The 46,763-nt window shown below is 29.2% G+C and carries 42 protein-coding genes and 1 riboswitch (1 of these 43 only partly in view); of the genes, 36 read left to right on the top strand and 6 right to left on the bottom strand.

The annotated features are described in order from the left end of the window. Positions 1–179 precede the first annotated feature (179 nt). The 7 genes from ABF633_RS06450 (at position 180) to ABF633_RS06420 (ending at position 6,505) form a co-directional block, all read left to right on the top strand. Positions 180–812: an accessory gene regulator ArgB-like protein gene (locus tag ABF633_RS06450; RefSeq protein WP_415522828.1), complete on the top strand. Its 633-nt coding sequence runs from the start codon at positions 180–182 to the stop codon at positions 810–812. A gap of 23 nt (positions 813–835) precedes the next feature. Then, positions 836–985 (top strand): cyclic lactone autoinducer peptide, encoded by a 150-nt coding sequence (locus tag ABF633_RS06445; protein ID WP_415522827.1) that lies wholly within the window; start codon positions 836–838, stop codon positions 983–985. 80 nt (positions 986–1,065) lie between these two features. After that, entirely contained in the window at positions 1,066–2,910 is a 1,845-nt protein-coding gene (locus tag ABF633_RS06440) for an ATP-binding protein (RefSeq protein ID WP_415522826.1), read from the top strand. A gap of 147 nt (positions 2,911–3,057) precedes the next feature. Then, the gene (locus ABF633_RS06435; protein WP_415522825.1) at positions 3,058–3,690 is read left to right on the top strand and encodes a DUF2953 domain-containing protein; all 633 of its coding nucleotides are present in this window, start codon (positions 3,058–3,060) and stop codon (positions 3,688–3,690) included. Between the two features lie 39 nt (positions 3,691–3,729). Continuing rightward, positions 3,730–4,143 carry a GerW family sporulation protein gene (locus tag ABF633_RS06430; RefSeq protein ID WP_415522824.1) on the top strand — a complete coding sequence of 138 codons (414 nt, stop codon included), beginning with the start codon at positions 3,730–3,732 and terminating at the stop codon, positions 4,141–4,143. Positions 4,144–4,862: 719 nt separating this feature from the next. Next, positions 4,863–5,342: an Lrp/AsnC family transcriptional regulator gene (locus tag ABF633_RS06425; protein WP_415522823.1), complete on the top strand. Its 480-nt coding sequence runs from the start codon at positions 4,863–4,865 to the stop codon at positions 5,340–5,342. Then, positions 5,339–6,505: an aminotransferase class I/II-fold pyridoxal phosphate-dependent enzyme gene (locus ABF633_RS06420; RefSeq protein ID WP_415522822.1), complete on the top strand. Its 1,167-nt coding sequence runs from the start codon at positions 5,339–5,341 to the stop codon at positions 6,503–6,505. The genes ABF633_RS06425 and ABF633_RS06420 overlap by 4 nt, the downstream gene beginning before the upstream one ends. 113 nt (positions 6,506–6,618) lie before the next feature. Here ABF633_RS06420 and ABF633_RS06415 read toward each other — a convergent pair whose 3' ends face one another. Further along, the gene (locus ABF633_RS06415; protein WP_415522821.1) at positions 6,619–7,761 is read right to left on the bottom strand and encodes a DEAD/DEAH box helicase; all 1,143 of its coding nucleotides are present in this window, start codon (positions 7,759–7,761) and stop codon (positions 6,619–6,621) included. A gap of 382 nt (positions 7,762–8,143) precedes the next feature. Here ABF633_RS06415 and larE point away from each other — a divergent pair, with 382 nt between their 5' ends. From larE to speD, 7 genes are all read left to right on the top strand, one after another. Continuing rightward, entirely contained in the window at positions 8,144–8,968 is an 825-nt protein-coding gene (gene larE, locus ABF633_RS06410) for an ATP-dependent sacrificial sulfur transferase LarE (RefSeq protein ID WP_415522820.1), read from the top strand. Then, positions 8,961–10,400 (top strand): DEAD/DEAH box helicase, encoded by a 1,440-nt coding sequence (locus ABF633_RS06405; protein WP_415522819.1) that lies wholly within the window; start codon positions 8,961–8,963, stop codon positions 10,398–10,400. Before larE ends, ABF633_RS06405 begins: the two co-directional genes overlap by 8 nt. Positions 10,401–10,774: 374 nt before the next feature. Beyond that, positions 10,775–11,938, top strand: coding sequence for an MGDG synthase family glycosyltransferase (locus ABF633_RS06400; protein ID WP_415522818.1), 1,164 nt, complete (start codon positions 10,775–10,777; stop codon positions 11,936–11,938). Positions 11,939–12,223: 285 nt separating this feature from the next. Further along, entirely contained in the window at positions 12,224–13,465 is a 1,242-nt protein-coding gene (locus ABF633_RS06395) for a class I SAM-dependent methyltransferase (RefSeq protein WP_415522817.1), read from the top strand. Positions 13,466–13,729: 264 nt separating this feature from the next. Continuing rightward, a complete protein-coding gene (locus ABF633_RS06390) occupies positions 13,730–13,999 on the top strand; it encodes a hypothetical protein (protein WP_415522816.1) in 270 nt (89 codons plus the stop codon). 390 nt (positions 14,000–14,389) lie between these two features. Further along, the gene (locus ABF633_RS06385; protein ID WP_415522815.1) at positions 14,390–15,595 is read left to right on the top strand and encodes a sensor histidine kinase; all 1,206 of its coding nucleotides are present in this window, start codon (positions 14,390–14,392) and stop codon (positions 15,593–15,595) included. 315 nt (positions 15,596–15,910) lie between these two features. Continuing rightward, entirely contained in the window at positions 15,911–16,723 is an 813-nt protein-coding gene (gene speD, locus ABF633_RS06380) for an adenosylmethionine decarboxylase (RefSeq protein ID WP_415522814.1), read from the top strand. A 198-nt stretch (positions 16,724–16,921) separates the two neighbouring features. On the opposite strand, the gene dapG is transcribed toward speD, so the two are convergent. Next, complete coding sequence (gene dapG, locus ABF633_RS06375; RefSeq protein WP_415522813.1) at positions 16,922–18,142, bottom strand: aspartate kinase; 1,221 nt, start codon at positions 18,140–18,142, stop codon at positions 16,922–16,924. Between the two features lie 700 nt (positions 18,143–18,842). Between dapG and ABF633_RS06370 the strand changes: the two genes are divergently transcribed. The 4 genes from ABF633_RS06370 (at position 18,843) to ABF633_RS06355 (ending at position 24,009) form a co-directional block, all read left to right on the top strand. After that, the gene (locus ABF633_RS06370; RefSeq protein WP_415522812.1) at positions 18,843–21,317 is read left to right on the top strand and encodes a WG repeat-containing protein; all 2,475 of its coding nucleotides are present in this window, start codon (positions 18,843–18,845) and stop codon (positions 21,315–21,317) included. Between the two features lie 19 nt (positions 21,318–21,336). Continuing rightward, positions 21,337–21,924 carry a protein kinase gene (locus tag ABF633_RS06365; protein ID WP_415522832.1) on the top strand — a complete coding sequence of 196 codons (588 nt, stop codon included), beginning with the start codon at positions 21,337–21,339 and terminating at the stop codon, positions 21,922–21,924. Positions 21,925–22,365: 441 nt separating this feature from the next. Continuing rightward, complete coding sequence (locus ABF633_RS06360) at positions 22,366–22,926, top strand: GNAT family N-acetyltransferase (RefSeq protein WP_415522811.1); 561 nt, start codon at positions 22,366–22,368, stop codon at positions 22,924–22,926. Between the two features lie 147 nt (positions 22,927–23,073). Then, a complete protein-coding gene (locus ABF633_RS06355; RefSeq protein ID WP_415522810.1) occupies positions 23,074–24,009 on the top strand; it encodes an NAD-dependent epimerase/dehydratase family protein in 936 nt (311 codons plus the stop codon). Positions 24,010–24,177: 168 nt separating this feature from the next. Here the strand turns inward: ABF633_RS06355 and ABF633_RS06350 are convergent, their stop codons facing one another. The 3 genes from ABF633_RS06350 to ABF633_RS06340 all read right to left on the bottom strand — a co-directional run bounded on the left by ABF633_RS06350 (position 24,178) and on the right by ABF633_RS06340 (position 26,392). Beyond that, entirely contained in the window at positions 24,178–24,570 is a 393-nt protein-coding gene (locus tag ABF633_RS06350; protein ID WP_415522809.1) for a 5-fold beta-flower protein, read from the bottom strand. Between the two features lie 161 nt (positions 24,571–24,731). After that, positions 24,732–25,436, bottom strand: coding sequence for a L,D-transpeptidase family protein (locus ABF633_RS06345; protein WP_415522808.1), 705 nt, complete (start codon positions 25,434–25,436; stop codon positions 24,732–24,734). Positions 25,437–25,582: 146 nt separating this feature from the next. Next, positions 25,583–26,392, bottom strand: a complete 810-nt coding sequence (locus ABF633_RS06340) for a cell wall hydrolase (RefSeq protein ID WP_415522807.1) — start codon at positions 26,390–26,392, stop codon at positions 25,583–25,585. A 1-nt stretch (position 26,393) separates the two neighbouring features. Then, positions 26,394–26,581: riboswitch (cyclic di-AMP (ydaO/yuaA leader) on the bottom strand. Positions 26,582–27,357: 776 nt separating this feature from the next. Between ABF633_RS06340 and ABF633_RS06335 the strand changes: the two genes are divergently transcribed. The 3 genes from ABF633_RS06335 (at position 27,358) to htpG (ending at position 30,898) form a co-directional block, all read left to right on the top strand. Beyond that, positions 27,358–28,311, top strand: a complete 954-nt coding sequence (locus tag ABF633_RS06335) for a carbohydrate kinase family protein (protein WP_415522806.1) — start codon at positions 27,358–27,360, stop codon at positions 28,309–28,311. Positions 28,312–28,552: 241 nt separating this feature from the next. After that, positions 28,553–28,783, top strand: a complete 231-nt coding sequence (locus ABF633_RS06330; protein WP_415522805.1) for a DUF3892 domain-containing protein — start codon at positions 28,553–28,555, stop codon at positions 28,781–28,783. A gap of 240 nt (positions 28,784–29,023) precedes the next feature. Further along, positions 29,024–30,898 (top strand): molecular chaperone HtpG, encoded by a 1,875-nt coding sequence (gene htpG, locus ABF633_RS06325; protein ID WP_415522804.1) that lies wholly within the window; start codon positions 29,024–29,026, stop codon positions 30,896–30,898. 79 nt (positions 30,899–30,977) lie between these two features. Here the strand turns inward: htpG and ABF633_RS06320 are convergent, their stop codons facing one another. After that, positions 30,978–31,352, bottom strand: coding sequence for a hypothetical protein (locus tag ABF633_RS06320; protein ID WP_415522803.1), 375 nt, complete (start codon positions 31,350–31,352; stop codon positions 30,978–30,980). 206 nt (positions 31,353–31,558) lie between these two features. Between ABF633_RS06320 and ABF633_RS06315 the strand changes: the two genes are divergently transcribed. From ABF633_RS06315 to hisD, 15 genes are all read left to right on the top strand, one after another. After that, a complete protein-coding gene (locus tag ABF633_RS06315) occupies positions 31,559–32,122 on the top strand; it encodes a hypothetical protein (protein ID WP_415522802.1) in 564 nt (187 codons plus the stop codon). Positions 32,123–32,400: 278 nt separating this feature from the next. Further along, a complete protein-coding gene (locus tag ABF633_RS06310; protein WP_415522801.1) occupies positions 32,401–32,844 on the top strand; it encodes a cell wall hydrolase in 444 nt (147 codons plus the stop codon). A gap of 39 nt (positions 32,845–32,883) precedes the next feature. Beyond that, on the top strand, positions 32,884–33,318 hold the full coding sequence (locus tag ABF633_RS06305; protein WP_415522800.1) for a hypothetical protein: 435 nt from the start codon (positions 32,884–32,886) through the stop codon (positions 33,316–33,318). A 77-nt stretch (positions 33,319–33,395) separates the two neighbouring features. Next, complete coding sequence (locus ABF633_RS06300) at positions 33,396–34,730, top strand: aminotransferase class V-fold PLP-dependent enzyme (RefSeq protein ID WP_415522799.1); 1,335 nt, start codon at positions 33,396–33,398, stop codon at positions 34,728–34,730. A 381-nt stretch (positions 34,731–35,111) separates the two neighbouring features. Continuing rightward, positions 35,112–35,588, top strand: a complete 477-nt coding sequence (locus tag ABF633_RS06295; protein WP_415522798.1) for a DsrE/DsrF/DrsH-like family protein — start codon at positions 35,112–35,114, stop codon at positions 35,586–35,588. A gap of 245 nt (positions 35,589–35,833) precedes the next feature. Further along, a complete protein-coding gene (locus ABF633_RS06290; protein WP_415522797.1) occupies positions 35,834–36,727 on the top strand; it encodes an acyl-CoA dehydratase activase-related protein in 894 nt (297 codons plus the stop codon). Next, entirely contained in the window at positions 36,727–37,818 is a 1,092-nt protein-coding gene (locus ABF633_RS06285) for a 2-hydroxyglutaryl-CoA dehydratase (RefSeq protein WP_415522796.1), read from the top strand. The genes ABF633_RS06290 and ABF633_RS06285 overlap by 1 nt, the downstream gene beginning before the upstream one ends. After that, positions 37,806–38,759: an acyl-CoA dehydratase activase gene (locus ABF633_RS06280; RefSeq protein ID WP_415522795.1), complete on the top strand. Its 954-nt coding sequence runs from the start codon at positions 37,806–37,808 to the stop codon at positions 38,757–38,759. The genes ABF633_RS06285 and ABF633_RS06280 overlap by 13 nt, the downstream gene beginning before the upstream one ends. 12 nt (positions 38,760–38,771) lie before the next feature. Next, positions 38,772–40,136: a hypothetical protein gene (locus ABF633_RS06275; protein WP_415522794.1), complete on the top strand. Its 1,365-nt coding sequence runs from the start codon at positions 38,772–38,774 to the stop codon at positions 40,134–40,136. Positions 40,137–40,261: 125 nt separating this feature from the next. Further along, positions 40,262–40,945 carry a hypothetical protein gene (locus tag ABF633_RS06270; RefSeq protein ID WP_415522793.1) on the top strand — a complete coding sequence of 228 codons (684 nt, stop codon included), beginning with the start codon at positions 40,262–40,264 and terminating at the stop codon, positions 40,943–40,945. 119 nt (positions 40,946–41,064) lie between these two features. After that, entirely contained in the window at positions 41,065–42,963 is a 1,899-nt protein-coding gene (locus ABF633_RS06265) for an MASE3 domain-containing sensor histidine kinase (RefSeq protein ID WP_415522792.1), read from the top strand. 355 nt (positions 42,964–43,318) lie between these two features. Continuing rightward, complete coding sequence (locus ABF633_RS06260; protein ID WP_415522791.1) at positions 43,319–44,083, top strand: histidinol phosphate phosphatase; 765 nt, start codon at positions 43,319–43,321, stop codon at positions 44,081–44,083. Positions 44,084–44,253: 170 nt separating this feature from the next. Next, positions 44,254–45,495, top strand: a complete 1,242-nt coding sequence (locus ABF633_RS06255) for an ATP phosphoribosyltransferase regulatory subunit (RefSeq protein ID WP_415522790.1) — start codon at positions 44,254–44,256, stop codon at positions 45,493–45,495. A 95-nt stretch (positions 45,496–45,590) separates the two neighbouring features. Next, positions 45,591–46,253, top strand: coding sequence for an ATP phosphoribosyltransferase (gene hisG / locus ABF633_RS06250; RefSeq protein WP_415522789.1), 663 nt, complete (start codon positions 45,591–45,593; stop codon positions 46,251–46,253). A 71-nt stretch (positions 46,254–46,324) separates the two neighbouring features. Beyond that, positions 46,325–46,763, top strand: partial view of a histidinol dehydrogenase gene (gene hisD / locus ABF633_RS06245; RefSeq protein ID WP_415522788.1) — the start only. It continues 860 nt past the right edge of the window; the window shows 439 of its 1,299 coding nt (coding positions 1–439); its start codon is at positions 46,325–46,327; its stop codon lies off the right edge, out of view.

Here is a 46,763-nt window from a genome sequence, read left to right as displayed (position 1 = left end):
ATTCTACTTTTACTTTGTGAATGGATAAATACTTATATTATATCAAATATATTTAATATTAAAGAAATTAATAATTCCTCTTTAATGTTTGTCTATTATTTACCATCTTTGGTGCTATTTATGATTATAGTTTTATTGTTCTATATTTTAAAAAATAAGATTAATAGGGAGATCTAGATATGTTTTTTATTGAAAAAATATCTAAAAATGTTGTTTCTATTATATGGGGAAATTCTATAGTAAATGAAGATGAAAAAGAAATTATGGAGTATGGGGCATTAATTTGTATTTTACAAATAATGGGAGTTTGTGCAGTGATGATCTTTGGTTCAATTTTTGGTATATTAGTACAAGCGTTAGTATTTTACTTTACGACTTGCATATTAAGAAAATATTCAGGTGGAGTACATTCTGATTCACCCAATAGATGTATGATTGTTGGAACATTTGTATCAACATTTATTCCTTTATGTATAAATAGAATATTTAAATTTTTCCCATTTAATTTAGTAGTTTTTTTAGAAATAATTATTTTAATATTTTGTTATTATACTATATTAAAATTAGCACCTGTAGATAGCGTTTCAAAACCTATAGTTAATGATACATTTAAAAAGCAATTAAAAATTAAATCAATTTTAACTATGTTAATTATGACAATTTTAATACTTGTATTGATGAGTTTATATATAAGATATAACTATATACTTTTACTACAAATAAGCCAATGTATATGTTTTGCTTGCTTATGGCAATGTTATACTCTTACTCAATTCGGCCATAAAATTATGAGCAAAATAGATAACATATAAAAATATTGCAAGGAGGTAAGAAAATGAGAAACCAATTTAAAAAAATTATTAAGAATACAGCAACTTTTGTATTTAGACGTGCAGCTTTTTCTACTTCAGCTTCAGCTTGCTTAATAAGCTTTTATCAACCAAAAGAACCAAAATGTTTGCAACAGAAAAAATATAAGGATTAATAATACTTATATTTCATTGTACTTAGACTACCACCGGTTTTACCGGTGGTAGTGATTTTTAAAATGGGTGTGTGAATAATATGGAACAATTTCAGAATAATAGTGAAAGTAAAATGAATGAAATAATTTCTATTGTAAAATTGGCATCATTATTTTTTTGCTTGATTATTATATACGAAAGAGCATTCCAACATAATTTAATTGGAGATAGATTTAATGACTTTTTTAAAATGAGTTCAGTTGGACTAATTGCATTTTCAGTTATATTTCTATGGTGGTTTCTTTCTCATATAACATCAAAAATACATAAATTTAAGTATATAATAATAATAATAAATATTGAAAATACGTTACTTACTATAATCTACACAACACTAATACTTACAACTAATACCTATTCCAACCAAATAAAATGTCTTTTTTTGCTTGTAATAATCTCCTCTACACTTCAACTTGGAAAAAGAATGGGAATGCTCACAGCATTTATTTCTTCAGCTATAATTTTAATAATAGATTTTACCTATGTTACCAGTGGAGATATAAACTATTATTTTCAAAATGATTTGATTATAGTTGGAGTTTTTATTTTGACAGCCTGGCCTTTAGGGTATTATAAGGAGATTGAAGATAAGAGAATTGAAAATAAGGATGTACAATTAAAGCTTTTAAACAATAGATTAGAAAAAAATCATGAACAGAGAAAATTTATGGAGGAAAATTTATTAAAAAATAAGTCCTGTTATAATTTGCTCATAGAAAACTCTTATGAAGCTATTTTAGTACATCATAATAATAAATTAATATTTGTAAATGAAAGTGCAGCTAAACTATTAGGATTTTCAAGCTATTCAGAACTTGTAGGAAAATCCATTGCGTCTTTTTTACCTGAGGAAGAAAAGATACATCTAAGAGATCAATTTTGCAGAATATACAAAGAAAAATTGCCTAAATTGGTTTTCGAAGAGAGAGTATTGAACTCCAGTAATGAAATCATATCTATTGAAAACACATCTTCTTTTTTTATGTATGAGGGCAAACCTACTATTCTCAGTATTTTGAGAAACATAACTTCAGAAAAAGAGGTAGTAGAATTACAAAAAGATGTGGAAAGGAATACAAAGCTATTACAAGAATCTAGAGAATTCAACAAAACTATTACAGAATTTTTTATAAATATATCTCATGAGTTAAAAACACCGCTTAATCTCATATTTTCTGCATTACAGATGATAAAGTTGTATAATAAAGATGGAGATTGTAATTATATAAAAAAGAGAAATGATTATGTGGATATTATGAGGACAAACAGTTATAGATTATTAAAGCTTATAAATAATTTACTTGATTTGACAAAATCAGATACTGGTTTTTTAAAAATTCAATTAGAAAATACTAATATTGTAAATATGGTAGAGGATATAACTTTATCCATAGCAGATTATGTACAAAACAAAGGTATCAAACTTATTTTTGATACTAATGTGGAGGAAAAGATAACAGCAGTGGATGGAGATAAGATTGAAAGAATTATGTTGAATTTACTATCAAATGCCGTTAAATTTACAAATGCTGGAGGGCAAATATTAGTTAACGTAATAGATAAAGGAGAAACGGTTTCTATTATTGTTAAAGATACGGGTATAGGGATACCGGAAGATAAGAAGAATCTAATCTTTGAAAGATTTGGGCAAGTTGATAAAACCTTAAGCAGAAATAGAGAGGGAACGGGACTAGGTTTGTGTCTGGTGAAATCCTTTGTAGAATTGCATGGAGGTACAATAGCTATTGAAAGTCAAGTTGGACTGGGGAGTAGTTTTATTATAGATTTGCCAGTGAAGCATGTGGAAAAGAATGCTGAAAACAAAGCCTTTTATGAGACGGATACGGAAAGAATTAATATTGAGTTTTCAGATATATATTCTTAGGTTTTAGTATAAATGTAAAATGTATAAAGAGACTTTGAAGCTGTGCTGTGAAGCTACTGATTCTTTATATATTTTGAAATTATGAATTTGCAAATGGTAGAGTGGTATGTGAATAAGATTTTTTAATTTTAAAGGTAGGTAGAAATAATGTATGGAGTAATATTAGCTTTAAAGATTTTTATTACAATATTATTTATAGCTATAATCCTAGTAATTATGTTATTAGTCATTCCATATAATTACATTATTCAAGGGGATATTAATGATGACCTTAAGGGTGAAATTCAAATAAATTGGTTTTTAGGATTACTTAGACTTAATGTTTTAAAAACATCGGATGATTTTGAAATAAAGTTTTATTTTATAAATTTTTGTGTTTATTCTAATTTAAGAAAAAATAGCAATAAGCATATAGAAAAAAATTCAAATAAAAACAGAAAAATTTCAGTGAATCTTCAACTTTTAGAGCTGGATACTTTGAAAAAATTGTTTTTATACTTAAAGGATATAATTTTAATAGTAAAACCCAGAAGTATAACTATTGAGGGTGTGTACGGCTTAGATGATCCCTTTGCCACTGGGACTATAAGTGCGGTGGCTTCAGTAATAAAATCAAATTTTTCAGATATAAGAATAAATGTTTCTCCTGTGTTTGATGAGGTGATTTTAGATGTTTTCATTGAGATTAAAGGTAAAATAAATCTTTTTATTATAATATTAAAAACTGTAAAATTATTATTGAAAAAAGATTTAAGGAAAATTGTATTAAAAAGAGCCTAGTTTGGCGTATAATTTAAATATATGCAAGGAGGGAATAAAATGGAAAATCAAGCATCATTAAAGGAAAATTTGGATACTTTATTTAGTAACCTTGAAAATTTTTTGAAGACTGAAACTGTTGTAGGTGAACCAATAACAGTAGGGGAAACTACCTTAGTTCCTATAATAAGTCTTTCTTTTGGATGTGGTACAGGTGCAGGAAATAATGGTGATAAGGGAGCTGCAATAAATGGAACAGGGCTTGGAGCTGCGGCTAAAGTTACTCCTAATGCAGTGATTGCAATTACCGGAGATAAGGTTAATCTTTTGCCTATATCCGGTAAAAATAACTTAGATAGCTTACTTAATTTAGTGCCAGAAATAGTTTCTAAATTTAAATCAAAGAAGTCTGATAAAAATCATGAGGAAGCTAAATCATCTGAAAAAAACAATAAGGCATCTGAAAATAAATAAGAAGTCAAAGATGCGACGAATATTTTGAATCCAACAAGGAAACAGGTTCTGATGATAGTTGGACTATCAGAGGGTTCTGTTGACGCAGTAGGATTTAAAATAGGCTAGCATACTGACTTAGTTATTTTTTGAAGATGCCTAAATAAGAGATAATTAAAAAATAATAGAATGAAAATAAATATTAAAAATCTTGAATAGTGGCAGTGCTTTTGATATAATTGATAAAAACTAGTTGTAAAAACTATGATGAGAAAGAGTACATAAGGATTATATACAAAGAGAGTTGGAAAAGGTATCGAATAAAACAAACTAAATTGTTTATAGATTATTTTTTAGAGATACCTTAGCTGAAAGTCCAATGATATATCTTATGGAAGGCAGTCTCTGAGTTTCCTATTGAGAAATTGGAATGAACTAATTGGTATGATATAAAATAAGTTGTAACATTGATTATTTTTAATATACTTGTCGTTCCTAAAATAGATAAAGACGTGTCCTCACGTTATAGGGGAAAGAAAATATTTTCTACTAAAGAGAAAGTCTGAAAAGACTTTAATTAGGGTGGTACCGCGAATACTTCTTCGTCCCTTTCCGGGATAAAGGAGTATTTTTGTTTTACGCATAGAAAAAAAATAGCAAGCTAAACTAAAAATATTAGCTGATTATTTTTAAAATATATGTTATATAAAAATAATTTTTAATTAAGGGGAGAAATTTTTATGGAAGAGATTCTTGAAATTCTTGAAAAAAATAGTAAGTATACAGCAGAGGAAATAGCACAGATGACTGGAAAAAGTGTAGATGAAGTCAAGGAGGCTATTAAAAAATATGAGGACAACAATACTATTGTAGGTTATACTGCATTGGTTAATTGGGAAAAGACCAGTAAAGAAGAAGTGCTTGCACTAATAGAAGTGAAGATAACGCCTCAAAGAGGAGAGGGTTTTGATAAAGTTGCCGAGAGAATATATAAATTTCCAGAAGTTAAATCCTGTTATTTAATGTCTGGAGGCTTTGATCTGACAGTTATAATAGAGGGCAAGACCATGAAAGAAGTGGCTTTATTTGTGGCAGAAAAACTAGCTGTACAGGAATATGTCTTAAGCACTTCTACTCATTTTGTGCTTAAGAAATATAAGGATAAAGGTACTATTTTTAGGGATAAACCAAAGGATGACAGGGAGGGCTTATTTATATGATGCTTCAGGACATGATACGTGAAAATGTAAGAAATATGCCTCCTTCAGGCATAAGAAAATACTTTGATATGGTAAATGATATGGAGGATGCTATATCTCTTGGAATAGGTGAACCGGATTTTGTTACACCCTGGAATGTAGTTGAATCTGGAATATATTCCTTAGAGCAAGGCCATACTCATTATTCCTCCAATGCTGGCTTTATGGAATTGCGTAGAGAAATAGCTAATTCATTAAAAAATAAATACAAATTAAACTATGATCCAAAAGACGAAATTATTGTAACTGTTGGAGGTAGTGAAGGAATAGATATAGCTTTGAGAGCTCTAGTAGGACCTGGAGATGAAGTTATAATACCAGAGCCAAGTTTTGTTGCATATAAAGGTTGTACAGCTTTCACTGGTGCCACTCCTAAAATATTAAATCTTAGAGCTTGTGATAAATTTAAATTAACACCACAACTTTTAGAAGAAGCAATAACACCAAAAACCAAAGTTGTCATAATACCTTTTCCCAATAACCCTACAGGAGCTACTATGACAAGAGATGAATTAAAGTCAATTGTAGAGGTATTAAAGGATAGAGATATAATAATTATATCTGATGAGATATATTCTGAATTAACTTATGAAAAAACTCATGTATCTATAGCTAGTTTTCCGGAAATAAGAGACAAAACTATAGTAATAAATGGTTTTTCAAAGGCCTATGCTATGACCGGCTGGAGACTTGGATATGTTTGCGGAAATAAAATACTAATAAATGCTATGAAAAAAATACATCAATATGCAATAATGTGTTCTCCTACTACTGCTCAATATGCTGCTATTGAGGCGTTAAAAAATGCAGAAAACTCCGTAAAGGGAATGGTTAGTGAATACAATAGAAGAAGACGTGTGATGGTAAGCGGTTTTAAAAATATGGGGCTAGAATGCTTTGAACCTTTAGGTGCATTTTATGTATTTCCATCTATAAAATCTACGGGTATGACGTCAGATAAATTTTGTGAAGAACTTTTAAGAAAAGAAAAGGTACTAGTAATTCCTGGTAATGCCTTTGGAGAATGCGGCGAAGGATTTATTAGAGCTTGCTATGCTTCATCAATGGATCATATATTGGAAGCTATGAAAAGGATAGAGAGATTTATAAAGTCAATAAAATAAGTAATAATAGAATATTACGAACTAAGAATGGAAAAATTTACACCCCAGGGGTGTAAATTTTTCCATTTATTAGTTCGTCTTTTCTCACAAGTATGAATCACAAAATATAATGATCATTTAGTTTTATCAATGATTTTGCCTTTGAATATATATTTTTCTTTAATTTCAAGGTTAAATTTATTTTCATATTTTTTTATAGTAGGTAAATTGTCTTTTGTAATAATTGAAATAGTTATGCCAGCTTTATTCATTCTTCCAGTTCTGCCTACTCTGTGGAGATATTCTTGTGGATCTTCTGGCAAATCTAAATTAAATATGTGAGTTATATCTTTAACATCTAATCCCCTTGCTGCTATGTCAGAAGCCACTAAAAATTGAATTTTACCATTTCTAAAATCTGCTAAGGCTTTTTTTCTTTCCTCTTTTCCAGCGTTTCCATATAGACCATAACAGCTTATATGATGATATTGAAGCTTAGATACTATAAATTCTATTTCAACAGGTTTGTTTATAAATATGAGAGATTTTTTAGGATTTTCAGAGGATATTATCTTTCTAAGCAATTCAAATTTATCTCTTAGTTCTGATAAGAAATACATATGATGAACATTGGTGTTAAGTATTTCATCCTGAATTTTTATAATTAAAGGTTCTTTCATCAGGGAAGAAGCAGAACTTAATGCAGTTTCATTTATACTTGCAGAAAAGGCCATTAATTGTCTGTCTCGCATAGTAGTTTTTATTATATCCTTTACCTTAGATATATTATTTTTGTCCAGTAGTTTGTCACATTCATCAATAATGATGGTTTTAATGGTGTGACTTGCTATTTTTCTTTTTTTGATAAGTTCAAAAATACGTCCTGGAGAACCTACTATTATATGGGGTTTTTTCTTCAATTTTTCAATTTGTCTTGACATATTAACATCACCTATTATAGTGCAAGATGTTACATTTATCTGAGAATTTTGTGATAATAGCTGTATTTCTCTATCTATTTGCATTACCAATTCATGAGTAGGTGCAAGAATGATACACTGCATTTCTTTCTTCTCAGAATCTATTTTCTGGAATATGGGAAGAAGGTAAGCAAGAGTTTTTCCAGTACCGGTTTGAGATTTTGCTATTATATCCTTGTTTTCCAATGCTAGAGGTATAACTTTAGCCTGTATATCTGTAGGAATTTTTATATCCTGCTTTTCCAGGCTATTTATTAAGTCTATATTTAATCCTAATTCTTCAAATGAAATAGTCATTTTATTCTCCTTGTACAATTATATTTTCATTCTGCTAAAAACTTTAATAATTGTATACTTTGTATAAGTTTTTGTCAATTTTGACTTTCTACTGTTTTTAGTTTGACTTTCTCTTAAATTACTAATTGTAAGACACTTTTAGCTATATTGACAATTGATAAAGGAATATATAAAATTATCTTAATAATATGTGTAATTTACGGGATATTTAAAGGTATAATTAACTATTTAGTGGTATATTTTTATTATACTGTATTTTGAGGATATCTCCATGGGGTTATTATTTTTACATTTGTATTTTTGTATAATATAAAATATGGTTAATATTTTTCAATTAATATGCAGCTTCATATGATCTAAATTATATAAAAGGGGAATAAATATGAGTATTGATTATAAATTAAATAGGTTAAAGGACAACATAAGAGAACTTAAAAGTGCAGCCATAGCGTATTCAGGTGGAGTTGACAGTACTTTTTTATTAAAGGTTGCTCATGATGTTCTTGGTGACAAGGTTATTGCAGTAACAGCTAAATCTTCTACATATCCTGAAAGAGAATTTAAGGAGGCAAAGAAATTTGCTGAAGAAATAGGAGTAAAGCATATTGTTATAGTTTCAGAGGAATTAGATATTGAAGGCTTTTCAAAAAATCCTACAAATAGATGCTATTTTTGTAAAAAAGAATTATTTACAAAAATAAAAGAAGTAGCAAGAGAAAATAATGTAGAACAAATCTTAGATGGTTCAAATTTAGATGATACTAGGGATTATAGGCCGGGTATGGAGGCTGCTAAAGAACTTGATGTAATTAGCCCTTTAAAGGAAGCAAACTTGTCCAAAGAGGATATAAGAGAGTTATCAAAATCCATGGGTTTAAAAACTTGGAATAAGCCTTCTTTTGCATGCTTATCCTCTAGAGTTCCCTATGGTAGTGAAATAACTACCAGTAAACTGGAAATGATAGAGGAGTCAGAACAATTTTTATTGGATTTAGGTTTTCGTCAGGTGAGAGTAAGACATCATGGAGATATTGCTAGAATAGAGGTTTCACCTGAGGAAAGAAAAAAATTTTTCAATGTGGAATTAATGGACAAAGTTGTGGATAGATTAAAAGATATAGGATTTAAATATGTAACTTTAGATCTTTTTGGATATAGAACTGGAAGCATGAACGAAGTACTTACGGAGAAGGAAAAAAATGAATGATTTTTATGAATTTAATATAGCAAAGGAAATTTTATTAGCTTTAGAAAAATTGGGGTATAAAAACCCCACAGAGGTTCAGAAGAAAGTAGTTCCATTAGTTTTAAAAAACAAAGATATAATAGTAGAATCTCAAACGGGCAGTGGGAAAACAGGTGCTTTTGCCATACCAATATGTGAAAGAGTAGAAATAGAAAATAGTAACCCACAGGCATTAATACTTACTCCTACAAGAGAATTAGCCGTACAGATTAAAGAGGATATATCAAATATAGGAAGGTTTAAGAAAGTTAGGTGTACTGCTATTTTTGGAAAACAAGTTTTTTCATCTCAGGTTAGAGAATTGAAACAAAGAATTCATGTGGTGGTAGGAACCCCTGGTAGAACACTGGATCATATAGAACGAGGTACTATAAATTTAAATGGTATAAATTATTTGGTTATTGATGAAGCTGACGAGATGCTGAATATGGGATTTATAGATCAGGTTAAGCATATAATTAATAGGCTTCCTAAAAAAAGAGTAACTATGCTATTTTCAGCTACCATGTCGGAAAAAATACAAACACTTTGTCATGAATATATGAAAGATCCTGCGGTGATAAATATAAAAGCTGAAAAACCAATAACTGAAAAAATAAAGGATTATTATTATATTGTTGAAGGAAAAGATAAGTTTGATTTACTTAAAAAGATAATATATAAGGAAAACCCTGATAGTGCTATGATATTTTGTAATACTAGAAATTCAGTGGAAACTTTATCTTCTATACTAATAGATAAAGGAATCCCATGTACCTCCATACATGGGGGTATGCTTCAACAGGACAGATTAAATGTAGTTAAAAGCTTTAGCAGAGGTGAATTTATCTTTTTAGTCGCCACAGACATTGCAGCTAGAGGGATTGATATAGCTAATATAACTCATGTGATAAATTATGATTTACCCTTTGAAAAGGAAAGCTATGTGCATAGAATAGGAAGAACAGGACGTGGAGAAAATAGTGGCAAGGCTATAAGTTTTGTTACACCTAAGCAGTGTAGATTTTTAAATGAAATTGAAGAATATATTGGGAGAACTATAGATAAAGGTCAGTTACCTGAACTAAGGGACATAGAAACTGGAAAAAATTTATTTAATGAAAGACTTAAAGATAAACCTAAACTAAAAAAAGAGAAAAGTTTTGAATTAAATAAAAATATTTCAAAAATATACATAAATGCGGGAAAAAAGAAGAAAATAAGAAATGTAGACATTGTTGGTACTATATCCAATATAAATGGAGTCGAAAGTGAAGATATAGGAATAATAGATATACAGGATAATTTGTCATATGTTGATATATTAAATGGAAAAGGTTCTTTAGTAATAGAGGCATTAAGGGAAAAGACTATTAAGGGTAAAAAAATTAGATGTGAAAGAGCAGAAAAATAGTAGAATGTTAATTATATTATTGTAATGTAAATAATATCATATGAATGTAAATAATAGCATTAGTTATAAGGATTTAAAATGTTAGCAATAGTGAACTATTGCATTTTTATGTTAGTTAATGCATAATGAATATGTACATGAAACTTAATTTATAAAAGAATCTTACTTAATGGAATTTTCTATTTTAGCTAAGTTCAGATTAATTATTCAGAGACGTGCCGCTGTTATCACTAACTTTCAAAGATGGAGTGTTACAGCGGTTATTCGCGGGATAAATACGCTATTATACAGTTATTAAAAATTTAATAATATAGTTTATATTTATATATTTTGAAGATTTTAGTTATCTCTATACAAAATAAGGAGGAAAAATCGTGAATATATTAATTATATCTTCAAATAATACCGGTTGTGGTCATAAAAGTATTGCAGAGGCATTAATGGAACAGTTTAAAGAAATTCCAAATGTAAATGCAAAGGTTATTGAGGGGTTTGATACAAATGGTATATTGTTAAATACAGTCAGTAAATCCTATGGCTTTTTTACTAGAAGAGCAAGGGTTTTATGGAAAGCTGTATGGAATATTTCATTGAGAAAACCAGAACTTTTAACTAAGTTAACTGAAAGAACTATGGAAAAGAGATTCCTAAAAATTTTAGACGAGGAAAAGCCAGATCTGATATTATCCATACATCCCAATTTTAATGCTCCTGTATTAAATATACTATATAAAAATGGATATAATATACCCTTTATTACTCTTATAGCTGATTTAATAAGCATAACACCTTTATGGGTAGATAGAAGAGCAGACTATATAATTTCTCCAACAAAAGAGGCTAAGGAAAGATGTATTAGATTTGGAGCCTATGCTTCAAGAGTAACCATCGATAAGTTTCCTGTAAGATCAAGATTTTATAATAATAAAGTGAGAAAAAATCCTATTATAAATGATGATCCTAAAAATGCCTTAAATTTTCTGCTTATGAGTGGCGGTGAAGGGGTAGGTAATTTGGGAAACATTGCTGAGATTTTATTGGAAAATTTCAACTGTAATGTTAAAATTGTCGCTGGAAAAAATTCTGTTTTAAAAAATAAACTGGAGAATAAATACAGTGATAAATATGGCAATAGATTAGACATATACGGATATGTAAATAATGTTAATAGTCTTATGGAAGAAGTGGACATACTGATTACTCGTGGAAGTCCTAATGTTTTAATGGAGGCCGTGGCTTCAAATTTACCAATAATAATTACTGGTGAGCTTCTAGGACAGGAAGAAGAAAATTCATATTATATAGAGCAAAAAAAACTTGGAATAGTTTGTAAAGATTACAGAAATTTAAATAATTCAGTACAGAGATTATTATCTGAAAATGGAAAGATGTTAAAAGAGATAATGGAATCACAAAGAGAATACAGAGATCCCGAGGCAACTAGAAAAACAGTGGATTTCATTATAAAAGTTGTATCGGACTTCAAGTTACACGAGGAACTTGATGATATAAGTGTTCAATTAGAAAGGTTAGTTTAATTTTATAAAGATAATCCTGGATTGTAATGGAATGGTAAATATATGCTTACAAAAATCTTAAATTGCAATGATTATATATGTTTGCAATAAAAATTGCAATAATTTAAGTAAATGCAAAAATAATCTAGTATTAGAAAGTATCAAACGATTACAATGGCATTTTTTTCTACTAGACTAGCTTGAATGAAAAAAAATGGAATATTATAATTAATATACTTAAAAAATTTTTTATAGGGTTAACCTTATAAAAAATTTTTTTGATATCTATATGTGGGAGGGAATACAATGGCTTTTGATACTAAGAAAAATAAAGACAAGGATTTACTTGAAGCAGTTGGACGTATTTTTGAGCAGACTAAGAAGAATTTTAATATGATATTTTGGAATGGTGAAACTATTAATTATACAGAAAGTCCAGAATTTGTGTTGAAATTCAATGATAAAAATACTTTTAAAAAAATATTGGCAAGTCCTACAACCATGACTTTTGCAGAAGCATTTATGGATGGAACTTTTGATATAGAAGGAAATATTATAGAAGCTTTAACTTTAAAGGATCAGTTTGAAAATATAGAGATATCAAATAAGGATAAAGTTACTTTACTATTAAAAGGAACATCTTTTCCAAGTATAAACTTACATACAAAAGAAAAAGATAAAGAAAACATATCTCATCATTATGATATATCCAATAATTTTTATAGATTGTTTTTAGGCTCCAGCATGACATATTCCTGTGCTTATTATAAAAATCAAGAAGATGATTTGACTACAGCTCAGGAGAATAAAGTGGATCATATATGTAAAAAATTAAGACTTAAGCCTGGAGAAAAATTGCTAGATGTAGGTTGCGGCTGGGGACTTATGATTACTTGGGCAGCAAAACATTATGGCGTTGAGGCACATGGCGTAACAATTAGTGAAGAGCAGTATAAATATGTGTCTCAAAAAATAAAAGATGAAAATCTTGAAGGAAAATGTTTTGTAGAATTGAAGGATTATCGTGATATTGAAGGTGAAGGTGTATACGATAAGGTAGTGAGTGTAGGGATGTTTGAGCATGTTGGAATAAAAAATCTTCCAGTTTATTTTAATAAAATGCACAAGCTTCTAAAAGATGATGGACTATTTTTAAATCATGGTATAACTCACTCTAAGAATTCACAGGTTGGCAAGGATGAAAGTGAATTTATAGAAAAGTACATATTTCCAGGTGGAGAATTACATACAATAAGCGGTGGAATATCTATAATGGAAGATGAAAATTATGAAATTTGTGATGTAGAGTCTCTAAGAGAGCACTATTATAAAACCTTAGTTCAATGGGTTAAAAATCTAGAAGCAAATAAAGAAAAGGCAATAGAATTTACTTCAGATAAAACTTACAGGGCATGGTTATTATATATGACAGGTTGTGCAATAAATTTCAGAGCCGGCCTTATATCTATATATCAAGTGCTTTTGAGCAAGTCACCTAAAAAACCTGGATTTAATATACCATTAACAAGAGAATATATGTATAAATAATGCAATTATCAGGTACATAACAATGAATCTTCTCATATTATTTTTTAAATAGGAATATGATATATACAAAACACAGAAAATAATCTATTTGTATTCAATGATTTTACAAGATCAGTTGTAAGTTGAGTATATATAGATTATTTTTATATGTATAAAAATTTGACAGAAAAAAATTAAAATTATAAAATTAACTAAAAATTAATTCTAGATATTAAAAATAAATATGCTCTATTAAGACCATTGATAAATAGGAGAATAAAAATTATGAAAATATGGGGAAAGGTTATAAAACATAATAAGATTATAAAAGATGAAGTTGTAATTTCTGATGTGGAGGGGAGTTATCAGGATAATTTAAAATTATGTATAAAAGAATTATGCTACAAATTAGATATTTCAAAGCCCTATTGGTTGCCTCCTAATGTGAAAGAATACAATAGAAGAAGAAAAACCACTTTTAATGAAAATCACTTTATAGATGAAATTGATTTTGATAAATTTATTATAGAAGAAATATCACCTGAAGAAGATTAATTATTTTACTGCAAAAATGTGCAAAAAGGTAATATTTATATTTTTTTGTTTATAATAATAAAAAATTCTGTTACAATGAATAAAAGAGACGCATTTTGACGTAAATTGTAGAAAATAATTTTTTATGGAGTGTTTTTGATGCATAATATTATGTTTTTCCTAATTATGTTATTTATTTACTCAACCTTAGCACTTATTTGTATCGTATTTAGTACTATATATTCTAAAAAATACATAGGACTAATATCTGTAAGTCATGTACTAGGCATATTTACAGTTATTTTTTCTATACTCAATAATATTATAAAATTAAATACTATCATTGATAGTATTACAGTTATTTTTTTCCTAGTAACAAATTTTATAGCAATTTTAGCTTTATTTAATTTTATGAATATGAGAATAAAATCAAGCTATAAATACATAGCTATAATTATTACCATAACAGATATAATTTCTTTGAATTTTATTCCAAGCTTAAGTGTATTTATTCATAAAGTATTAATTATGTCTATTTATATATTTATAGGTATACTTGTGCTAAAAAGTAATAATAATAATATAGGTAAAAGATGTTTAGGAATTTCTTGTATTGTTTTTCCTATTAGTCAAATGATATTTGAAATTTTAATAATATCAGTCATTAATAATGGTTTTAATTTAGACTTAGCTCTTTATGTAATCCAGTCTTTAGCTTGTTCTCTATTTCTTATAATAATTACTTTGGACAATGAACGAAAAGACTTTAATAAGCATGTAAACATACTTGAAGAAAAGGTTAAGGATAAAGATGAGATTATCAATAGAGCAAATGAAATTGACAAAATGAAAATGGAATTTTTAGCAAATATATCTCATGAACTTAGAACACCTGTAAATGTCATATTTAGCAGCATTCAATTAGTTGAACTGGGATTAACTAAAGGTGATATAGGTAGTAATGAAAAAACTTTAAATTATCTTAAAATTATGAAGCAAAATTGTTATAGACTTATAAAACTCTCAAATAATTTTATAGATATGAGTAAAATAGAAGCAGGTTTTATGGAATTAAATTTGAACAATGTGGAAATCGTAAAAGTTATAGAGGATATTACTCTTTCTATCGTACCTTTTGCAGAGGAACGAGGTATCAATATTGTATTTGATACAGAAATTGAAGAAAAGATAATAGCTTGTGATGTAGAAAAAATTGAAAGAGTAATGTTAAACTTACTGTCTAATGCCATAAAATTTACACCAAAGGATGGAAAAATAGAAGTCTATATGTATGAAAAAGATAATAATTTACATATATCAGTAAAAGATAATGGAATAGGCATACCTAAATATATGCAGGACAGAATATTTGATAGATTTACACAAGTGAAGGATGGGCTTTTAAAAGAAAACGAAGGAAGTGGTATTGGACTTTCACTAGTTAAATATTTAGTTGAAATGCACGGTGGAAGAGTCATTTTAGAAAGTGATATGAATAAAGGATGTAAGTTTAATATAATACTTCCCTGCAATATTATTAAAGGAAAAGATATAGGTAATTTTAATGACAATGGAATTGCAATGAAAAAGATAGAAATAGAATTTTCTGATCTTTAAAATCTATGAAAATTTAAATACAGAAATAAATTTTTGTATTGTTTTAATGGATGTATATGTGATAATATTAGGCATATAAAAAGAAATAACGAGTCAGTGATGGTATGTTGTAGAAATGTATGCAAATAGAGTGTAGTCGTTCCATAAAAGTATTCTAAGGATATGATGTGATGCATAAGTATACTTGAATAATGACTTGTTATTTATTGAGCCTTGTTTAGGCATCGTAAAGGAATAACCAGCATCTTTGACTTGTTATCTAATGTCAGATGCCTTGAATTTTAAAATTAGATTTATAAGAAAAGGTGAAGAAAATTGTCAGCAGCTAATAATGATAAATTAAAATTATACGGATTTAACAATTTAACCAAATCACTTAGTTTTAATATATATGATGTATGCTATACTGAAAATGATCAGGATCGAAAAAAGTATATTGAATATGTAGACGAACAGTATAATTCTGAAAGATTAACAGGGATTTTAATGGATGTTACAGAAATAATAGGTGCCAGTGTATTAAACATTGCAAAACAAGATTATGAGCCACAGGGTGCCAGTGTAACATTGCTTATCTCAGAGGAAGAAGTACCTCTATATGTACTTGATCCATCCTGTAACAAGGGTGTAGTATCACCAGTTAGAGAAAATCTAGTGGGACATTTAGATAAAAGTCATGTCACTGTGCATACATACCCGGAAAGTCATCCACAAAATAACATAAGTACTTTTAGGGTAGATATTGATGTGGCAACTTGTGGAACTATTTCTCCACTTAAAGCATTAGATTATTTAATTGATAGTTTCGATTCGGATATTATTACTATAGATTACAAAGTTAGAGGATTTACCAGAGACATGGATGGACACAAGCACTATATAGATCATAAGATAAATTCAATACAAAATTTCATTGCAAGCAGAACTTTAAATAGATATATTCTAACGGATATGAATATATATCAATCAAATATATTCCATACAAAGATGAAACTGAAGGACATTAATTTGGAAAATTATTTATTTGATATGGAGGAAAAAAGTTTAAGTAAAGAGAAGAAAGATAATATAATAAAGGCGCTGGATAGGGAGATGACAGAGATATTCTATGGTATAAATATCAACTAAGCCCTATGAAAATAAATAGTAAATTAGTCCTTTATTTGAATGTGCCTAAAATTAAATAACATTTTAATTAAAACTTCTAAAAATAACACTATCAAAAATTACCAATTAATAATGGCTTTTGATAGTGTTTTTTATTTAGGCATATTGAAAAATAATTAGTTATCTAATAGTTTCAATAATTAATTACTTTAAGATATCCTATTTAATGCAGCTAAGTTCATTTTCTAATCCAAATTCATGATGAAGAGCATTTATAGCAGTAGTTACTGAGTCGCTTTTAACAAGGAACCAAATAGTTGTATTAGAATCGGCAGTTTGCAAAATTTCTATACCTTCTTTTGTAAGTGTTTTTAGAATAGTTGCCATAACGCCAGGTACACCTTTCATGCCATTTCCTATAAGTGCAATTTTACTGCAATCATCTAGATAGGTGTATCCTATATTTAAATTTTTCATTACTGCACTGAAGGATAAAAATTGGTTTTTATTTATAGTAAAAATTTTTTTATCTGGAAAAACATTTATTAGATCTATACTTATTTTATTTTCACCCAGTGTATTTAGAATATTAAAATAATTTTCGTTACTCTTGTTATCCTCTAGGGAAACATTAATTTGAATTCTATCATCCATATTAGCTATTCCAGTTATTAGACCATTATACTTACTGCTGATCTCTTTACTTATTATAGTTCCACTGCAATGGTTAAGGGTGTTTTTTACAACTAAAGGAATATTGGATTTTGCGGCAATTTCTACTGCCCTAGGATGAATTACTTTGGCACCCTGATGGGCAAATTCAAAAACCTCGTTATAGCTTATTTCTTTTATCAATGAGGCATTTTTAACAATTCTTGGATCAGCGGTCATTATACCATCTACATCTGTGTATATTTCAATTTTACTGGAATTTAATGCTGAACCTAAAAGGCATGCAGTAACATCACTGCCACCTCTACCAAGGGTAGTTATATATCCATCTTCTGTTAAACCTTGGAAACCGGCAACCACTGGAATCCTTCCTTCGCTTAATATATTTAAGAGTCTTTTTGTATCAATTTTTATCACAGAAGCGTTACTAAAATTGTCATCCGTGATTATACCAGCCTGCCCGCCAAGTAGAGGTACTGCATCTACAGAAATTTTATTTAATTCATTACTTAGAACTACAGTACTTATAATTTCACCGCAGCTCATAAGTAAATCACTTGCTTGCAAATTATTTTCTCTAAAATTTTTATCTACAAGAGATAGGAGAGTATCTGTAGCATAAGCTTCACCTTTTCTGCCCATAGCGGATACTACTACTACGGGATTATAGCCATTTTTTTTTGCTTCAAGTATTTTTTCTAATACCAATAATCTTCTTTCTTTGGTGGAAACTGAAGTACCACCAAATTTCTGCACTACTATTCTCATAGCTAACCTCCAAATATCTATATAAAACTATATTAGAATCTTATATAGTAATATTATATATACAATTTTTGCAAAAATTATTGTATAATATGCTATTAATATTGCAAAATATGCTTTTAGTAGATATATATTTTTTTATTATGGTTTAGGTATCTGAAAATAAATAACAAATTAAAGACACCTTATATTAACAATAATATGAAATAAAAATTAAATATGGAATTATTTATTAAGAATAACATTTCCACATTCTATTCCTTAAACTTAATATTATCATCTTACATATAAAGTTGTAGTTAAAATTGTACTGACCTGTATAAACAGAGTTCTTTGTTTCAGATGGAGTTTTTTTCTCCATCTGAAACTTACTAACAGAGTTCTTAGTATCGGTATTTTCGATACTTAGAAATCGTTGTCCTTTAGGGTAAATCGTTATCCAGGGACGTAGCATCCGTTATCTCCCACTTTGATAGAAAAGCAGAGAACCAAAATCTTGGATTTTGTGTGAATCGCTTTCGCTGTGTGCGATGGGAGTATTACGGATGGTAGTCATCGGATAAAAGGTGTATAAAGATTTTAGTTTGTACAATGACTATATACTGAATATTACAATGGAAAGAATTTAACAATTTTAAATTCACCATTTATATAGATGATTCATAAAATAAATATGAAAACATATGGAATGGAGTGAGTTCAATTGCTTCAAAGTAATGGAAATATAGATTATCTTACTGGGCTTTTACCTAAAGGCGCAATAATTGTAACTCCTTTAAATATTAAGGAAACATCACCTATAAAGGTAGGTGATTTAGACGGAGATGGAAATTTAGAAGCAGTAATACCATATAAATTATCAGAGGAGTATTATTTAATGGTTCTAAAAAAATATAATGAACAATGGTATAGTGTATTTTCAATAAAAGGTAAAGGTATAGGAATAAATTATTTAGACTATGAGGATCTTGGGGGAAGTGGTATAAAAGATATTGTGGTTGGCTGGCAAGAAGGTGCTATTTGGTCTGAACTCAATATATTTACTTGGAAAGCATATGGATTAAAGAGAATAGTGAAAGAACTAAATTATAGTATTTTACAAGTTTTTCCTGTACCCAATACTAATAGAAAAGATTTTGCAATATGGCAGCATGACACTGGTGAAGCTTATAGAATAGAAGTCTTTTGTAAAGGGGAAGATGGTATTTTCAAGGATAAGGGAATTTACAAAGATTATTTTAAAATGGTAGTAAAATATTATGAGAAGAAAGTTAAGGATATGCCAAATGCTGCCTTTTACTGGTATTACCTAGCGGATGCTCAGATTAAAGCGGGAGAAGATAAAGCAGCATTGAAATCAATAGACAAAGGTCTTGATCTGAATAAAGAATATCCACCTAAAGAGGCTTTTCTTATTTTAAAAGATAGGGCACAGAAAGCACAGGGAAAGAGAAGTATTATAGGCTATGTTTCTAGTGAACTTTATCCAGCTTCAGTTAGAACTATAGAGGGGATTAAATGGGGATATATTAATAATGTGGGGCAGTTTGTTATTAATCCGGATTTTCAGTCAGCTATGGACTTTCAGGATAATGGATTGGCTATAGTTTCTAAAAATGACAATGTTGGAGTTATAAATGGTAATGCCAATTTTGTTATAGATCCACAATATGATTATATTGAGAAGTTTAGAGAAGGTATAGCAATTGCTAATAATAGAAATGGATATTATGCTTTTTCTGATACTGGTAAAGAACTATTTCAATACAAGAACTACATCGGAAATTTTTATGAGGGGAAAGCTACTTTTGTAGAAATAGGTGTAGACAGTCAATGGATATATGGTTATGTGGATAAAAAGGGTAAAGTGGTGATTGCAGCAAAGTATGAAGTGGCAAATAATTTTAATAAAGACAAAGCTGTAGTTAAACTTGTAAAAGGACCTTATGAAATAATAGATCCTGAGGGAAATACTATACAAAGCTTCAAATATCCTTTTGTAGGAGATATAAGTGAAGGGTTACTGGTATATAAGGAGAAATCTGATGGGAATTTTGGGTATATAAATGAAAAGGGTGAAGTTGTCATAGATCCTAGATTTGGAGCAGCAGAGCCTTTTAAAAATGGTGCAGCAGTTGTAAATTTATCTACAGATTTTGAAAATAAATATGGGCTAATAGATAAAGAGGGAAGCTTTATTATACAGCCTATCTATAATGATATAAAACTCTTAGGTGAAGATATGGTGGCGGTAGGGAGGGCTATTGATACAAACAATCCTCCAAAAGGATCAATATATGCTTTAGCAAATATTAAAGGTAAGTTTATTACTGATTTTATATATTATGAAATTGACAACTATAATGAAGGAATAGCTTCAGCTTATGATAATAGCTATACATTTTTCATTGATAAATCAGGGGAAATAATATCAGATTTACCTAAAGTAAAAGGTATAGGAAGTCTTACTTTAAAGGATAGTTTAGTTAAAGCGTATATAGATAATAGAATTTCATATCTGAATAGAAATGGTAAAGTACTTTGGGAACAAAATAGTGATGTTGAATTAAATGATTTGTATAAAATACAGGAAATTAAATATAATCCCAATAGAAACTATTTAGTATACTATCCTAAAGTTTTAGGAATTAAGGATGCAAAAAGGCAAAGGCACATAAATGAAAAAATTGCTAGTTTATCACAAGTAAAAAAAATTGACCCCAAAAAACAACTTGATTATAATTATTTTGGAGATTTCTCCATAGAATTTTTTAAAAAGCAGTTGGTAGTATTAGAGTTATCCGGATATAATTATCCTTTTGGAGCAGCCCATGGTATGCCCACCCTAATTTATGTACATGTAGGATTAAAGGATGGTAAAATATACAGTTTAGAAGAATTATTCAAGAAAAATAGTCACTATGTAAGGGTACTAAGTGATATTATTAAAAAGCAAATTGAGGCACAGGGATCAGATTCGTATATATGGATTGATGAATACAAGGGAATAAGACGAGATCAGCCATTTTTTATTTCTCAAGATGTATTAAATATATACTTCTATCCTTATGAAATAGCTCCTTATGCGGCCGGTTTCCCTACATTCCATATACCATTTAAAGAAATTGAAAATATAATAGATACTAATGGTGTTTTCTGGAGATCTTTTAATGAGTAGAGATAAAAAGAGGTGTTTTATGAAGCATGCTTATAGAAAATATATAGAGAATTTTGATGTAAATCTTTTACAATGCATGGTTCTAGGGAAAGGGCATAATGGAATTGTATATTTACTCCCAGATGGTAAAGTAATAAAAGTATGTTTTACAGAGAAGAGTTGTAGAAGTGAATATTATATTTTGAATAAAGTAAATGGGAATATGTATTTTCCAAGAGTTTATGGGATATGTGGAAATTATATGATAAGAGATTATGTGGGTGGAAAATCATTAAAGGATTATATAAAAGAATATGGATTTAATAGAGATATTGCACTAAAAGTTATATTACTATTTGAAGAATTTGACAAACTTAAATTTACCAAAAGGGATATTCGTTGTAAAGATATCTTTGTACAGCCAGATGCCACTTTAAAAGTTATAGATCCTAAGAAATGTTATTCTAAAGATAGAGATTTCCCAAGACATTTATCAAAAGGCTTTGAGAAACTAGGTGTTTTAGACTATTTTATGGAAGTAGTAAAAGAAGAAAAACCCAAATTATATAGAAAGTGGTTTTCTAAGGTTAAGGAATATATTAGAGAAATTTCAGAAGAGGATGATTAAGTGTAGATAGATGGTTAAAACAGTGCTTAATTCTTTAAGAATATATAGTTTAAAGTGTAAAATAAATATTGTATATACATTTTCTTAGTTATGAAATGATTATATCACAATAAGTAAACAAAATAAAAATTATAAACTAGCTGTTATAGAAAATGCTATAAGTTATATAATTAGAAATTTATGTTATCCTATTAACTAGAATGTATATACAATATTTTTAGGTTAAATACTGTATATAAGAAAAGTTTGTAAATTATAATTTATAAAAGTATGTTTTCAATAATTGTTTTGTATAATATACATATTCACTGGGAGATTGAATCTATAAAAAATTTTGTTTAGTTTATAGTATAATCTAAAATAAACTGACATATTTACTTGTTGTTTTTTTCAATATGACTTAATATAAAATATATGTATTTATGATTTGGAGATGATTAGTTGTTAATAAATAGCTTATTAAAAGGAAAAAAAGTCAGACTAACTTCATTAAATGAAGAAGATTTTCCTAAAATTTATGAATGGTATAATGATGCATATTCTCTTAGGCTTTTTGATACAATTCCAAGCTATCCATATAGCCAGGAGCATATTAGCAATTGGATTAAGGATAAGCAAAGATCCAGCAATGATTATGTTTTTGCAATAAGGAGTATAGCAAACGATGATTTCCTGGGATACATAGATTTAAATAGTATTTCATGGAATAATAGAGTTGCTACACTTTCTATAGGTATAGGTGCTTCAGATGTAAGAGGTAAAGGATATGGTACTGAAGCTATGCAGCTTATTTTAGAATTTGGTTTTCATGAATTAAATTTACATAGAATTCAGCTTTCCGTATTGAGTTATAATGAGCCTGCTATTGGACTCTATGAAAAAGTTGGTTTTGTAAAAGAAGGCTGCTTTAGAGAATATGTGCAGAGAGATGGGAAAAAATATGATATGTATTTATACGGTATATTATATGAGGAGTGGCTTAAACTCAATAAAGGTCAGTAGTAAGTTTGCTGCGACTGTTATTAAGTTGTATAGTAATATTTTTGATGAAATATAATATTTCTATTTAAAAAAATTTTTAATCCATACAGCATTAATTACAGCTTGAGTTTTAGAGGGATTAGGCTGATGCACTTGAGGAGGAAAAAAATGAATGTATTAGTAACAGGTGGAGCGGGATTTATAGGTTCACATATAGTAGATTTATTAGTTAAAAATGATTATAAGGTTTCCATCATCGATAATTTAAGTCATGGTAAAAAAGAAAATATAAATCCTAAAGCCATTTTTTATGAAATGGATATAAGAAATGAAAAAATATCAGAAGTTTTTGAAAAGGAAAAACCAGAATTTGTAATTCATAATGCGGCTCAAATAAGTGTGCCAAATTCTATAGTTGATCCTGTAAATGATGCAAGCATAAACATTATGGGAACTATAAATGTTCTTGAGGCTGCCAGAAAATTTAATATAAAGAAAATTGTATATCCAGCTTCAGCAGCAATTTTTGGTGAACCTTCCTATTTGCCAATAGATGAAGATCATCCACTTGAAATGCTATCCGGTTATGGTGTTACAAAGCATACTGTTGAACACTATTTAAAGGTATATAAATCACTTTACAATATAGATTATGTGAGTTTGAGATGCTCAAATGTATATGGCCCAAGGCAGGATTGTTCAGGTGAGGGTGGAGTAATTGCTATATTTTGTGAAAAATTATTGAATAATGAAAAACCTTTCATATATGGAGATGGATATCAAATAAGAGATTTTGTCTTTGTAAAGGATGTGGCAAGGGCATATTTAATGGCCATTGAATCAGAAGCACAGGGTATATTTAATGTTTGTACAAATTCTAAAGTTACGGTGAATGAATTATTAAGTAGTATAAATAGTATTTTACATAAAGATATATCGCCTATTTATACTGATTCAAGGGAGGGAGATATAAGGGATAGTTACATGTCCTATGATAAAATCAATAGATTTTTAGGCTGGAAACCAGAAAAAAGCTTAATGGAAGGTCTTAAAGAAACTTTAGAATATTATAATAAGTTATCAAAGGGTTCAGAGGTATTATAAGAAAGTTAGAAACAACTTTCATGGTTAAGCCTCTAAAATTAATAGTAAAATTTAAGTGAAATTTCTAGGCTATTAATTTTTAAGTGGCAACTAGAAAGATGTTTCAAAACTTTCAATTAATTATATAGACAACTTTTCTATTTGTTTTACAATCATTTACTTAAGTTGTTACCAAAAGCCATAGTTGTTGTCGTAGCCGTAACCATAGCCGTAGTTACTTCCATAACCATAGCCATGGCCGCTGTGACGACTTCCAAATATTCCACCTAACAAAAGTAATAGACCAGCAGCTGCAACTAATGAAGTAAAGGTACTGTGTACATGTCCTACATGCTGGCGGCTACCATCATAAACAGTATAATCGGATTGACTAGCATATCCTACAGGATATCCATAGCAATTGTAAACAACACCATCATTGACGTAGCCTGCTAATTGGCCATTAGGATTATAAAGACTGTTTCCATAGACATATCCCATTAACTTATTTTTTTTGCAGTAAATTCTATTTCCACGTAAATATCCATAGGTTGAATCTCTATGATCATAAATTCTTTCCACCACTTAACCCTCCTTTAGTTTGCCTAAGGCATTGTAAATAAATAATCAGTATAGGATCCATTCTAACTTACTATTTATTTTTAGATGCCTAATTTATCATCCCACTAATAATATATGCCTGGCTAATATTTATTGGGAATAAATAATATATAAAAAAATATTTATTCGAAGGGTAAAATTCCTAGTAATTTATAAACTTCATAATCTATTTTATGGGTTATTTTCAAATTATTATCTTTTCTAAATTTTAGAATAGAGCTTTTCATGGCCTCGCCGTATTTACCATCTATATTGTAGGCATAATAACCTATATTTTTTAATTTTTGTTGGACCTCGAAAACGTCGCTACCTGTGTTGCCAGGTACCAAAGTTCTAAAATGGTTATACATAAGTCCATATGGACCACCATATATCATTACACTAGTTCCACAACTGACTTTTTCATACAGATCCTCCACATCTCTATTATGCATTCTTATGCAACCGTGAGATGCATGTTGCCCAATAATTGAAGGCTTATTTGTACCATGTATTCCATATTTACCCCAGGGAACATTTAGTGCCATCCATCTAGTTCCAAAGCCACCAGACCACATTTCTTTATTTACTATTGTCCATATTCCAACGGGAGAAGGTGTGGAAGGCTTACCTGGTGTTATGATATAGGTTTTAACTATTTCGCTTGAATTAGTTTTAATTAAAAATAATTTGGACTCATTTAAATCTATAACGATAGCATAGGGCCTATTATATTCATTATCAGAGTTCTCGGTTATGGCAAAAGCTCTTAAATAGGTAAAATTTATGAATAAGAAAAAGGTAAATATAATTATTAGTAGTTTGTAAATGCACTTGTAAATTCTCATTTGTATAACACCTCTGAAGTTTAAAATATAATATTTAGATATTTATCTATTATTCCCAATGAAATTTTTTGTATGTGAGAATTTAATGGAAAGTATAATAAAAAAATAAAGCCGTACTCTGCCAAAAGGCATGTACGACTTTAAAATTAATAGGTGAATATCATTTTATCTATTCTTAATGCTACTGGTCTTGACCAAAGCCATTTGTTTGTAGCACTGTCATCAAAGTAATAAACAGCTCCTTTTGTTGGGTCTTCTCCATTTATAGCAGCATAGGCAGCTTTAATAGAATCTTGGGAGGCTGGTTTGTTTATTGTACCGTTTAATACTGGTGTAAATTGATAATGACCTGAATCTATTTGATAGATTACACTGCTTATTGTATCTGGAAAACGTGCGTCCTTTATTCTATTGAAAATTACTGCCCCTACAGCTACCTTTGCATTATAAGGTTCTCCTTCAGCTTCAGAATTTATAAGTCTGGCTAAAAGATCTATATCAGATTGAGAATAAGCTGCCTTAGAGGCGGTTTCTGTTGAAGCAGAGGTAACTGATGATTTAGTTCCTGAAGCTGTACTTGTGACATTATTAGCTTTAGAAACAGAAGGTATATTAAATATTTCACCAGGGTATATTGTATCTGTCCAACGATTGTTTGCTTTTCTTAGAGAAGCAAGTGATATATTGAATTTTTTAGATATTAAAAATAAACTGTCACCCTTTTTAACTGTATAAGTATCAGCGGAAATTTTTAATACTTGATTAGGGTATATTATATCCCCAGACAAATTATTGTCTTTTGCTATTTGAGTATAGGATGTGTTAAATAACTTGCCAATTTTGAATAGAGAGTCACCAGATTCTACTGTATAGGTGCTGGCATACGCAGGCGTAGCCAGCATAAGCGTTATACCTAAAGTACAAAGTAGCGTTTTTAATTTGTTAGATTTTAACATAAAAATTTTCCTCCTTAGCCTTCGAGGTTAGCTTAGCGGTTCGGGTTGAGGTACCCTACTCATTTTACTAAAGGCATATTGAAGAAATAACAGTATCTTTGTTTTGTTATTTCTTTATAATGTCTAATGAGATTCACCCAAAGAATGATTTCCCCCGTACTCCTTTTGGAGATTCGGCTTTATTTGTATTAGTATTATCTGCTGTAATTACTTAGTCTTTATTGATAATAACAGCATCATATGTATAACGATCTTAAGCTTAAAGGTAAATAGATTCTATACAAAGCTAAGAACGTCATGCATATTGGTATTGTAACAAAGCTTGTACCATTGTTCTATATTAAATCATAGGTAAACTAAGTTAAATAATACTATAAAGTAATTTTATGGATGGATTATTGATAATATTAAGTTTATATGTTAATTTATTCAAAAAATTTTACTATAAATATGAATAATTATCTTATAGAAATAAAATTAAATAAAAATTACTAATTATATATTGTAAAGAATCAATGAAAAAAATATAATAAATTCCTTAATGAAATTTTATGTACAGCTTATTATAATTTAAGATGTTTGAATAATAACATTTTTTAACTTTAATAATATGGATATTTTGGCATTGATAATTATATAAGCTAATGGTAGACTTAGTGGTATGAAATATGTTATGGATAACAGTGGTACATTCATGGATAGTTCATCTAAGCTTAGCGGTAGTATAAATTTCAGCTAAGGCATATGAAAATAAATAGTAAGTCAAAGATGTGACGGATATTTTTAATTATACAAGGAAACAGGTGACCAGGATAGTGAGCTATCTGAGGGCTCTGTTGACGTAGTAGGATTCAAAATAGACTAGCATACTGACTAGTTATTTATTTGAATGTGCCTAAGTAAGGTTTATTGATAATAGTAAGGAGGGGTGTGCCAGGACATAAAATTTATCCTGGTAAATTTATATGAATAATGTTTTGTGTATAGGAGAACTATTAATTGACTTTATATGTTCAGATGTAAATACTAGTTTAGACTTGGGAGAAAACTTTAAGAAAAAAGCAGGTGGTGCACCAGCAAATGTTACTGCAGCTATTTGTAGATTGGGTGGCAAGGCATCCTTTGTTGGTAAAGTAGGTGATGACCCCTTTGGTAAATTTCTAAAAGATACTTTGGATAACCTAAATGTGGATACATCTATGTTACTCATGGATAAAATTGAGAAAACTACATTAGCCTTTGTTTCACTCAAATCAAATGGAGAAAGAGATTTTGTATTTAATAGAGGGGCAGACGGATGTCTTAAATATGATGAATTGAATTTAGATAAAATATATTCAAATAAGGTATTGCATTTTGGATCTGCAACAGCGCTTCTTGGTGGCGATATGAGAGAAAGCTATGTTAGAATTATGCAGGAAGCTAAAAAGAGAAATATTTTTATATCCTTTGATCCTAATTTTAGAGACAATCTTTGGGGAAATAATGTAAATGATTTCGTTCAGGTATCAAAAAAATGTATTGAATTTGCAGATTTTATAAAGGTTAGCGATGAGGAACTAAAAATAATAACTGGTAAAAAAGATATGTATGAAGCTGTAGATGAATTAAGAGGCGAGAGCAATAAAATTGTTGCAGTAACTTTAGGAAAAGATGGTACATTAATTAGTACTGACGAGAAAACAGAAATAATACCTAGCATTAAAATTAAATCTATTGATTCTACAGGTGCAGGAGATGCTTTTGTAGGCTCTTTACTTTACAAAATTTCCTTATTAGAAGATTCAAAGGAACTTTATAAAAATTTTGATGAATTAAAGGATATTGTAAAATTTGCTAATAAGGTAGGGGCTATAGTCTGCACAAAGCTTGGAGCAATTGCAGCACTTCCTACACTTGAAGAAGTGGAAAATATGTAGCTATACTATAAAAATTATTAATTGTCTAATTAAACTTATGGAATTATACGTAGAAGAAATTTTTAATGTGAAGGTTTTCTAAATAGAGTGTGAATAGCAAATTCTGATCAAATAAGATTCATTTATGATTATAAATATAAGAGATATATTATTTTTTAGCAATTTATGAATATTTATTACAATTACCTCAAATAATATAAATGACAATAATTTGTCATTTAATAATATAGGAGGGGTAATTATGAGTGATAAATCTAAAATTTTAAAGGTTAAGAAAAATAGTCAAGGTGACATAACAGATGTAATGCTTGAAAATGGAAGTGTTCATTCTATAGAAGAAGCCATTACTATGACAAGAAATGGTGATATAGATGGGGTAAATATTGGTAAAGCTAAAAATGGAAGGGAATTCCTAAGAAGTAATCCCAATGGAGATGAAAACGATAATTTAGATAGTAAACCCACATTCTAATAAAAAGAATCTATAAAAAATATTATAAAACCCGTAAACTCACCAAATGCATGAGATTTTACGGGTTTAATTTATGATCTTTATATTAATTAAACTTAATATTCAATAAATAATATTATCATTTCAGGTGGCAGCATAAGGAAACTTGACTTACGTGCTATAAAATAATAAAATATTTTATGATGAAAAATTTCAATTAAATGGTTATTTATTATATTGATTATACGAGGAGTGATTTTGGTGAACGAAGAAAAGGGAAATATTTCAATTCATACTCAAAATATCTTTCCTATAATAAAAAAATGGTTATATTCAGACAGGGATATTTTTATAAGAGAGCTTATAAGCAATGGATGTGATGCTATAAGCAAGCTTAATAGATTAGCAGCTATAGGAGAGGCTAAAGTAAGCGATGATACAAAATATAGTGTTCGAGTAAAATTTAATAAAGATAAAAAAACACTTAAATTTATTGATAATGGTATAGGAATGACTTCTGAAGAAGTAAAAAAATATATTAATCAGGTAGCTTTTTCAGGTGCAGAAGATTTTATTGCAAAATATAAGGATAAAATGGATGAATCAAATCAAATAATAGGACATTTTGGTTTAGGATTTTATTCAGCTTTTATGGTATCTGATACTGTTGAAATAGAAACACTTTCATACATAGATGGTTCAGAAGCAGTGAAATGGCTTTGTAGTGGTGGTACTGAATATGAAATGTCAGCTTCTGATAAAAGTGAAAGAGGAACTACTATCACATTACATTTAAACGAAGAAAGTACCGAATTTTTAAATGAATATAAGCTGCGTGAAATAATTCAAAAGCATTGTTCATTTTTACCTATAGAGATATATTTAGAAGATGAAGCTGCAGAAGCTAAAGATGAAAAAAAAGAGGAAGAGAAGCCTTTAAACGATATTCATCCACTTTGGATGAAAAATCCTAATGAATGTACAGAAGAAGAATATAAGCAGTTCTATAAGGATGTATTTCATGATTTCAAAGATCCATTATTTTGGATACATTTAAATGTGGACTATCCTTTTAATTTAAAAGGCATACTTTATTTTCCTAAATTAGATCATGAGCTAAATACTATTGAAGGACAAATTAAGCTTTACAACAATCAGGTTTTCGTAGCAGACAATATTAAAGAAGTAATTCCAGAATTTTTAATGCTTTTAAAAGGAGTTATAGATTGTGCTGATTTGCCTTTAAATGTTTCAAGAAGCTTTTTACAAAATGATAGAAATGTAACTAAAATTTCAAAACATATAAGTAAGAAAGTAGCAGATAAGCTTACTGAGCTTTATAAAAAGGAAAGAGAAACTTATAATAATTTCTGGAATGATATAAATATGTTCATTAAATATGGATGTATGAAAGAAGAAGACTTCTATGACAAAGTAAAGGATATAATTATATTTAAAAATACTGAGGGAGTTTATGTGACTCTAAAAGAATACTTGGAAGCTAATAAAGAGAAACATGAAAATAAAGTATTCTATGTGGATAATGAAAAGCAGCAGTCTCAATATATAAGAATGTTTAAGGAAAATGGATTGGAAGCTATTATATTGGATTCAAAAATAGACAGTCATTTCATAAATTTCCTTGAAATGAAGGAAAGTGGAGTTAAATTTAACAGAATAGATTCAGACATATCCGATACTCTTAAGGATAAGAATTCTGAGGATGAAAATAAAGAAGAAATAGAAAAAGAAACTAAGACTTTAGAAGATCTATTTAAAAATATTTTGAATAATGACAAAATAAAGGTTGATGTGGAAAGTCTAAAATCAGAAGATATACCAGCGGTAATACTACTTTCAGAGGAATCAAGAAGGATGCAGCAAATGAATAGCATGTTCCCGGGAATGGATACTGCAAATATGTTTCAAAATGAAGAGACCTTAGTACTTAACAGAAAGAATAATTTGGTTAAGTCAATACTTTCAAAAAATAATGATGAAAGTAAGAAAGAGGATATAAAATTAATAGGTGAACATATTTACGATTTAGCTATGATGAGCCACAAACAACTAGATGGCGAAGCTATGGCTAGATTTATATCGAGAAGTAATAAGATATTGACAAAGCTTATATAAGAAATCATCAATTAAGCTAAGCTTAGTATAGTGAAAACTTTATGCTAGCTTAGCTTAATTATTCTAAGTATCTGACAGATTATTTTAAAGTATTAAGAGTATCCTTTCTGTTTTCCTGTCTATCTTTTAAATTTTGAAGATCAGATCTACTCATGTTATCTGCATTATGATCTAGATATCCCTCTCCATACTGAATATTCTTTTTTAAATTCTCTTTTTCATTAGTTGCCCCGCCTTCTTCATGAATAATTTTATTTTCCAGGGATGTAATTTCATCTCTTCTTTTCTTTTGCTTATCTTTAGCTTCATCAATAGAATCATCATTTGCAATATCACTATGTTGCTCCAGATGTCTTTCTGTTCTTGTATATTTTTCTACAACATTTTCAAGTTCATTTATTCTATTTAATTTTTCCTGATCATTTGAAGATTTATTTTTTGTACTAATTGTCATAAATGTACCCTCCTCATAGTGTGTTAATTCATATTTAATAACTATATGACATCGATATATAATGTAACCTGATAAATTAAAATATATACTTTGTAATAAATTGAAAATATAAATTTTTTATATAAAATTTATATTATCCTGCACATTATTGTATGTTGAGAATAACATGATAGTATGAGTCTAATATTTTAGGAGGAAATTTTATTATGCCAGAATTTTATTATAATTCCTTATATAGACAGGATTCTTCATCAGAAGAAATACCAGCTGTACCCATAGAAGAGAAAGATGATATATTTGATGATAATAGAAATCAGCAGTATCCTGTAGGAAGTACACTTGGAAGTAATAATTCAAATATGAGTGTTACTCCCACACCTATAACAACTACCAGTCCCATGGGAACCAGTGTTAGTCCTGCAAGTACAACTATGCCTGCAGCAGGTGGCAACGGTGGAACTGTAGCTGGAATGGGCACTGTAGGTACTCAAGGAACTACAACCCCATCTGTGACATTACCTACAACATCTACTGGTTGTGGTGGAGCTGCACCAGCAGTAGATAGTATAGAATACACCCAGGGTTACCTAAGAACTCAAATAGGTAAAAGAGTAAGAGTACAATTTTTGCTTGGGACTGGTACATTTCAGGATAGAACAGGAGTATTGCTGCAAGTTGGTATAAGCTATATAATTCTTAGAAATGAAGAAACTAATACTAATGTATTATGTGACATTTATTCCATAAAATTTGTTGATTTTTTTAATTAAAATAATTAAATCACCATAGGCTGTAAATAAATTTATACTATGCAATCTATAGTATTTTTACATTAATTATTTACAACATATAGTGAATAATTTTTACTTAATGTACTTTTTATCCGACGACTACCGTCCGTAATACTCCCATCGCACTCTGTGAAAGTGGGAGATAGCGGATGCTACGTCCTTGGATAACGATTTCTAAGCATCAGAGGTCATAACCAAAAACTCCATCTGATGCCAAGAACTCTGTTTATATTGTTTTTGAATAATGAGGTGAAAATATGGCGTACTCAGATAGAGAGCTTATTGCAAGACTAATTAAATGTGAGGCTGGTGGTGAAGGAGACAATGGAATGAAGGGAGTAGCTACCGTCATTATGAATAGAGTTAGAGTACCTTACGGGGAATATCAGAGAATAGGTCAAGGAGATCCTAGAAAGGTAATATATCAACAGGGACAGTTTGATTGTGTAAGATCTGTACTGGGTGGAGTGGCTAATCCACAGACCATTTGGGCTAACCCTCCAGAGCAAATTCATTATGACATAGCAGATTGGGCACTTGCTGGAAATCGATTATTTACTATAGGAAATTCATTGTGGTATTTTAATCCTTTTAATCCAAATTGTCCTACTAATTTTCCCTATAATGGAACAGGTATTTTCCAGGTGAGAGTGCTACAGCATTGTTTCTATAATCCTACAGAATTATATGCTCAGACCTAGATAATGTACTATGCAAGCAAGTTTTAAGGAGGAAGTTCTATGACTCATGAAGACTACAATGATGATTTCTATAGGCAGAAAAACGCAGATATATATGATGATGAAATATTTACACCTGATAATAATTTATCAGAAATTGAAGAATGTAAAAATGAAGATAGTAATACTTTTAATAATAGAGGAGTTACTCCAGTGCAAAATCAGGTAAGTACCGTTGAGGAACGTCAAGAGTTATTCACAATAGCACCAGGATCTCCAACAGTTCTTGGAATTGAATATACTCAGGGATATTTAAGAACAATTATAGGGAGACGAGTTAGGGTTACATTTTTATTGGGAACAAGTTCATTGACTGATAGAAGTGGTATATTAACACAGGTTGGCATAAGTTATATTATTTTGAGGCAAACTGAAACAAATACAGATGTCCTCTGTGATATATATTCTATAGAATTTGTCAATATATTTGATTAAGTAAAATGCTATATAGTGTAACAGTATATATTTTTTTTAATATATTATTAGGGAATTAATATTTTAAAGGAAGGAATATGTACTATAATCTTAATAAATCTATATACAGAAATTTAATTATAGGTGTAGATACTAAAATTCCAATAAGTAATGGAGATATTGTAACAGCTATAAATTTTGATAATGCAGCCACAACACCTCCCTTTATTTCGGTACTTAAAGAAATTGTTAACTACTCTCCATGGTATTCATCAATTCATAGAGGAATTGGATATAAATCTTTAGTTTCATCTAAGCTCTATGAGGGTTCAAGGAAAACTGTATTGGATTTTGTGGGAGGAGATATTGAAAAGGATACAGTTATATATGTAAAAAATACTACGGAAGCTATTAATAAATTATCTAATACTTTATGTAAAGATAATAGGCAGAATTTTCTACTTTCAAGTGATATGGAACATCATTCTAATGACTTACCATGGAGAAATAAATATAATATAGATTATGTGTCAGTAGATAAATGTGGAAAACTGAGTTTAAAGGACTTAGAATATAAATTGAGAAAAAATAATGGAAAAGTTAAACTTGTAACTGTAGCTGGTGCATCTAATGTTACGGGATATGTGAATCCTATATATTCTATTGCAGCACTTGCTCATAGATATGATGCAAAAATTCTAGTAGATGGAGCACAACTTGTACCACACGCACCTATAGATGTAAAAGCCCACAATTCAGAAGAGCATATAGACTATTTAGTTTTTTCTGCTCATAAGATGTATGCGCCCTTTGGAACTGGAGTATTAATTGGTCCAATAGATACATTTAAAGATTCAGCACCAGATTATGTTGGTGGAGGTACGGTGGAAATAGTTAATCGCAACTATATAAAATGGAAATCGCCACCTGATAAAGAAGAGGCAGGTTCTCCTAATATTATGGGAGTAGTAGCTCTGCTTTCAGCCATTAAAACTTTGGGAAGTCTAGGCATGAATAACATTAGAAATTACGAAGAGTCATTAACTCAATATACAATAAATAGGCTTAAAGCTTTGTCAGATGTTAAGCTGTACTGTGTAGCTGATAAATTTGCTGCTAGAGTTGGGATAATATCCTTTAACGTTAGAGGAATTCCACATGATATAATAGCTAAAATACTCTCTTATGAATGGGGAATAGCTGTAAGAAATGGATGCTTTTGTGCCCAGCCTTATGTAAGAAAATTATTGAATATAAGTGAAGAGGAAGAAGAGCATTATATAGAAGATAATTCAATAAAACGTCCAGGTATGGTTAGAATAAGCTTTGGAATGTACAATGATTACAGTGAAATAGATTTAATGGTAGATGCTATATCAGAAATTGTAACAAATAAAGAATATTATTTAAATAAATATGGAAAAGAAGTATAAATGGTACTATCATTTGTACTTCTTCTTTTTTATATCATAACCATTCTTATAATATATATAAACAGAATTCTTGGCATCAGGTGGAGGTTTTGTTTATGACCTCTGATGCTTACTAACAGAGTTCTAAGTATCGGTATTTTCGATACTTAGAACTCGTTGTCCTTTAGGGTAAGGTAAGTCGTTATCCAGGGACGTAACCACTCTTTACTCCCACTTGAATAAGATGGGAGTATTAGAGTGGGTAGTCATCGGACAAATCTAAAAAAGTAGTAAAATTTATTGTTTAATTTGCATAAAAAAGTTATTTTATGCAAATTATAAGCTGAAAGTAGTTAAAACGGGTTCTATTTTCGAATGCCTTAATGAAAGGAGAATTTATTAATGAATAAGAAATTAAATTTATTGATGTTTAGTGGAGATTATGACAAAGCCCTGTCAGGATTAATACTAGCAAATAGTGCCAAGAATGTAGGCGCTGAAGTGTCCATTTTTTTTGCTTTTTGGGGATTGTGTCTTGTAAGAGATCCAGAGAAGATGAATTTAGAAGATAAAACAGCTTATGAAAAAATGTTTGATATAGTTACACCTAAGGGGCCGGACAGTCTTCCACTTTCAAAGATGAATATGAGTGGTATTGGTAAAAAAATGCTTGTAAAGATGATGGAGGAAACAGATACACCTACCTTAGATGCATTTTTAAAAGGAGCAATTAAAAAGGGAGTAAATTTCTACGGTTGTAAATTGTCTGTGGAAGTTATGGGATTTAAGAAAGAAGAACTTCTCCCTGAAGTTAAAATTATTACAGCTGACGAATATTTAAAGGATGCTTTTGATTCAGATATTCAATTATTTATTTAATTTATTAGCAAAGGATGAATATTTTATATTCGGGAAGTCAAAAATTTATAATGAAAATAAATGAATAAGGCATGAGAAAATAAATAGTAAGTCAAAGATGCGACGAATATTTTGAATCATACAAGGAAACAGGTTCTGAGGATAGTGGGCTATCTGAGGGTTCTGCTGACGCAGTAGGATTCAAAATAGGCTAGCATACTGACTAGTTATTTATTGAATATGCCTAAAGGAAGGATGTGTTCCTAATGAAAATAGGTATTCCTAAGGGCCTTTTATATTATAAGTATTATCCTTTTGTAAATAATTTTTTTAGTGAACTTGGCGCAGAAATTATAACTTCAGAAGATACAAATAGAGAGATACTTGATTTAGGAGTGAAATTTTCTGTAGATGATGCATGTTTACCAGTAAAAATCTTTCATGGACACGTAGCATCCATTAAAGATAAATGTGATTTTATATTTATACCACGTTTTATGGAGGTAGATAAGGGGCAGTCCATATGTCCTAAATTTTGCGGACTTCCGGAGATGATTAAAAACAGTATACCAGAACTTCCACAGATTATCACTGAACCTATTTACGGACTAAATGATAAAAAAATGTGGGAATTTTCAAAAAAAATTGGTAAAAAATTAAACAAGGGCAGGAAAAGTATAGAAAAGGCCTTTGTTGATTCATTGATTATTCAAAAAAAGTTTAATTCCGGTAAATGCGATAAAAATTACAAGCTTAAAATTGCTTTAGTAGGTCATCCCTATAATATATATGATAGTTTTATAAATATGGATATAATAAAAAAATTAAATGAAATGAATATCGGAGTTGTGACGGAAGAATATGTTGAAAAAGAGTTTATAGATGAAGAAGTGAATAAATTATTTAAAAGGCCCTTTTGGACTTTTGCAAGAAATTCTTATGGATTTGCTGCTCATGTTGGAGAACATAAAGAAGTTGATGGCATAATATACATATCTTCTTTTGCCTGCGGCATTGATTCCGTAGTAATAGAACTTATAAAGGATAAATTGAACAATTTTCCAATACTTGTACTCAAAGTGGATGAACAGACAGGAGAAGCTGGAGTGGAAACTAGGATAGAAGCCTTTACTGATATGTTAGAAAGAAGGTGTAGTTAATGCGATTGACTATGCCTCATTTAGGCAATGCATATTTAGGTGCTAAGGCTTTATTTGATGGACTTGGCATCGAATTTATTGTACCTGAATTTAGTAATAGGGAAGCTTTAGAAATTGGAGCAAAATATGCTCCTGATGAAATATGTCTGCCTTTTAAAATTATGTTTGGCAATATAATACAAGGGTATAAAGCTGGGGCAGATACTGCTATAATAACTGGAAGCTGCGGGCCTTGCAGGTATGGTGAATATTGTGAAATATTTAGAAATACCCTTAAAAGGGCAGGGTGTGATATTGAATTAATAGTAATAGATCAGCCTAAAGACATAGGCACAAAAGAATTTCTTAGAAGAATTGGAAAGGTAGCAGATGCTAGTGATAAATCGAGAAATGAAAAAATTAAAGCTTTATTTAATGCTTATAAAGTTATAAAACTTATAGACTACATAGAAGGTGAGGCACGATACCTAGCTGGATATGAATTAGAAAAAGGTCAGTTTAAAGAACTTTTGAATAATTGTAAAAAGGATGCCGCTAGCTGTAAAGATCCATTAAAGATGATAGAAATCTTAGAGAAATATAAAAAAGATTTAAAAGGTATTAAGATTGATAAAACTAAAAATCCAATTACCATAGCAATAATAGGCGAAATATATACTATATTAGAACCTTTTGCAAATCTTTATATAGAAGATAAGCTTATGGATTACGGTGTTTCTCTTAAAAAGGGAATAACACCTAGTTGGTGGGTTAAAGATGCTGCCTTAGTACCCTTAAGAATTAATTCAATAAATATAAGAAGGGCATCTAAAAAGTATCTGCCCTTATATATAGGAGGTCATGCAAGAGAATGTATAGGGGAAACAGTTTTAGCTGAAAAAAACAATATGGATGGAGTAATACAGATATTTCCACTTGGCTGCATGCCAGAGATAGTAGCTAAAGCTATATTACCGAAAATTTCAAGGGATAAAGATTTTCCAATTATGAGTCTTGTAGTAGACGAAATGACAGGTGAAGCTGGTTATTCTACAAGGATAGAGGCGTTTATTGATTTACTTGAAAGGAGAAAAGAAAAATGTATTATATAGGTGTTGATGTTGGATCTGTCAGTACAGATATTGTGCTTTTAGATGAAAATATGAATGTAATTGAGTCACTATATCTAAAAACAAAGGGAAATCCATTAAAAACAATAAAAGAAGGATTTAAAAGGTTACAAGATAAGTATTGTGATGAAGAAATTAAAGCGGTAGGAACTACTGGAAGCGGAAGACAGATTGCTTCATTTTTAATTGGAGCAGATGCAGTAAAAAATGAAATAACTGCCCATGCGGTGGCTTCCTTGGAAATAGAAGAAGATGTAAGAACTATTATTGAAATTGGTGGTCAAGATTCTAAAATAATAATTTTAAAAGATGGAATTGTTACAGATTTTGCCATGAATACCGTATGTGCAGCTGGGACTGGTTCCTTTCTTGATAGGCAAGCTGAAAGGATTTCAATACCTATAGAGGAATTTGGAAACTTAGCATTACAATCCAAAACACCTGTAAGAATAGCTGGGCGATGTGCAGTATTTGCAGAGTCAGATATGATACATAAACAGCAGGTGGGCTACAGGGAAGAGGATATTATCAGGGGTTTATGTGAGGCCTTAGTAAGAAATTATTTAAATAACATTGCAAAGGGAAAAGAATTAAAAACAAAAATATTTTTTCAAGGTGGAGTAGCTGCAAATATAGGGATGAAACACGCCTTTGAAAAGGAATTAGGTGTTGAACTGTATGTTCCTAAATATTATAACGTAATGGGAGCTATTGGAGCAGCCATAATTGGGAAAAATACAGTTAAAAAAAATAGTGGTACTACTAAATTTAAGGGATTTAAAACCGCCAGTGGAAATTTTAACTCAAGGAGCTTTGAATGTGATGGATGTTCAAATAGATGCGAAGTAGTAAAAATTATTGATGAAAAAAATAGTAGTGGATGTTTTGGAGACAGATGTGGAAAATGGAGTAATTGCAGCTAAGGAGAGTGAATTATGATACATTTGGAATTAATACACTACATCTATGTGGCAGTGATAATTGCTATAATTACCATAATGTGCTTTAAAAAGGATGTAGTTCTTCCCTGCATAGTTGGTATTTTCATTATAGGTTTCATTTATAGTGGAAGTATAATGTCATCCATCCAGATTTTATATAGAGCAATAGTTACTTCCAGTAAGGCATTTTTAGAAATAGTAATAATTATAACTCTAGTTAATGCAATGTCTAAGGCATTAAGTGATTTGGGAGCAGATGTAATAATGATAAATCCTATTAGAAAACTTATGCTTAATAGTAAAAGAGCATTTTTTATATTAGGATTTACTATGCTTATATTTTCATGGTTTATTTGGCCTTCACCAGCAGTAGCCTTTATAGGTTCACTGATGGTTCCTGCTGCCATAAAAAGTGGCTTACCAGAAGTGTGGGCAGCTGTTGCTTTGGATTTATTTGGAAATGGGATGGCACTGTCCAGCGATTATTTTATTCAAGGAGCACCATCTATAACTGCAAAGACAGCCCATATTCAAGATCCACTTAGAATTGTAAGGGCAAGCTTTCCATTGTGGATAGTAATGAGTTCTGTAACCGTAATATCTTCTGCTGTTATTATGGGAAGGGATTTAAAGAAAATTAAAAATATAGATAAAAGTGAAATTGAGAATATAGATGATAATTCAAGATTAGGTAGTAAGATTATTGCCATAGGAACACCACTTTTTTTTATGGCAGATGTCATAATAATGTACATCTTTAAGCTAAAGGGTGGAGATGCAACTGCTCTAATTGGAGGAACCGCCATAATCATAATGTGTGTAGCCTCTATGGTAAACTATAAGTTTAAAAATGCATTGGGAAAAGTTACCTTGTATATTAAAGATGGAGCTATGTTTAGTATGAAGGTTTTTGCGCCTGTAATTATAATAGGAGCTTTCTTTTTTTTAGGGAGTAAAGAAAGTGCTCAAGAAATACTTGGCTTAAATACAAATGGATTTTTAACAGATATAGGTGTTTTTATATCACAACATATAAAAATGAATAGGATTTCAGTTATATTAATTCATTCTAGTATTAGTGGTATGCTTGGAATAGGTGGATCTGGATTTTCTGGTTTACCTTTAATAGGAACTTTAGCACAGGTTTTTTCTTCAAGTGTACACGTGGATGAGGCTTCACTGGCGGCATTAGGGCAAATTATAACTATATGGATAGGCGGAGGCACTATAATTCCATGGAGTGTTGTACCTGTGGCGGCTATTTGTAATGTAGAACCATTTGAGATAGTGAGAAAAAATATAATTCCTGTTTCGTTAGGTATCATAGCAGTAATAGCTACAGCAATATTTATATTATAGATACATAAAATATAAATGGTGTTTTACAGAAGTTTGATTGTAAAAAAATAGAAAATATACTATAATATGCATAAGAAGAAGTTAGTATAATAATATGTTATACTAAAAAAGGGGGAAACTTCAATATGCTTACTGAAATTAATATACATAAAAATAATATAAAACAAAAGTTGCGTATTAGAAAGATTTTAAACTACCTTAAAAAAAATATTTTTTTAATAGGAATTATTTTATTGTGTATATTCTTAGTGTCCAACTTACTAATGTATGATACTGGAACAAATAATGTAAACTCAAGAAATTCATTTAATGTAACCAAAGTATATATTATTAGTATAATAACAGGCATTTTAATAGGTTTTTTCTTAGCTTTATTTGTAGAAGTATGGTATAGAAAAAGGATTTTACAGGATAGAAATAGGGAGACAGCAAAAAATTATGCCAGAATTTTTAAAGCAGATATTGAAAGAAGTTATAGGTTATTTCGAAATAAGAGATTTGAATTAATAAAAATAACAGATATAACTATTGTGAAGAATTGGCTTCAAGGCTTTGGATACATATCTACTGAACTTAACAAAGAAGAAATACAACAATTCATAAATTATTATTCTAGAATAAACAAATTAATGGAATATGAAGAAAGAATAAATGAGCATCTTGAAGGAATGCAGTATACCACATTAAAAAATTATCCTTATATGAAAGAGTATAGAAATCTCGTAGCAATATTTAGTTTTGAGATTAATAATCTTTTTAAGGTTGACATTTCTAAGATAAAAGAAAAATTAAGTATGCTATGTAGATAATTAAATTTTAAAAATATAATTAAATATTTAGTATATTTAATTGTTACTGTTATAATGATAGGTAGGTAACAATGTAATTAAAATATTCTTATAAGAAAAGGTCTATAAAGGAGTAAGTTATGGAAAAAATTCATAAAATTAAAATTAATTCTAATATGGCTAAAGAAATTAAATTAGAAATAATAGCTATACTTGTTTTTTTTGTTATATTAATATTATTGAGCAAAAATGATATTTCCTCATTTCGTATTATTGTAGATATTATATCTGCTGTTGTAGCTTTAAATATATTTATTACATCAGTAAGTGCTAGTAAGTATTTAAAACATAACTTAATAATTTTAGCTGTAATTTCCTATGGGTTTATAGGAATCATTAATTTGTTATATGTTATTACCTATAGGGGATTAATCTCACCTGGTTTAGTTAGTCTAGGTTTTACAAAAAATTTTGAACTTATAAGAAATTGTGTACAAACTATTTCCGCTATATTAATAATTTTTATAGCTGTTAAAAATAGAAAAGACTATAATAAAAATATTTTTAATATGCTGATTATTTCAAGTATATTTATAGTCAGTGCTCAGCTCTTATGTAATTTTTATGGAGATGTATATGAAAGTATATATGCAATTAGTCAGTTTGTTGAAATTATAGGTTTTTATTTAATTTATAAAGTTATTATAAATTTTTCCATAAGAAAACCTTACAATGAATTGTTTTCTAAATTAAATAATTTAAATAGTGAATTAGAAAAAAAAAATGTAGAATTGCAGAATATAAATGATAAATTAAAAAAAGAAAATTTTAAAAGGAAAGCTACATCAGTGATTCTTAAAGAAACTATACAAAGATACAGAACAGTTTTAAGTTTAACGCCTAATTTAATTATAATAACTAAAAATAATAAATGTATTTTTGCAAATAAAGCTGCATTAAATTTATTTAAATTAAAAAATACCAAGGAAATCATGGGAAAAGACATATTAAATTTTGTACATAAAGATTATCAGCAAATAGTAAAAAAAAGAATGGAAACTATAAAGGCAAGTGGTGGAGAATGTCCTTTTATAGAGGAGAAGTATATAGCAGCAGATGGAAGTATGTTTTTTGTGAAGGCAACAGTTGCGTCTGTTCCCTATGATAGTGAACTTGCAATAATTATAGCAAGGGATATAACTGAAAGTAAAAAAGCAGAAGAAAATGAAAAGCTTTTGGAAAAGGTACTGCAATCCGATAGAATAAGAAAGGATTTTTTTGCTAATATATCTCATGAACTTAGGACACCATTAAATGTTATATTTACATCTGTACAATTACTGGATATGAATTTTAAAAAGCTTAATATTAATGATAAAAATTTGAATAAATATTTAAACATGACTAAACAAAATTGCTATAGACTTTTAAAACTCATAAACAATCTAATTGACATAACTAAAATTGATTCAGGATACTTAAATATAAGTCTACAGAATTGTGATATAGTGGCAATAGTTGAGGATACTGTAATGTCTATAGCTGAATATATTAAGAGTAAAGATATTGAAATTATATTTGATACTGAGATAGAAGAAAAATATCTTGCTTGTGATGAAGAAAAAATGAGCAGAGTAATTATAAATCTACTTTCAAATGCAGTTAAATTCACAAAGCAAGGTGGGAAGATAACAGTGAATGTTTATGATAAAGGAAATAAAATACTGATATCTGTCAAAGATACTGGCATAGGTATTCCAGCAGAAATGAAAGATAGCATATTTGAAAGATTTATACAGGCAAAGGAATCTTTAGCTAAAGAATGTGGTGGTAGTGGTATAGGACTTTCCATAGTAAAAGCATTAGTAGAAATGCATAAGGGTAAGGTTTGGGTTGAAAGTGAAGAGGGAAAGGGAAGTGAGTTTTTAATTGAACTGCCAATTATATTATTAGATGAAAAACAGATTTCAAAAAGTCATGATTTAGTAAATAATAAGAACAGCATTGTAAATATAGAATTTTCAGATATAATGAATTGATTAGTCTGGAAGAGTTTTTTCACATATGCATATGGAAATTTAGTATTTAAGTACAATTATATAACATAATATCTACTAGTTAATATTGATATCTGTTAATATATTACAATAGTAAACGTTTTATTGAATGGATATAATATATTTACGGGTATATTTTAAAACTTTTAGAGTTTTAGAATATACCTGTTAGCATTTAGTTTCCATTTATTAAATGAACAATTTTAATTACAACTTATATATGATAAAATAAATTATAAATTTAATTCTTGCAGTTTATTTCATAGCTGGCTGATGCAGCACTTCAGCTACACTACAAAAAAAGTTAACAAATAAAAATAAATAGGAGGCTTTGCATATGTTTGATACTCATGTTCATACTACCTTTTCTACTGATTCTAAGCTTACTATAGATGAGGTTATTAAAAAGTCACAGGATGAAAATTTAGGAATTATTATAACAGAACATATGGATTTGAATTTTCCAGCAGCTGGTGAATTTATATTTGATATAGATAAATATTTTGAACAATATAGTAAATACAGAAATGATAGACTTCTGCTTGGAGTAGAACTGGGTATGAGAGATGACTGTATAGATGAAAATTCTAAAATAGAAAAATCTCATCCTTTTGATTATGTATTGGGATCTATACATTTTGTGAACGGTATAGATATATATGAAAAAAGTTTTTATGAAGGAAAAACTAAGAAAGATACTTACCATGAATACTTTGAAAATATGTTAAATAATATTAAAACTCATAATTACATTGATAGCCTTGGACATATTGATTACATATGTAGATATGCTCAATATGAGGACAAGGAAATATATTATAGAGAACACAGCAGTATAATTGATGAAATATTTAGCACTCTTATTGATAGAAATATAGCTATAGAAATAAATACAAGGAGGCTTTCAAATAAGCATACAGCTAAAAGTCTTGTGGAAATATATAAAAGGTTTGCAGACCTTAAGGGCAAATATGTAACCATTGGTTCTGATTCTCACAGCGAAAAAAGTATAGGTAATAATTATAAAGATGCATTAGAAATTGCCGAGCTGTGTGGATTAAAAGCAGTATATTTTAAAGATAGGAAAATGGAATATATTTAAACCATTCAGTATTAAATCTAAAATAAAAACATTAATAACATATAATTTTTATTTATGTTGGAAATGTTCTTAATTTTTTGTTGACATTTTTAATTTTAATTGATAATATTTTAGTATAGTAAAGTAATAAAGCGATAAATTGATAAAGTTGAGTTTATGGAGGAGTTATAGTGGCGAATTTAAAAAAATATATACCAGAAGGAACAAAAGATATACTTTTTGAAGAATGTACATCAAAGGTTAAAATAGAAAATTTAATAAGAGATGTTTATATAAATTATGGATACCATGAAATCATTTCTCCTACGCTGGAGTTCTACGATGTATTTAATATGCACAATCAACCAATTCCTCAGGAACAAATGTATAAATTATTTGATAATAGAGGAAGAATTCTAGTTTTAAGATCTGATATGACAACTCCTATAGCAAGAATAGCAGCCACAAAAATAAAGCCTGAAATGTATCCATTAAAACTTTGTTATAGCCAGAATATATTTAGGGTAAATGAAGTATTAAATGGTAAGCTAAGTGAGTTTACTCAATCAGGCATTGAAATAATAGGAGTGGACAGTATAAGGGGAGATATAGAAGCTATTATTACGGGAATAGAAGCTTTAAATAAAATAGGACTTAAGAATTTTAAAATAGAAATAGGAGATTCACAGTTTTTCAGGCAGCTAACAGAAGATTTGCCTTTAAATATTGAAGAAAAAGAAAATATTAGAATACTTATTCAAAATAAAAATATCGCCGGTCTTAGAGAATTTTTAAGCAATAATGGTAAGGTTATAGATAAAAATACTTTGGAAATACTACAAAGGCTTCCGGAGTTATTTGGTGGGAAAGAAGTTATTACAGAAACTAGAGAACTTTTAGGTAAATCTTACGGGGTAAAGGCTCTTGAAAATATAGAAAGAGTCTATGAAATAATGGAGAAATTAGGCTTTAGCAAATATATATCTATCGATCTAGGTATGGTACAAAATTTAAATTATTATTCAGGACTTATCTTCAGAGGATATTGTATGGATTCAGGGGACAGTATACTAAGTGGTGGAAGATATGATAAACTTATAGAAAATTTTGGAGAAAAATTACCAGCTACAGGTCTTGCAATAAATGTGGATACAGTCCTTGAAGCATTAAAAATTCAAGGGACAGTCTTCGAAGATGAAAAAATTGAAAAAATTATACATTGTAATTTTGATGATTTGCATAAAGCATATAGTTTACTGAAGAATTTAAATGAAAGTGGTATTAAGGCAGAAGTAAGCTTAATGAAAAAGGAAGAAGAAACTCTTAAATATGCAGAAAAGATAAATTCAAAATTTGTAATAAATGTATCAGAGCAAACTGAAATTAAATTTGAAGAGAATAAATGGATAAAGTATCATCAAAAAAATAACTAGTCCATATATTATCTTATTTTGAATCTTAAAATTATCGTTTATTCATAGATACGTAAGAGAAAAATATAAATTTTAGAAATGGAGATCTAATCAATATGGAATGTATAAAACCTTTAAGAATAGCACTTACTAAAGGAAGACTTGAAGAATTTTCAATAGATATATTTGAAAAAGTTGGTATTGATACTGAAGAATTAAGAAATAAAGGCAGAAGACTTGTACTTTGTGATAAGAAAAATAATATTCAATTTGTACTAGTAAAGGCCGTTGATGTATTAACCTATGTAGAGCATGGTGCGGCAGATATAGGAATAGTGGGTAAAGATACCTTACTGGAAGAGGGAAGAGACTTCTATGAAGTTATGGATTTAAAAGTGGGTAAATGTAAATTTGCATTGGCTTCTATACCAAGTTTTAATGTGAATGAAGGCTATAACAGGAAAAAAATTGCCACTAAATATCCAAGAGTTACAAGAGACTATTTTAGAAAACTAGGCATGGATGTGGAAATCATTAAAATAGAAGGTTCTGTGGAACTTGCACCTATTTTAGGACTTTCAGATGCTATTGTAGATATTGTTGAAACAGGAACTACATTAAAAGAAAATGGTCTTATTGTATTCAATGAAATATGTGATATAAGTGCTAGAATGATTGTAAACAGAGCTAGTATGAAGATGAGGAAAGATGAAATTAAAACTTTGATTGATAATGTACAACGTGTAGTAAATGATTCTGATCAAGTGACGGAAAAATAGTAGTAAATTAAAATGTATTAATATACAGATAGGTTGTTTCTTTAGATATACCTAAATAGGAGGTAATTTTGGTGAGTGAACTAATAAATATATTACAGGCTAATAGTAAAGAGGGAAAAGAATATTTAGAAAGCTTAAAGAAGAGAGCAGAAGGAATTGAAGATGATGTTAATGTGAAAGTATCAGAAATACTTTCTGAAATAAAGAAAAACGGAGACAATGCAGTAATAAGCTTTACAAGGAAGTTTGATTGTGAGTGCATAGGAAGTCTAACGGTAACAAGTGAGGAAATAAAAAAAGCCTATGAGGCAGTAGATGATGAATTTGTAGATGCTTTAAAAACAGCGAAGAAAAATATAACAGAATTTCATGAAAAGCAAAAGGATAAGTCCTGGATCATGACAAAAGAAAATGGTGTAGTCATGGGACAAACTGTAAGGGGACTTTCTAGAGTTGGAATATATGTACCAGGTGGTACAGCAGCATATCCTTCTTCTGTACTTATGAATG

Source organism: Clostridium sp., from assembly GCF_047718555.1.
Taxonomy (GTDB): Bacteria; Bacillota; Clostridia; order Clostridiales; family Clostridiaceae; genus Clostridium_I.
Note: the sequence above shows the minus strand (reverse complement) of the source record. Positions and strands in the feature narration are given on the sequence as shown.

Bases quoted from the DNA above. Each gene is read 5' to 3' on its own strand.
- ABF633_RS06450 (WP_415522828.1), top strand. From the start codon at position 180: ATGTTTTTTATTGAAAAAATATCTAAAAATGTTGTTTCTATTATATGG.
- ABF633_RS06445 (WP_415522827.1), top strand. From the start codon at position 836: ATGAGAAACCAATTTAAAAAAATTATTAAGAATACAGCAACTTTTGTA.
- ABF633_RS06440 (WP_415522826.1), top strand. From the start codon at position 1,066: ATGGAACAATTTCAGAATAATAGTGAAAGTAAAATGAATGAAATAATT.
- ABF633_RS06435 (WP_415522825.1), top strand. From the start codon at position 3,058: ATGTATGGAGTAATATTAGCTTTAAAGATTTTTATTACAATATTATTT.
- ABF633_RS06430 (WP_415522824.1), top strand. From the start codon at position 3,730: ATGGAAAATCAAGCATCATTAAAGGAAAATTTGGATACTTTATTTAGT.
- ABF633_RS06425 (WP_415522823.1), top strand. From the start codon at position 4,863: ATGGAAGAGATTCTTGAAATTCTTGAAAAAAATAGTAAGTATACAGCA.
- ABF633_RS06420 (WP_415522822.1), top strand. From the start codon at position 5,339: ATGATGCTTCAGGACATGATACGTGAAAATGTAAGAAATATGCCTCCT.
- ABF633_RS06415 (WP_415522821.1), bottom strand. From the start codon at position 7,761: ATGACTATTTCATTTGAAGAATTAGGATTAAATATAGACTTAATAAAT.
- larE (WP_415522820.1), top strand. From the start codon at position 8,144: ATGAGTATTGATTATAAATTAAATAGGTTAAAGGACAACATAAGAGAA.
- ABF633_RS06405 (WP_415522819.1), top strand. From the start codon at position 8,961: ATGAATGATTTTTATGAATTTAATATAGCAAAGGAAATTTTATTAGCT.
- ABF633_RS06395 (WP_415522817.1), top strand. From the start codon at position 12,224: ATGGCTTTTGATACTAAGAAAAATAAAGACAAGGATTTACTTGAAGCA.
- ABF633_RS06390 (WP_415522816.1), top strand. From the start codon at position 13,730: ATGAAAATATGGGGAAAGGTTATAAAACATAATAAGATTATAAAAGAT.
- ABF633_RS06385 (WP_415522815.1), top strand. From the start codon at position 14,390: ATGAATATGAGAATAAAATCAAGCTATAAATACATAGCTATAATTATT.
- dapG (WP_415522813.1), bottom strand. From the start codon at position 18,142: ATGAGAATAGTAGTGCAGAAATTTGGTGGTACTTCAGTTTCCACCAAA.
- ABF633_RS06365 (WP_415522832.1), top strand. From the start codon at position 21,337: ATGAAGCATGCTTATAGAAAATATATAGAGAATTTTGATGTAAATCTT.
- ABF633_RS06355 (WP_415522810.1), top strand. From the start codon at position 23,074: ATGAATGTATTAGTAACAGGTGGAGCGGGATTTATAGGTTCACATATA.
- ABF633_RS06345 (WP_415522808.1), bottom strand. From the start codon at position 25,436: ATGAGAATTTACAAGTGCATTTACAAACTACTAATAATTATATTTACC.
- ABF633_RS06340 (WP_415522807.1), bottom strand. From the start codon at position 26,392: ATGTTAAAATCTAACAAATTAAAAACGCTACTTTGTACTTTAGGTATA.
- ABF633_RS06335 (WP_415522806.1), top strand. From the start codon at position 27,358: ATGAATAATGTTTTGTGTATAGGAGAACTATTAATTGACTTTATATGT.
- ABF633_RS06330 (WP_415522805.1), top strand. From the start codon at position 28,553: ATGAGTGATAAATCTAAAATTTTAAAGGTTAAGAAAAATAGTCAAGGT.
- ABF633_RS06320 (WP_415522803.1), bottom strand. From the start codon at position 31,352: ATGACAATTAGTACAAAAAATAAATCTTCAAATGATCAGGAAAAATTA.
- ABF633_RS06315 (WP_415522802.1), top strand. From the start codon at position 31,559: ATGCCAGAATTTTATTATAATTCCTTATATAGACAGGATTCTTCATCA.
- ABF633_RS06310 (WP_415522801.1), top strand. From the start codon at position 32,401: ATGGCGTACTCAGATAGAGAGCTTATTGCAAGACTAATTAAATGTGAG.
- ABF633_RS06305 (WP_415522800.1), top strand. From the start codon at position 32,884: ATGACTCATGAAGACTACAATGATGATTTCTATAGGCAGAAAAACGCA.
- ABF633_RS06300 (WP_415522799.1), top strand. From the start codon at position 33,396: ATGTACTATAATCTTAATAAATCTATATACAGAAATTTAATTATAGGT.
- ABF633_RS06295 (WP_415522798.1), top strand. From the start codon at position 35,112: ATGAATAAGAAATTAAATTTATTGATGTTTAGTGGAGATTATGACAAA.
- ABF633_RS06290 (WP_415522797.1), top strand. From the start codon at position 35,834: ATGAAAATAGGTATTCCTAAGGGCCTTTTATATTATAAGTATTATCCT.
- ABF633_RS06285 (WP_415522796.1), top strand. From the start codon at position 36,727: ATGCGATTGACTATGCCTCATTTAGGCAATGCATATTTAGGTGCTAAG.
- ABF633_RS06280 (WP_415522795.1), top strand. From the start codon at position 37,806: ATGTATTATATAGGTGTTGATGTTGGATCTGTCAGTACAGATATTGTG.
- ABF633_RS06275 (WP_415522794.1), top strand. From the start codon at position 38,772: ATGATACATTTGGAATTAATACACTACATCTATGTGGCAGTGATAATT.
- ABF633_RS06270 (WP_415522793.1), top strand. From the start codon at position 40,262: ATGCTTACTGAAATTAATATACATAAAAATAATATAAAACAAAAGTTG.
- ABF633_RS06265 (WP_415522792.1), top strand. From the start codon at position 41,065: ATGGAAAAAATTCATAAAATTAAAATTAATTCTAATATGGCTAAAGAA.
- ABF633_RS06260 (WP_415522791.1), top strand. From the start codon at position 43,319: ATGTTTGATACTCATGTTCATACTACCTTTTCTACTGATTCTAAGCTT.
- hisG (WP_415522789.1), top strand. From the start codon at position 45,591: ATGGAATGTATAAAACCTTTAAGAATAGCACTTACTAAAGGAAGACTT.